This window comes from Nitrospirota bacterium (genome assembly GCA_040757595.1).
Classification (GTDB): Bacteria; Nitrospirota; Nitrospiria; order Nitrospirales; family Nitrospiraceae; genus JBFLWP01.
This window is the reverse complement of sequence record JBFLWP010000014.1, coordinates 1-57,116: the sequence shown is the minus strand read 5'-3', so window position 1 is coordinate 57,116 and position 57,116 is coordinate 1. Positions and strand designations below refer to the sequence as shown.

The 57,116-nt window shown below is 66.0% G+C and carries 52 protein-coding genes and 1 tRNA gene (1 of these 53 running past the window's edge); 42 read left to right on the top strand and 11 right to left on the bottom strand.

Annotated elements, in window-relative coordinates:
* The 4 genes from AB1411_12905 to AB1411_12890 all read left to right on the top strand — a co-directional run.
* A protein-coding gene (locus AB1411_12905) for a hypothetical protein (GenBank protein ID MEW6544493.1) crosses the window boundary here: on the top strand, positions 1-150 show its 3' end. Its footprint begins 357 nt before the window's first position; only the last 150 of its 507 coding nucleotides appear in the window; its start codon lies off the left edge, out of view; the stop codon is at positions 148-150.
* Positions 151-541: 391 nt separating this feature from the next.
* Positions 542-931, top strand: coding sequence for a hypothetical protein (locus AB1411_12900; protein MEW6544492.1), 390 nt, complete (start codon positions 542-544; stop codon positions 929-931).
* Positions 932-1,114: 183 nt separating this feature from the next.
* The gene (locus tag AB1411_12895) at positions 1,115-1,393 is read left to right on the top strand and encodes an AbrB/MazE/SpoVT family DNA-binding domain-containing protein (GenBank protein MEW6544491.1); all 279 of its coding nucleotides are present in this window, start codon (positions 1,115-1,117) and stop codon (positions 1,391-1,393) included.
* Positions 1,390-1,650 carry a hypothetical protein gene (locus AB1411_12890; GenBank protein ID MEW6544490.1) on the top strand — a complete coding sequence of 87 codons (261 nt, stop codon included), beginning with the start codon at positions 1,390-1,392 and terminating at the stop codon, positions 1,648-1,650. Before AB1411_12895 ends, AB1411_12890 begins: the two co-directional genes overlap by 4 nt.
* Before the next feature lie 118 nt (positions 1,651-1,768).
* Here the strand turns inward: AB1411_12890 and AB1411_12885 are convergent, their stop codons facing one another.
* Positions 1,769-1,951, bottom strand: a complete 183-nt coding sequence (locus AB1411_12885) for a hypothetical protein (protein MEW6544489.1) — start codon at positions 1,949-1,951, stop codon at positions 1,769-1,771.
* A gap of 45 nt (positions 1,952-1,996) precedes the next feature.
* Complete coding sequence (locus tag AB1411_12880) at positions 1,997-2,359, bottom strand: hypothetical protein (GenBank protein MEW6544488.1); 363 nt, start codon at positions 2,357-2,359, stop codon at positions 1,997-1,999.
* A gap of 115 nt (positions 2,360-2,474) precedes the next feature.
* Here AB1411_12880 and AB1411_12875 point away from each other — a divergent pair, with 115 nt between their 5' ends.
* The 11 genes from AB1411_12875 to sucD all read left to right on the top strand — a co-directional run bounded on the left by AB1411_12875 (position 2,475) and on the right by sucD (position 17,452).
* Positions 2,475-2,939, top strand: coding sequence for a dual specificity protein phosphatase (locus tag AB1411_12875; GenBank protein MEW6544487.1), 465 nt, complete (start codon positions 2,475-2,477; stop codon positions 2,937-2,939).
* A 91-nt stretch (positions 2,940-3,030) separates the two neighbouring features.
* Positions 3,031-3,594 carry a uracil-DNA glycosylase family protein gene (locus tag AB1411_12870; protein MEW6544486.1) on the top strand — a complete coding sequence of 188 codons (564 nt, stop codon included), beginning with the start codon at positions 3,031-3,033 and terminating at the stop codon, positions 3,592-3,594.
* A gap of 3 nt (positions 3,595-3,597) precedes the next feature.
* Positions 3,598-4,431 carry a bifunctional DNA-formamidopyrimidine glycosylase/DNA-(apurinic or apyrimidinic site) lyase gene (gene mutM, locus AB1411_12865; protein ID MEW6544485.1) on the top strand — a complete coding sequence of 278 codons (834 nt, stop codon included), beginning with the start codon at positions 3,598-3,600 and terminating at the stop codon, positions 4,429-4,431.
* A 273-nt stretch (positions 4,432-4,704) separates the two neighbouring features.
* The gene (locus AB1411_12860; GenBank protein ID MEW6544484.1) at positions 4,705-5,907 is read left to right on the top strand and encodes an ATP citrate lyase citrate-binding domain-containing protein; all 1,203 of its coding nucleotides are present in this window, start codon (positions 4,705-4,707) and stop codon (positions 5,905-5,907) included.
* 86 nt (positions 5,908-5,993) lie between these two features.
* A complete protein-coding gene (locus tag AB1411_12855) occupies positions 5,994-7,820 on the top strand; it encodes a citrate/2-methylcitrate synthase (GenBank protein ID MEW6544483.1) in 1,827 nt (608 codons plus the stop codon).
* Positions 7,821-7,915: 95 nt separating this feature from the next.
* Positions 7,916-10,162 (top strand): aconitate hydratase, encoded by a 2,247-nt coding sequence (locus AB1411_12850; protein ID MEW6544482.1) that lies wholly within the window; start codon positions 7,916-7,918, stop codon positions 10,160-10,162.
* Between the two features lie 24 nt (positions 10,163-10,186).
* Complete coding sequence (locus tag AB1411_12845; GenBank protein MEW6544481.1) at positions 10,187-12,421, top strand: NADP-dependent isocitrate dehydrogenase; 2,235 nt, start codon at positions 10,187-10,189, stop codon at positions 12,419-12,421.
* 80 nt (positions 12,422-12,501) lie between these two features.
* Positions 12,502-13,221 carry a 2Fe-2S iron-sulfur cluster-binding protein gene (locus AB1411_12840; GenBank protein MEW6544480.1) on the top strand — a complete coding sequence of 240 codons (720 nt, stop codon included), beginning with the start codon at positions 12,502-12,504 and terminating at the stop codon, positions 13,219-13,221.
* Between the two features lie 109 nt (positions 13,222-13,330).
* On the top strand, positions 13,331-14,911 hold the full coding sequence (locus AB1411_12835; protein ID MEW6544479.1) for an FAD-binding protein: 1,581 nt from the start codon (positions 13,331-13,333) through the stop codon (positions 14,909-14,911).
* 133 nt (positions 14,912-15,044) lie between these two features.
* Positions 15,045-16,253: an ADP-forming succinate--CoA ligase subunit beta gene (gene sucC, locus AB1411_12830; GenBank protein ID MEW6544478.1), complete on the top strand. Its 1,209-nt coding sequence runs from the start codon at positions 15,045-15,047 to the stop codon at positions 16,251-16,253.
* Between the two features lie 326 nt (positions 16,254-16,579).
* Entirely contained in the window at positions 16,580-17,452 is an 873-nt protein-coding gene (gene sucD / locus AB1411_12825) for a succinate--CoA ligase subunit alpha (protein ID MEW6544477.1), read from the top strand.
* Between the two features lie 69 nt (positions 17,453-17,521).
* Here the strand turns inward: sucD and AB1411_12820 are convergent, their stop codons facing one another.
* Complete coding sequence (locus tag AB1411_12820) at positions 17,522-18,481, bottom strand: VIT1/CCC1 transporter family protein (protein MEW6544476.1); 960 nt, start codon at positions 18,479-18,481, stop codon at positions 17,522-17,524.
* A 429-nt stretch (positions 18,482-18,910) separates the two neighbouring features.
* Here AB1411_12820 and AB1411_12815 point away from each other — a divergent pair, with 429 nt between their 5' ends.
* Genes AB1411_12815 through AB1411_12800 form a run of 4 tightly spaced genes read left to right on the top strand, consistent with a single transcriptional unit; the run spans position 18,911 to position 21,094 of the window.
* Entirely contained in the window at positions 18,911-19,345 is a 435-nt protein-coding gene (locus AB1411_12815) for a PA2779 family protein (GenBank protein ID MEW6544475.1), read from the top strand.
* Between the two features lie 23 nt (positions 19,346-19,368).
* On the top strand, positions 19,369-20,004 hold the full coding sequence (locus AB1411_12810) for a C39 family peptidase (GenBank protein ID MEW6544474.1): 636 nt from the start codon (positions 19,369-19,371) through the stop codon (positions 20,002-20,004).
* Positions 20,001-20,864, top strand: coding sequence for a tetratricopeptide repeat protein (locus AB1411_12805; protein MEW6544473.1), 864 nt, complete (start codon positions 20,001-20,003; stop codon positions 20,862-20,864). The genes AB1411_12810 and AB1411_12805 overlap by 4 nt, the downstream gene beginning before the upstream one ends.
* On the top strand, positions 20,861-21,094 hold the full coding sequence (locus tag AB1411_12800) for a hypothetical protein (protein MEW6544472.1): 234 nt from the start codon (positions 20,861-20,863) through the stop codon (positions 21,092-21,094). Before AB1411_12805 ends, AB1411_12800 begins: the two co-directional genes overlap by 4 nt.
* Positions 21,095-21,280: 186 nt before the next feature.
* On the opposite strand, the gene AB1411_12795 is transcribed toward AB1411_12800, so the two are convergent.
* Complete coding sequence (locus AB1411_12795) at positions 21,281-22,531, bottom strand: FAD-dependent oxidoreductase (protein ID MEW6544471.1); 1,251 nt, start codon at positions 22,529-22,531, stop codon at positions 21,281-21,283.
* Positions 22,532-22,739: 208 nt separating this feature from the next.
* On the opposite strand from AB1411_12795, the gene AB1411_12790 reads away from it, so the two are divergent.
* On the top strand, positions 22,740-22,943 hold the full coding sequence (locus tag AB1411_12790; protein MEW6544470.1) for a hypothetical protein: 204 nt from the start codon (positions 22,740-22,742) through the stop codon (positions 22,941-22,943).
* A 69-nt stretch (positions 22,944-23,012) separates the two neighbouring features.
* Here AB1411_12790 and AB1411_12785 read toward each other — a convergent pair whose 3' ends face one another.
* The 4 genes from AB1411_12785 to metK form a co-directional block, all read right to left on the bottom strand.
* Positions 23,013-23,435, bottom strand: a complete 423-nt coding sequence (locus tag AB1411_12785) for a VOC family protein (protein ID MEW6544469.1) — start codon at positions 23,433-23,435, stop codon at positions 23,013-23,015.
* A gap of 108 nt (positions 23,436-23,543) precedes the next feature.
* Positions 23,544-23,738 carry a type II toxin-antitoxin system HicB family antitoxin gene (locus tag AB1411_12780; GenBank protein ID MEW6544468.1) on the bottom strand — a complete coding sequence of 65 codons (195 nt, stop codon included), beginning with the start codon at positions 23,736-23,738 and terminating at the stop codon, positions 23,544-23,546.
* 621 nt (positions 23,739-24,359) lie between these two features.
* Complete coding sequence (ahcY, locus tag AB1411_12775; protein ID MEW6544467.1) at positions 24,360-25,616, bottom strand: adenosylhomocysteinase; 1,257 nt, start codon at positions 25,614-25,616, stop codon at positions 24,360-24,362.
* 207 nt (positions 25,617-25,823) lie between these two features.
* Entirely contained in the window at positions 25,824-26,975 is a 1,152-nt protein-coding gene (gene metK, locus AB1411_12770; GenBank protein ID MEW6544466.1) for a methionine adenosyltransferase, read from the bottom strand.
* Between the two features lie 433 nt (positions 26,976-27,408).
* Here metK and AB1411_12765 point away from each other — a divergent pair, with 433 nt between their 5' ends.
* The 6 genes from AB1411_12765 (at position 27,409) to AB1411_12740 (ending at position 33,296) form a co-directional block, all read left to right on the top strand.
* Positions 27,409-28,869 carry a cytochrome c biogenesis protein ResB gene (locus tag AB1411_12765; GenBank protein ID MEW6544465.1) on the top strand — a complete coding sequence of 487 codons (1,461 nt, stop codon included), beginning with the start codon at positions 27,409-27,411 and terminating at the stop codon, positions 28,867-28,869.
* A gap of 96 nt (positions 28,870-28,965) precedes the next feature.
* The gene (gene ccsB / locus AB1411_12760) at positions 28,966-29,877 is read left to right on the top strand and encodes a c-type cytochrome biogenesis protein CcsB (GenBank protein ID MEW6544464.1); all 912 of its coding nucleotides are present in this window, start codon (positions 28,966-28,968) and stop codon (positions 29,875-29,877) included.
* A gap of 147 nt (positions 29,878-30,024) precedes the next feature.
* On the top strand, positions 30,025-30,636 hold the full coding sequence (locus AB1411_12755) for a TlpA disulfide reductase family protein (protein MEW6544463.1): 612 nt from the start codon (positions 30,025-30,027) through the stop codon (positions 30,634-30,636).
* Positions 30,637-30,657: 21 nt separating this feature from the next.
* Positions 30,658-31,269, top strand: coding sequence for a TlpA disulfide reductase family protein (locus AB1411_12750; protein ID MEW6544462.1), 612 nt, complete (start codon positions 30,658-30,660; stop codon positions 31,267-31,269).
* Between the two features lie 2 nt (positions 31,270-31,271).
* Positions 31,272-32,018, top strand: a complete 747-nt coding sequence (locus tag AB1411_12745) for a cytochrome c biogenesis protein CcdA (protein ID MEW6544461.1) — start codon at positions 31,272-31,274, stop codon at positions 32,016-32,018.
* Positions 32,019-32,099: 81 nt separating this feature from the next.
* Entirely contained in the window at positions 32,100-33,296 is a 1,197-nt protein-coding gene (locus tag AB1411_12740) for a geranylgeranyl reductase family protein (GenBank protein ID MEW6544460.1), read from the top strand.
* A gap of 130 nt (positions 33,297-33,426) precedes the next feature.
* Here the strand turns inward: AB1411_12740 and bamD are convergent, their stop codons facing one another.
* A complete protein-coding gene (gene bamD / locus AB1411_12735) occupies positions 33,427-34,371 on the bottom strand; it encodes an outer membrane protein assembly factor BamD (GenBank protein MEW6544459.1) in 945 nt (314 codons plus the stop codon).
* A gap of 276 nt (positions 34,372-34,647) precedes the next feature.
* Between bamD and AB1411_12730 the strand changes: the two genes are divergently transcribed.
* From AB1411_12730 to AB1411_12720, 3 genes are all read left to right on the top strand, one after another.
* The gene (locus AB1411_12730; protein MEW6544458.1) at positions 34,648-35,667 is read left to right on the top strand and encodes a beta-ketoacyl-ACP synthase III; all 1,020 of its coding nucleotides are present in this window, start codon (positions 34,648-34,650) and stop codon (positions 35,665-35,667) included.
* 77 nt (positions 35,668-35,744) lie between these two features.
* A complete protein-coding gene (locus AB1411_12725) occupies positions 35,745-36,362 on the top strand; it encodes a DUF47 family protein (GenBank protein ID MEW6544457.1) in 618 nt (205 codons plus the stop codon).
* A 131-nt stretch (positions 36,363-36,493) separates the two neighbouring features.
* Positions 36,494-37,489, top strand: coding sequence for an inorganic phosphate transporter (locus AB1411_12720; GenBank protein MEW6544456.1), 996 nt, complete (start codon positions 36,494-36,496; stop codon positions 37,487-37,489).
* Positions 37,490-37,507: 18 nt separating this feature from the next.
* Here AB1411_12720 and pnpS read toward each other — a convergent pair whose 3' ends face one another.
* Positions 37,508-39,364: a two-component system histidine kinase PnpS gene (gene pnpS / locus AB1411_12715; protein ID MEW6544455.1), complete on the bottom strand. Its 1,857-nt coding sequence runs from the start codon at positions 39,362-39,364 to the stop codon at positions 37,508-37,510.
* Positions 39,365-39,456: 92 nt separating this feature from the next.
* The gene (locus AB1411_12710; protein ID MEW6544454.1) at positions 39,457-40,158 is read right to left on the bottom strand and encodes a response regulator transcription factor; all 702 of its coding nucleotides are present in this window, start codon (positions 40,156-40,158) and stop codon (positions 39,457-39,459) included.
* Between the two features lie 167 nt (positions 40,159-40,325).
* On the opposite strand from AB1411_12710, the gene ispH reads away from it, so the two are divergent.
* The 13 genes from ispH to AB1411_12645 form a co-directional block, all read left to right on the top strand.
* A complete protein-coding gene (gene ispH / locus AB1411_12705) occupies positions 40,326-41,279 on the top strand; it encodes a 4-hydroxy-3-methylbut-2-enyl diphosphate reductase (protein MEW6544453.1) in 954 nt (317 codons plus the stop codon).
* 256 nt (positions 41,280-41,535) lie between these two features.
* A complete protein-coding gene (smc, locus tag AB1411_12700) occupies positions 41,536-45,225 on the top strand; it encodes a chromosome segregation protein SMC (protein ID MEW6544452.1) in 3,690 nt (1,229 codons plus the stop codon).
* Between the two features lie 202 nt (positions 45,226-45,427).
* Complete coding sequence (shc, locus tag AB1411_12695; protein ID MEW6544451.1) at positions 45,428-47,617, top strand: squalene--hopene cyclase; 2,190 nt, start codon at positions 45,428-45,430, stop codon at positions 47,615-47,617.
* A gap of 58 nt (positions 47,618-47,675) precedes the next feature.
* Positions 47,676-48,419, top strand: coding sequence for a hypothetical protein (locus tag AB1411_12690; GenBank protein ID MEW6544450.1), 744 nt, complete (start codon positions 47,676-47,678; stop codon positions 48,417-48,419).
* Between the two features lie 45 nt (positions 48,420-48,464).
* Positions 48,465-49,238, top strand: coding sequence for an MlaE family lipid ABC transporter permease subunit (locus AB1411_12685; protein MEW6544449.1), 774 nt, complete (start codon positions 48,465-48,467; stop codon positions 49,236-49,238).
* A 112-nt stretch (positions 49,239-49,350) separates the two neighbouring features.
* A complete protein-coding gene (locus AB1411_12680) occupies positions 49,351-50,100 on the top strand; it encodes an ABC transporter ATP-binding protein (protein ID MEW6544448.1) in 750 nt (249 codons plus the stop codon).
* A 34-nt stretch (positions 50,101-50,134) separates the two neighbouring features.
* A complete protein-coding gene (gene mlaD / locus AB1411_12675; GenBank protein ID MEW6544447.1) occupies positions 50,135-50,578 on the top strand; it encodes an outer membrane lipid asymmetry maintenance protein MlaD in 444 nt (147 codons plus the stop codon).
* Between the two features lie 26 nt (positions 50,579-50,604).
* Positions 50,605-51,240: an ABC transporter substrate-binding protein gene (locus AB1411_12670; GenBank protein ID MEW6544446.1), complete on the top strand. Its 636-nt coding sequence runs from the start codon at positions 50,605-50,607 to the stop codon at positions 51,238-51,240.
* Positions 51,241-51,376: 136 nt separating this feature from the next.
* Entirely contained in the window at positions 51,377-52,393 is a 1,017-nt protein-coding gene (locus tag AB1411_12665; GenBank protein MEW6544445.1) for a DUF3187 family protein, read from the top strand.
* A gap of 176 nt (positions 52,394-52,569) precedes the next feature.
* A complete protein-coding gene (gene dxs, locus AB1411_12660; protein ID MEW6544444.1) occupies positions 52,570-54,525 on the top strand; it encodes a 1-deoxy-D-xylulose-5-phosphate synthase in 1,956 nt (651 codons plus the stop codon).
* Positions 54,526-54,630: 105 nt separating this feature from the next.
* Positions 54,631-55,833 (top strand): flavodoxin-dependent (E)-4-hydroxy-3-methylbut-2-enyl-diphosphate synthase, encoded by a 1,203-nt coding sequence (gene ispG, locus AB1411_12655; GenBank protein MEW6544443.1) that lies wholly within the window; start codon positions 54,631-54,633, stop codon positions 55,831-55,833.
* Between the two features lie 90 nt (positions 55,834-55,923).
* Positions 55,924-55,999, top strand: a tRNA-Cys gene (locus AB1411_12650).
* A 339-nt stretch (positions 56,000-56,338) separates the two neighbouring features.
* On the top strand, positions 56,339-57,116 hold a 778-nt coding region (locus tag AB1411_12645), incomplete at its 3' end, for a caspase family protein (protein ID MEW6544442.1).

Here is a 57,116-nt window from a genome sequence, read left to right as displayed (position 1 = left end):
GGCTATTTCTCGACGAGGCCTCGTGCCGATAACACAGTGGCGATCTGTTTGGAGTTGGCGCAGATGCCATCACGACCGATTGGCTACCAGTCGGCGGACCGCCTCACCGCTGCATTGTTTCAAAGTGGACGGTTGCAATTAGGCATGTGAGAGAAAATAGGGGCGGGAATCCTTATCATTAACTCCTGCTGAGAGAACTTGACCGTCGCTTCAGGAAGGCGACGGGTCTGCGAGCGACTCGTCGCCTTTTCACTTTTTTGAGTTGCGGCTCTGTGCGGCGGGCTGACTGGTCCTGCGTCGCAACACCTTCCCTCTTTCGCCGCGGATGGAACGGATGGGCAGTGAGGCGTCCGGCACGGCGGGAATGAGCGTGTTGGGAGGCGGAGAGGGTGCCGGGTCGCCGTTCTTCTAATCCGATGAGGCGACCGGCCAACGGTAAGACCGAGGGGAGCCGGCATGAGGTCAACGCATCGTGTCCGGCGCCGAACCTGGCCGCCGTTCGTCAGCCGCGGCTCTGTCTGTTTCGAGCCGGGATTTGATCATGCAGGTTTTGAAGGCCGGAGCGGTCTATTTTATCCTCGTGTTCGGGGCCGGCTTCGTGCTCGGGCCGATTCGCGTGCTGTGGCTGGTGCCGCGCGTGAGCGAACGGGCAGCCGAGCTGATCGAGGCCCCTGTCATGCTCGTCGTGATTATCTTCGCGGCGCGGTGGGTCTCCCGCCGGTTCGTCAAGCCGTCCACCCCACTCAGACTTCTGGCGGTCGGCGGTGTTGCGCTAATCTTCCTTCTGGCCTGCGAGCTCACGGTCGTGCTCTGGCTTCGTGGTCTCATGATCTCGGAATACCTGGCCTACCGAGACCCAGTGGCAGGAGCGGTCTACCTCCTCATGCTCGGCCTATTCGCCCTGATGCCGCTTTTGTGGCGCAAAGACTAAGACTGCCTAAATATTCCCCGGTTGGTCGTCAAGGCCGGCTGGCAAGGCCGCAGACGTACCTATCCGCCATTCATCACTCAGCACTCATCATTCAGCGTTCACGGACGGGTCGCCCTTGACGGACAAACGGCGAGGGAGTAGTATTTTTCTGTCTTTCTGAAATTCTGTTATTCGGAGGTTCCGATGGGAGCGGCGGCCAAGGTTCAGCGTAACTATCAGATTACTCTGCCGGCGGCGGTGCGGAAGCAGGCGCAGATCAAAGTCGGCGATCTGGTGGATTTTGAGGTGCGTGAGGACGGGATTCTGATCAAACCGCTGGCGACGGTGGATCGAAGTCAACTGTGGTTCTGGTCGAAGCGCTGGCAGGAAGAAGAGCGCAAGGTCGAGCAGGATTTTCGCAAAGGTCGGGTCAAGGTCTCGAAGGGCGTGAAGGAGTTTCTGGCTGAGCTGGACAAGGCATGATCATTGTCCGCTCGCCGCGCTTCGACAGAGCCTACAAGAAGCTCCCGCCGGACGTTCAACGGCAGTTTCAGCAGAAGTTGGAACTGCTTGTCTCCTCCAACCTGACGCATCCGTCGCTGCGCGTCAAACGCATCAAGGGAACCGAGGGCATTTGGGAGGCCAGCATCGACATGGCCCATCGGTTCACCTTCGAGAAAATCGAGGGCGGCCTTCGCCTCCGCGTGATCGGTCCGCACGCCATTCTCGACAATCCCTGATCCACGGTGACGACATAGCTGGGGCTTCTACAGGTTGCTCAACAAGGCTGGTCGGTGAGGCCGCAGACGCACCTCCGCCATTCATCATTCAGCACTCATCGCTCAGCATTGGTTGTGATTAATCCGCTTCGGGTTCGGAGGAGCCGTGCTCGTGGGTGACCTTGTCCTCGTCGAAGAGCTCGGCCATCTCGTCGGCGATCATGTCCCGGTCGTTGGGGACCGAGACGAGCGGAATCTCCTTGCGGGGTTTGGAGCCCTCGGGTTGAGGGGCCGGTGAGGTTGGGGGCTTCGGGGAAGTCATGGGTTCAGTATACACGAAATCCCCGGAAGGCAGTAGACAAGCCGGTTATTCGAAGACTTCGAGAGAGGATTGCTCGGGAAACTGATGCTTGCAGGCCTTGCAGGTGACGAAGTAAATCGCCTCGCGGACCGACATGACGATGCGGAAATCCAATTCTACCCCCCGGTGCTCGCAGGCCGGGCAGGTGATCTCCTTGAGCCGGTACGGCACGTCCGGCTGGGTGCGGAGGTAGAACTCCATGTCCGTGTGGACGGGGAAGGTATAGCGGCAGGAGAGGCACGCGCCCTTCCACTCGCCGTCCGGCTGCATGGTCCGGCGGTCGATCGTGAACCGGCTCTTCTTGCAGACGGCGCACCGGACCGTGCCGAGCCGGGCCTCGACCTGCTCGACGCTGAGGGTGGTGGCCATGGTCAACGGCTCCCTGACGCGATAGAATGACGGCAACGCAGTATACCGGGCCTTTCCGGCGGTCCGCAATCATGCTTTGACCCAGCCCGCCGGTTTTTGATATAAGCTCTGCCCCATGCACTTCGTGAACGAAAAGCTCCTGGTGGGCAACGTTGACGACGCCCAGAAGCCGCCGCCCTTCGTCAACAGCGTGCTGTTCCTCTCCGGAGAGCACAACATCAAGCCGCCGAGGGGCGTGGCCTATCACCATATCCCGTTCAAAGAATACAGCGAAGCGAGCCCGGCGGACGTCAAGGAAGCCGTGGACTGGCTCGAGCAGCAGCCGCCCAATGCGCGCATCATGGTCTGCTGCCGGGCCGGCATGGGCCGCTCGGTTTCGATGGCGATCGCCTACCTGGTGCTCGTCAAAGGGATGAAGTATGCCGAGGCCGAGAGTCTGCTCAGGGCGCGGCGCCCCGGCGCCACCCCCATCCCCCATCTCGAACGAACCATCGAGCGGGTGCGGCAGCTCAGGCAGGGACGCGATGGGCAGGGACAAGGCCAGCCGTCAATGCCGGGAGCGGCCCCCTCTCGGATCTAGCCGCACCCCCTACCCGGACCGACGCCCAGCCGTCCCCTCCGGTCTGCTCCTTCTGCAGAGCGACGTCGCCTGCTGCGCCCTCTGTCCCACGATGCGCCCTTGGCGCCGCTTCGGCCGCCGGGCCTACGGCACGTCGGCCACCGGTTATCTGCTGGTGGGGGAGGCGCCGGGCTACGTGAGCTGGAAGAACCGTCGCCGGTTCACCGGACCGGCCGGGTTGTTCGTTCGACGGGCGCTCCGCCTGGTCGGCCATGCCCGCTGCCGGGACCTCGAGGACCTCTTTTACATGACGGACGTGGTCAAGTGTCATCCGGCCCGGCCGGGGAATCCGCGTGCCAACCGCTCGCCGAGACAGGCCGAGGTCAGGGCCTGCGCGGGCTTTCTCCTGCGCGAGATGACGGTCCTCAACCCCTCGGTGGTCGTGACCTTCGGCAAGCTCGCGGCCGAGGGGGTGGCCGGTGCGATCGGGCGGATGGCGCCGGGGTCGGCCCCCAAGGTCCTTTCGTTTCCCCACCCGTCCCCTCGGAACCGTCGGACGATCCTGAGGCACTATCCTTCCCTGAGCGCGTTTGAAGAGAGCCTCACGCAGACGTTTTGCCGCTTGATCATGCAACTCGATCGCCGATCACCCGTCATGCGTCGCCCGTCACGGTGAAAGATGCCGGAGTTGCCTGAAGCGGAAGTGGTGGCGAACCAGCTCGGGGAACGTCTGCTGGGAACGACGATCAGGGGCTGCTGGGTCGGACGGTCGGACATCGTACGGCAGGGGCTGGCGACATTGGACTGGTATCGGGGGGCGGTCCTCTCCGCGGTGGAGCGGCGCGGGAAGAGCGTGGTGCTGGCCGCTTCACGGGGAGCCGAAACCCGCTACCTGGTGGCGGAGTTGGGGATGACCGGGCTCCTGCTGTTCAAGCCGCCGGACCCCCGCTACCGCAAGCACACGCACCTGATCCTGTCGCTGGACGGGGGCAAGGAGCCGGAGTTGCACTACTGGAACCCCCGGCGCTTCGGCCGGGTGTACCTGCTTGACCGGGCCGGTCTCGAGCGGTTCACGGCCAGGCGGTTCGGCTGCGACCCCCTGTCCGTCACCTGGGAGGATTTCCGGGATCTGGTGAGGGCCCGCCGGGGGAGGCTGAAGGCGCTGCTCATGCACCAGCAGGCCATCGCCGGCATCGGCAACATCTATGCGAGCGAGATCCTCCACCGGGCCGGGCTGCACCCCCATCGTCTCGCGTCGCGTCTGCGCGAGCCGACGATCAAACGGCTCTACGAGGCCATGCGGGAGGTGCTGACCGAGGCCGTCGGCCGCGGGGGCTCCAGCGTGCGGGATTTTCTCGCCCCTGACGGAGCGAGAGGCCGGTTCCAGGACCGGCACCGGGTCTACGACAAGGCCGGCCTCCCCTGTCCCTCCGGCTGCGGGGCGGTCATCCGCCGGCTGGCGGATGCCAGCAAACGCAGCTCCTTCTACTGCCCGACCTGCCAACGGAAATAAGGTGGCTTCACCGGCTCGTGAAGAAGCTCTCTTCACGGTTTCCTGCCCCTCTGTCACCTTGACACCCCGCCTTGATTTTCCCTATAGTTAGCGCTTACCTTTACGGCTCCGCGTACCAGGCTACCGCCTTCGCGACCCGCAGGGGATAGGGCCATTGTCCTGGAAAAATAGGCCCTTTGGGTGATTGTCAGCAGCCCAGAATCTCTCTAGAATCCAGCGCTTCCATGCGATAGCCCGTTCGGACCGGTTTGGTCTGTCAAGAGAGGAAACCCCATGGCCAAGGTGCTTGAAGGGCCCGGGATGGGCCTGATGAAGAAGTGGGGCATCTCGGTGCCCAACTACGTGGTCGTCACGTCGGTCGAGCAGTTCGACCAACTGGCCAAAGCCAACGACTGGATGCAGAAGAGCAAGCTCGTCGCCAAGGCGCACGAGGCGCTCGGCTCCCGCTTCAAGCTCGGCCTCGTGAAGGTCGGGTTGGACGTCAAGGGAGCCCAGGCGGCGGTCAAGGAGATGCTCGGCCGGCAGGTCGGGAGCATCACGGTCTCCCAGGTGATCGTCTCCGAGATGATCCCTCACAAGGAGGAGTATTACGCGGCGGTGAAGTCCACGCGCGAGGGCGCCGACATCCTCGTGGCCAACTGCGGCGGCATCGAGGTGGAGGCCAACTGGGACAGGGTCAAGCGCCTGTCCCTGGAGGTGGGGGCCAAGCCCTCCGACGAGGCCCTGGAGAAGCTGGCCAAGGAAGCCGGATTTTCCGGGCCGCTGGCCAAGAAGATGGCCGAGTTTGCTGGCAAGCTTTTCGCCTGCTTCGACAGCGAGGACGCCCAGTACCTCGAAGTGAACCCGGTCGTGGCGCGCGAGGACGACGGCCAGTTGGTCGCGCTCGACGCGGTCACGCTGCTGGACGCCGACGCCAAGTTCCGCCACCCGGATTGGGACTTCCCGTTCGCCGCGGAGTTCGGCCGGGCCTACACGAAGCACGAGCTCGAGGTCATGGCCGTGGATTCCAAGATCAAGGGCTCGGTCAAGTTCATCGAGATTCCGGGCGGCGACACGGCCATGCTGCCGGCCGGCGGAGGGGCCAGCGTCTACTATTCCGACGCGGTGGTGGCCCGGGGCGGCAAGCTGGCCAACTACGCCGAATATTCCGGAGACCCGCCCGATTGGGCCGTCGAGGTGCTGACCGAGAAGGTCTGCTCCCTGCCCGGCATCAAGAACATCGTGGTCGGCGGCGCGATCGCCAACTTCACCGACGTGAAGAAGACCTTCGGCGGCATCATCGCCGGGTTCCGCAAGGCCAAGGCGGAAGGGAAGCTGAACGGCGTCAAGATCTGGGTGCGACGCGGCGGCCCGCGCGAGAAGGAGGGGCTGGACGCGATGCGCGCGCTCCGCGAGGAGGGCTTCGACATCCACGTCTTCGACCGGCACACCCCGCTCACCGACATCGTGGACATGGCGCTGCAAAACAAACGCTGAACGGTGAACGCTGAATGATGGGCGTGGGAAACCATCTTCCAACCGCTCATCATTCATCGTTCAGCCTTCATCATTGAGGTAGGGAGATGAGCATTCTGGCGAACAAGGACACGCGGGTCGTGATCCAGGGCGGCGCGGCCGGCCTGAACGCCGCGCGGCGGATGGCGGAGTTCTGCTACATGATCAAGCGGCCGCTCAACGTGGACGCTTTCGTCTATCCCCCCGACGCCGGCAAGACGAACGAGGTGCCCTACGGGAGCGGCCTGCTGACCATCCCAATCTACAGGGGCGTGGCCGAGGCCACGGCCGCCCATCCCCAGATCAACACGAGCCTCGTCTACATCGGCGCGGACCGGGCCTGCGCGGCCGGCATGGAGGCGCTCAACGATCCCCGGGTCCAGCTCGTCTCGATGATCACCGAGGGCGTGCCGGAGAAGGACGCGAAGCTCCTGGCCCGCCACGCGATCAAGCTCGGCAAGACCTTCAACGGTCCCTCCTCGATCGGGATCGTCTCGGCCGGCCAGTGCCGGCTGGGCGTGATCGGCGGCGCCTTCGACAACCTCGTGGCCTGCAAGCTCTACCGCGAGGGCTCGTTCGGCGTCATCACCAAGTCGGGCGGCCTCTCCAACGAGATCATCTGGATCTGCTCCCAGTTCGCGGACGGGATCACGACCGCGATCGGGATCGGCGGGGACGCCTATCCCGGCACCGATTACGTGTCCTATCTGGAGAAGTTCGAGCAGGATCCCCAGACCAAGGCGGTGGTCATCGTCGGCGAGATGGGCGGCGACCTGGAGGAGCGGGCGGCCGAATGGTACGGGGCCAAGAAGCGCCGGATCAAGCTGCTCGCCGTCGTCTCCGGCTTCTGCCAGGAGAGCCTGCCCAAGGGCATGAAGTTCGGCCACGCCGGGGCCAAGGAGGGCATGAAGGGCGAGGGCTCGGCCCGCGCCAAGTCCGACGCGCTCCGGAAGGCCGGCGCGCTCGTGCCGGAGACCTTCGGCGCGCTGGGCCCGGCGATCAAGGCGACGTACGAGGAGCTGGTCAAGACCGGCCAGGTCGTGCCGGTGCCGGACCTCAGCCCCGCCGACCTGCCCAAGCTGCCCAAGACCGTCGAGGAGGGCATGAAGACCGGCGAGGTCATGGTCGCTCCGTTGATCAAGACCACGATCAGCGACGACCGCGGCGAGGAGCCCTGCTACGACGGCTACGCCGCCTCCGACCTCATCAACAAGGGCTACGACATTCCCCACGTCATCGGGCTCCTTTGGGACAAGCGGCTCGTCTCGAAACAGGAAGCCGAGATCATCAAGCGGATCCTCATCCTGTCGGCCGACCACGGGCCCTGCGTGAGCGGCGCGCTGACCACGATCATCGCCGCCTGCGCCGGCATCGGCATGTCCCAGGCGGTGGCCGCGGGCCTCATCATGATCGGCCCGCGTTTCGGCGGGGCGGTGACCGACGCGGGCCGCTGGTTCAAGTACGCGGTCGAGAACCGGATGACCGTGGACGAGTTCCTGGCCTACATGAAGAAGAACGTCGGTCCGGTGCCTGGCATCGGCCACCGGGTCAAGAGCGTCCGCAATCCGGACAAGCGCGTGAAGGAGCTGGTCGGCTACGTCAAGAGCCTGAGCATGAAGACCCCGCACCTGGACTTCGCGCTGGAGGTCGAGAAGGTCACCTCGGCCAAGAAGGAGAACCTGATCCTGAACGTGGACGGGACCATGGCCGCGGTGCTCGTGGACATCGGGTTCCCGGTGGAGAGCCTCAACGGGTTCTTCATCCTAGCCCGCACGATCGGCCTGATCGGCCATTGGACGGACCAGAAGCGGCAAGACAGCCGCCTGATCCGCCTGTTCGACTATTTGGTGAACTACGCGGCCCCGAAGCGCAGGGAAGCGCCGCCGCTAAAATAGGAGCCTATGGCTCATGGCCTATGGCGGGAGCGTCCAAGACCCTTCTTGCCATAAGCTATACACTATAAGCGATCGGCTCTGCTAAGGGAGAGGATATGTCGCTCGATATCGCGAAAAAACTCTATGCCTCGATGCCGGAGAAGCTGGCCAAGACGCGCAAGCAGTTCGGCCGCGGGCTCACGCTGGCCGAGAAGATCCTCGTGGCCCACGCGGACAACCTCGACACCCAGGTCTGGGAGCGGGGCAAGGCGATGCTGGCCCTGCGGCCCGATCGGGTCGCCATGCAGGACGCCACGGCTCAGATGGCCATGCTGCAGTTCATGCAGGCGGGCAAGAAGCAGGTGGCCGTGCCGAGCACGATCCACTGCGACCATCTGATCCGCGCGCAGGTCGGGGCGGAGAAGGACCTGCTGCGCGCGATCGACGAGAACCGCGAGGTCTACAACTTCCTAGCCTCTTCGGCCAAGAAATACGGGATCGGCTTCTGGAAGCCGGGCGCCGGCATCATCCACCAGGTGGTGCTCGAGAACTACGCGTTCCCCGGCGGGCTCATCATCGGGACCGATTCCCACACCCCCAACGGGGGCGGGCTCGGCATGCTGGCGATCGGCGTCGGCGGAGCGGACGCGGGCGAGGTGATGGCGGGGCTGCCCTGGGAGGTGCTGCACCCGAAGCTGATCGGCGTGAAGCTGACCGGCAAGCTGAGCGGCTGGGCCTCGCCCAAGGATGTGATCCTCTACCTGTGCGGGCTCCTGACCGTCAAGGGCGGGACGAACAAGATCGTGGAGTACTTCGGCCCCGGCGCCGGGACGATCAGCGCCACGGGCAAGGGCACGATCACGAACATGGGGGCCGAGCTGGGCGCCACCACCTCGGTCTTCCCCTTCGATCAGAAGATGGTGGACTATCTGAACCTGACCGACCGGGCGGACATCGCGAACCTGGCCCTCGCCAACAGGGAGTTGCTCGTGGCCGATCCGGAGGTGTACCAGTCGCCGGAGAAGCATTTCGACCAAGTCGTCGAGATCGACCTCTCCCGGCTGGAGCCCCACGTGGTCGGGCCCCACACGCCGGACCTGGCCCGTCCCGTCTCCAAGATGGCGGCCGAGGCGAAGGAGAAGGGCTATCCGGTGGAGCTCAAGGCGGCCCTGATCGGGAGCTGCACCAACTCGTCCTACGAGGACATCAGCCGCGCGGCCCACGTGGCGCAGCAGGGCTTGAAGGCCGGGCTCAAGGCCAAGACAGCCTTCCTCGTCTCGCCCGGCTCCGAACGGATCTACCACACGATGAAGCGGGACGGGTTCCTGCAGACCTTCGAGCAGCTCGGCGCGACCGTGCTCGCCAACGCCTGCGGGCCCTGCATCGGCCAGTGGAAGCGGGCGGACGCGGTGAAGGGCCGGGCCGACTCGATCGTGAGCTCCTTCAACCGGAACTTCCCCGGCCGCAACGACGGGGTCAGCGAGACCCTCTCGTTCCTGGCCAGCCCGGAGATCGTCACCGCCTACGCGCTCGCCGGCGACCTGGGCTTCGACCCGGTCCACGGCACGTTGAAGGGGGCGGACGGCAAGCCCCTGAAGCTGGAGCCGCCCAAGGGCGAGGAGCTGCCGGCCAAGGGGTTCGCCAAAGGCGAGGAGGGCTTCGTGCCCCCGGCGGAAAACGGCGAGAACCTGACGGTGGACATCCCTCCCGCCAGCGAGCGGCTGCAACTTCTCCAGCCGTTCCCGCGCTGGGACGGGCAGGACTTCGTCAAGCTCCCGCTCCTGATCAAGACCAAGGGCAAGACGACGACGGACCACATCTCGCCGGCGGGGCCCTGGCTCAAGTACCGGGGCCACCTGGACAAGATCAGCGACAACATGTTCCTGGGCGCCACCAACGCCTTCTTTCCGGAGACCGGCAAGGGGACCGACGTGCTCAGCGGCGAGTCGGGCCTCACGATCGCCCAGATCGCCCGCCGCTACAAGGAGAAGGGCATCGGCTCGGCGGTCGTCGGGGACGAGAACTACGGCGAAGGGAGCAGCCGCGAGCACGCGGCCATGTCGCCCCGCTTCCTGAACGTGAAGGTGGTGCTGGTCAAGAGCTTCGCCCGCATCCACGAAACCAACCTCAAGAAACAGGGGATCTTGGCGTTGACCTTCTCTGACCCGAAGGACTACGAGAAGATCGAGCAGCAAGACCGCATCAGCGTGACGGGGCTCAGCGCGTTGGCTCCGGGCAAGCCGGTGCAGGTGACGATCCACAAGGCGGATGGTCACGCGCTCACCATCCAGGCGAACCACAGCATGACCGCACAGCAGATTGCGTGGTTCAAGGCTGGCTCGGCGCTGAATGCGCTGAGCTGACACGATGGTGAAAGAGGACAAACCATGACGGCAAACGCATCCAAGATCATCTATACCAAAACCGACGAAGCGCCGATGCTGGCGACCTATTCGTTCCTCCCGATCGTGAAGGCCTTCACGAAGGCCGCCGGCGTGTCCGTCGAACTGCGGGATATCTCTCTGGCGGGTCGAATCCTCGCCGTGTTTCCCGAGTATCTGGCGGCGCAACAAAAACAATCGGACGATCTGGCGGAATTGGGGGAGCTCGCCAAGACCCCGGAAGCCAACATCATCAAGCTGCCCAACATCAGCGCCTCGATCCCCCAGCTCAAGGCGGCCATCAAGGAATTGCAGGGGCAGGGCTACAAGCTCCCCGATTATCCCGAAGACCCCAAGACCGGCGCCGAGAGGGAGATCAAGGCGCGCTACGACAAGGTCAAAGGGAGCGCCGTCAACCCGGTGCTGCGCGAGGGCAACTCCGACCGCCGGGCGCCGCTCTCGGTCAAGCAGTACGCCAAGAAACACCCGCACAAGATGGGGCCGTGGACGCCGGACTCCAAGACGCACGTCGCCCACATGAACGGCGGGGATTTCTATTCCAACGAGAAGTCGGCCACGCTCGCCGAGGCGACCGACGCCCGGATCGAGTTCGTCGGCCAGGACGGGAAGGTCACCGTTCTGAAGCCCAAGCTCCCCCTTCAGGCCGGCGAAGTCATTGATGCCACGTTCATGAGCGCGCGCGCGTTGCGCCAGTTCATCGAAGAGCAGATCGAGGACGCCAAGAGGCAGGGGGTGCTGTTCTCGGTGCACCTGAAGGCGACCATGATGAAGGTCTCCGACCCGAAGATCTTCGGTCATGTCGTCTCGGTCTACTACAAGGACGTGTTCGAGAAATACAAGGACGTCTTCCAGAAGCTGGGCGTCGATCCTGACAACGGCCTCGGCGACCTCTACGCCAAGATCAAGAGCCTGCCGGAGGATCAACGCAAGGCCATCGAAGCGGACATTCAGGCCGTGTATCAGAAACGGCCCCCGCTGGCGATGGTGAACTCCGACAAAGGGATCACCAACCTGCACGTCCCCAGCGACGTGATCATCGACGCCTCCATGCCGCCGGTCATCCGCGACTCAGGGAAAATGTGGGGTCCCGACGGCAAGCTGCACGACACCAAGGCGGTCATCCCCGACGCCAGCTACGCCGGGGTCTATCAGGAGGTCATCGACTTCTGCAAGAAGCACGGCGCCTTCGATCCGAGGACCATGGGGAGCGTCCCCAACGTCGGGCTGATGGCGCAGGCGGCGGAGGAGTACGGATCGCACGACAAGACCTTCAAGGCCCCGGGCAACGGCGCGATCCGCGTGGTGGATGCGTCGGGGAAGACGTTGCTCGAACACAAGGTGGAAGACGGGGACATCTGGCGCATGTGCCAGGTGAAGGACGCGGCGATCCAGGATTGGGTCAAGCTGGCCGTGAATCGGGCGAAGGCCACGGGGGCGCCCGCGGTCTTCTGGCTGGACAAAAACCGGGCGCACGACGCGGAGCTGATCAAGAAAGTCAATCGCTATCTGCCGAGTCACGACACGCAGGGCCTCGACATCCGGATCATGTCTCCGGCGGAGGCGGCGCGGTTCTCGCTGGAGCGGATGAAAGAGGGGAAAGACACGATTTCCGTCACGGGCAACGTGCTGCGGGACTATCTCACCGACCTGTTCCCGATTCTCGAGATCGGGACCAGCGCGAAAATGCTCTCGATCGTTCCCCTGCTGAACGGCGGCGGCCTGTTCGAGACCGGAGCCGGCGGCTCGGCGCCCAAGCACGTGCAGCAGTTCCAGGAGGAGGGGTATTTGCGCTGGGATTCGCTGGGGGAATTCCTGGCGCTGGCCGCCTCCTTGGAGCACCTGAGCAGAGCGTCCAACAATCCCTCCGCAAAGATCCTGGCGGACGCGCTCGATCGAGCCAACGCCAAGTTCCTGGAGAGCAACAAGTCGCCGGCCCGGAAGGTGGGCGAGATCGACAACCGCGGGAGCCATTTTTATCTCACGCTGTACTGGGCGCAGGCGTTGGCCGAGCAGACACAGGACAAGAACCTGCAGGCGCGGTTTGCCAAAGTCGCAAAAGAGCTTGAACAGAACGAGGCCAAGATCGCGGCCGAGTTGATCGGCGCCCAGGGGAAGCCGGTTGACATGGGCGGGTATTATCATCCCGACCAGGAGAAGACGACGAAAGCCATGCGTCCGAGCCAGACCTTCAACGCGATCGTGGACGCGATCGCACGATAGAGCGGCGAGGGGCACGGGGCGAGAGGCGAGGGGAAGCTCGGCCCTTGCCGCTAGCCTCGCGCCTCTAGCCTAGGTTTTTTATGGCGAACGAATCAATCGACACACAGAACGTCATTGACCAGGAGGAAGTCCTCCGGCCCAAGATGGTCACGGTAGAGATCGCCGGCAAGACCTACCGGGTGCCGGAGGGGATCACCGTGATCAAGGCCCTCTGGTACACGGGCCAGGAGGTCGTGCGCGGGGTGGGCTGCCTGGGCGGCTTCTGCGGGGCCTGCGCGACCTACTATCGGACGAAGGACGATCCGAAGGTCAAGACCTGCCTCGCCTGCCAGACCGCCGTGGAGGACGGGATGTCCTTCTCCATGGTTCCGCCGTTTCCGGCCAGGAAGGCGGTCTACGACATCACGAAACTGCAGGATCCCAAGCAGGACCTCTTCACCCTCTATCCGGAGGCGCCCCTCTGCCGGAACTGCAACGCCTGCACGGAGGCCTGCCCCCAGCAGATCGACGTCCGGGAGGGGGTCTGGCGCGCGGTGTTCGGGGACTTCAAGGCCGTCTCCGAGATGTTCATGGACTGCGTCATGTGCGGGCTCTGCGCGCCGGTCTGCATCGCGGACATCGCGCCGAGCCTCGTCGCGCTCTACGCCAGCCGCGCCCAGGGCGCCCATTTCACGGAAAAGCCGGAGCGGCTCGAGCACCGGATCAGGGAGATCGAGTCCGGGCGGTACAAGGCCGAGTGGGACCGTATCCTGAAGATGAACGAAGAGCAGCTCAAGGAGGCCTGCGCAGCGCTGAAATAGCCTAGGCACGAGGCTCGGGGCGAGAGGCGCGAGAAAGGAACGATCATGGGGCAGAGAGACCCGTGTCCTTCCTCTAGCCTAGCGCCACGCGCCTCGCACCTGTAGATTTATGGAAATCCATCAGCTCCAACAGATCGTGCACAAGACCCGGGATGCCCGGCGCACCCAGACCCTGCCCAAGTACTCCCCCGCAGATCGGGACCAGCTCATCAAGAAGTTTCACCCGGACTTCCGCGAAAGCGCCTACCGGCCCATCAAGTTCGGGCCCAATGCCGACGAATTGACCGTCCGCGAGCTGGCCGCGCTCCTGGAGGGCGACAGCCCGGTGCCGGCAGACCTGGACCTGACGCCGGCCTGCACGACGGACGTGCTGGTGGTGGGCGGCGGCGGAGCCGGCTGCGCCGCCGCGCTGCACGCGCACGCCCACGGGGCCAAGGTCGTCCTGGCGACCAAGCTGCGGCTGGGCGACTCCAACACCGTGATGGCCCAGGGCGGGATGCAGATCGCGGTGACGAACGAGGATTCCCCCATCCAGCACTTCCTCGACACGCTCAAGGGCGGGCACATGAAGAACGATCATCAGCTCCTGAAGGTGATGGTCGAGGAGGGGCCCTCCGTCGCCAAGTGGCTGTTGGAATTGGGCGTGCTGTTCGACCGGGACGCGGACGGGAACCTGCACGTGAAAAAGGGCGGCGGCAGCTCCAAGCCCCGGCTCGTGACCTGCTCCGACTACACGGGGCTGGAGATCATGCGCGTGCTCAAGGACGAGGTGCTGAACCAGAAGATCCAGCTCCTGGAGTTCAGCGCGGCGGTGGAGCTGCTGAGCGACGGGGCGGGCTCCTGCACCGGCGCGGTCCTGCGCGACCTGGACAACAAGCGGTTCATCGTGGTGGCGGCCAAGACCGTGATCCTGGCCACGGGCGGGATCGGCCGGCTCCACATCCAGGGCTTCCCGACGAGCAACCACTATGGGGCGACCGGCGACGGGCTGGCGATGGCCTACCGGATGGGCGCCAAGCTCCTCCAGATCGACACGTTCCAGTACCACCCGACCGGGGCGGTCTATCCGGAGCAGTTGGTCGGAGCGCTGGTGACGGAGGGGATCCGCTCCGAGGGCGGGCACCTGGTCAACGCGAAGGGCGAGCGGTTCGTGAACGAGCTGGACACCCGCGACGTGGTCTCCTCCTCCATCATCCGGGAGTGCGAGGAGGGCCGGGGCATCCGGACCATGACGGGACGGGTCGGAGTCTGGCTGGACACGCCGTTGCTGGAGGCCGAACAGGGCCCGGGCACGCTCGAGAAGCACTTCCCCGCCATGGTGCGCCAGTACAAACGCTACGGGATCGACATCGCCAAGGATCCGGTGCTCGTCTACCCCACGCTCCATTACCAGAACGGCGGCGTGCAGATCGACGTGAACGGGGAGACGGGCATCAAGAACCTGTTCGTGGCCGGCGAGGCCTCGGGCGGCCTGCACGGGCGCAACCGGCTCATGGGCAACTCGCTCCTCGACCTGATGGTGTACGGCAAGCGGTCCGGCGCCACGGCGGCCGAGCATGCCAAGGCCGCGAAGCAGGGGAAATTGACGCTGGAGCACCTGGCCAAGTTTCGGGCCGAGGCGCGCAAGCACGGGGTCTCGCACGAGGTCTCCTCGCCCATGCTCTTCCCGGCCTACGCCAAAAAAGAATAGGAGCGTATGGCCTATAGCCCATGGCATATGGCAAGAGCCGGAGCCTCACCAATCCATCTGCCACAAGCTATATGCTCCTCCTCTTGAGCCGGCCATAAGCCATACGCCATATGCTCAGAATCTTGAGGGAACGATGAACATCCACGAATTCCAGGCGAAGCAGTTGTTCGCCCAGTTCGGCGTGCCCGTGCCGAGGGGCAAGGAGATCAAGACGCGGCGGGCGGCGGAGAAGTGGGCGGCGGCGCTCGACACGCCGGTCTACGTCGTCAAGGCCCAGATCCACGCGGGCGGGCGCGGCAAGGCGGGCGGGGTCAAGCTCACCAGGGACCGGGCCCAGGTGCCTGCGCTGGCCGGGGAGCTGCTCGGCAAGAAGCTGGTGACGCACCAGACCGGGCCCAAGGGCCGCAAGGTGCGCCGGCTTCTGATCGAGGAGGGGGCGGGCATCGCCAAGGAGCTGTACCTGAGCCTGCTGGTGGACCGCGATTCCGGCTGGCCGGTCTTCATCGCCAGCACCGAGGGCGGCATGGAGATCGAAGAGGTGGCGGCCCACACGCCCGAGAAAGTCCTCAAGGAGCCGATCGATCCGGCCGTCGGCTTCCAGGGCTACAACGGCCGCAAGCTGGCCTTCGGGCTCGGCCTCCCGGCGCTCGAACCCACGCTGCTGAACCCATTCGTCGCGATGCTCGGCAATCTCTACCGGTTGTTCATGGAGAAGAACGCCTCGCTCGTGGAGATCAACCCGCTCGTCATCACGACGGACAAGAAGCTCGTCGCGCTGGACGGGAAAGTCTCCTTCGACGACAACGGGCTCTTCAAGCATCCGGACGTGCAGGCCCTGCGCGACCTGAACGAGGAGGAGCCGCTGGAGATCGAGGCGAGCGCCAACAACCTGAACTACGTGAAGCTGGACGGGAACATCGGCTGCATGGTGAACGGGGCGGGCCTCGCCATGGCCACGATGGACGTGATCAAGCTGGCCGGGAGCTGGCCGGCCAACTTCCTCGACGTGGGGGGAGGGGCGACCAAGGAGACGGTCGCGGCCGGCTTCCGCATCCTGCTCAAGGACAAGAACGTCAAGGGCATCTTCATCAACATCTTCGGCGGCATCGTCCGCTGCGAGCGGATCGCCCACGGGGTGATTGACGCGGCCAGGGAGGTGCAGTTGAACGTGCCCCTGGTCGTGCGGCTGCAGGGCACGAACGCGGAGGAGGGGCGGAAGCTGCTCCTGGAGTCGGGCCTCAAGGTGGACGTGGCGGACGATTTGTGGGAGGCGGCGCAAAAGATCGTGGCGATGACGGGGCGGAAGCGGAAGAAGGCAGAGGCGACGACGCAGGAGGGCTGACGAGGGGCGGCCCTTTCGGGTGCCGGGACGATGCGTTGTCCCGGCTATTGCTACAGGCCGTCCTACCGTTGGCCGTTCGCCTCACCGGATTAAAAGACCGGCGAGCGGCACCCTCATTGGCTGGCAGACACCGCGCGCCCGCCACCCCGGTCACCCTCAAGGCCCATCCCCATCCAGCCCGTCTGAGGGGAGAAGGGGGTGGGGAAAAGAATCGAAGCGATTCGCGACGGCAGGCCAGGCCAGCCCGCTTGCCAAACTGGAGTAAGACCCTCGCCCCGTTGGGAGAGGGGAGGGTGAGAGAGAGTTGAAAGAAGAAGAGGGACGTCGTGAGCATTCTGGTCAATAAGAGCACGAGGGTGGTGGTGCAGGGGATCACGGGGAAGGAGGGCTCCTTCCACGCGACTCAGTGCAAGGCCTACGGGACGCAGGTGGTCGCGGGCGTCACGCCGGGGAAGGCGGGGCAGGAGGTCGAGGGCATCCCGGTCTTCAACACGGTGAAGGACGCGGTGGCCAAGACCGGCTGCGACACGTCGCTGATCTTCGTTCCGCCGCCGTTCGCCGCCGACGCGATCCTGGAGGCCGCGGACGCTGGCATCCGGCTGATCGTCTGCATCACCGAGGGCATCCCGGTCAACGACATGGTCAAGGTGAAGCGGGCGCTGCGCGGGCGGGACACCAGGCTGATCGGCCCCAACTGCCCCGGCATCATCACGGCGGAGGAGTGCAAGATCGGCATCATGCCCGGCTTCATCCACAAAAAGGGCTGCGTGGGCGTCATCTCCCGCAGCGGGACGCTCACCTACGAGGCGGTGAACCAGCTCACGAACCTGGGCCTGGGCGAGACGACCTGCGTGGGGATCGGGGGCGACCCGGTGAACGGCACGAGCTTCCTGGACCTGCTGCCCCTGTTCGAGAAGGACCCGGACACGGAGGCGATCGTGATGATCGGGGAGATCGGCGGGGACGCGGAGGAGCGGGCCGCGGCCTACATCAAGGAGCACATCAAAAAGCCGGTCATCGGCTTCATCGCCGGCATCACGGCCCCGCCCGGCCGCCGCATGGGCCACGCGGGCGCGATCATCACGGGCGGGAAGGGCACGGCGACAGAGAAGATGGCGGCGCTCGAGGCGGCCGGCGTCCGGGTCGTGAAGAATCCGGCGGAGATCGGCTCCGTGGCCAAGCTGGCGCTCGGCCGGTAGCCCGTCGCTCGTTGTTCGTCTCTCGTCGCTCGTCGTTCGTCTGACGAGAGATGCTTCACGCACGAGGCTTCACACTGAGATGCCCCAGAGCTGCTTCGCGGCCAGCCCGATCAGGTAGGTGATCCCCACCGCCGCGGCGATGATCACCAGGTTCGTGACGATCCGCCGTTTCACGTCCATCCCCGACAAGAACGCCAGGATCAGCGAGACGAAGATGATCATGCTGCCGGCCGTGAGCAGCGAGAAGAACGCGTCCGTCGCGCCGAAGAGGACCGGCAGCACGGGCACCATCGCGCCGGCGAAGTAGCTGCCTCCCACGACCAGGGCCGAGCCGAAGGGCCGGTCCTGCCGCTCCTCGGCTGCCTCCCGTCCCTCCAGAAATTCCTTCTTCGCCTGATCCGCCTTGCCCACCTCCCGTTCCGAGCCCAGGGCCACGTAGGCCCCGGCCGCCATCGAGAGGGAGCCGGCCACGGCGGTCGTGGTCGCGGCCATCAGGACCATGACCGGGTTCCCGAAGGCGCCGAAGAAGCCGCTCACCGCTCCCAGGATCTCCACGAGCCCGTCGTTCAGTCCCAGGAAGATGTTCCGGATGCGCTCCGGGTTGATCTGCCGCTCGGTGAGCTGCGTGACCATTGCGTCCTCGTGCTTGAACTCGTCCATCAGGATGCCGGTGACCGCTTGGCCCAGCGGCCCGTCCTTGTACTGTTTCCAGAGGGCCAGGTACTTCCGCACCCCGTGGACTTCGATGGCCTCCAACACCAAATGGACGGCCGGGTCGCCGAAGAGGCGGCAGGCGAGCATGACGAGGCGGAGCTTCAGGCGGCGGGGCCAGTCGAGCGCGTCGAGCCGGCTGTCGAAGAACTGTTGCCAGAAGGCCAGGTGCTCGGTTTCGACGACGATCAGCTCGTCGAGCACCTTCTGCGAAGCCGGGCCGGTGATCCCCCGGAGGGTCTTGTAGAGCGACAGGTCGAACAACTCGTCCAGGATGAGCATCCTGGCAAGCCGGGGATCATGGTGGGATGTCGCCACCAGCGGGCCTCAAGGAGGGGAAATGCAAGGGGCTGAACGAGGAGGGATTATAGCGCAGATGAGGATTAAAGGAAGAGGCTATGGTCCAAACAGACGCTTTAATCACTCCAGTTGTGTAGGGCTCATCCTACAGAGAGCCCATTGTTTGAATTCAATGGGATAGACTGTAGGGAATGCCAACCATGTAGGCGCTTTCCTGCAGCTTCCGGTATTTACCCCTCTCCCCTTCTTCACGAGAAAACCCTTTAATACATCATCAGATAGGCCAGTTCTCCCATCATGGAAGTCGGTCGGTACTCTCCTTGCCTAATGAGAAAGCGGGGACCAAGGACGTAATCGGCAAGGAGTACGGACCATCCATCCCCCAGGCCCATCCGGACGGTCGGGCGGATGAGGGGATAGAGACGACCTCCGGACAAGGAGAACCCCATGAGAACGATGCTGCGGATCCCCATCTTGACCCAGACGCTGGTCTGGACGTTGGTGGTCATCACCCTTGCGCTGGCCTGTCCGCCGGAAGCCAGGGCCATGCTGGCCCCCGCCCTGTCGGGGGGAGCCGATCCGGTCGCTGAATCGAGCCGGGCGGCCGACCTCCAGACGGTCCAGCGGGTGCTGGAGTCCAAGGTCATCCAGCAGCGGCTGGAGGACTTCGGGCTGACCCGGGAGGAGATCAACGTCCGGCTGAACAGCCTGTCGGACGATCAGTTGCACCAGATGGCCACGCAGATTGACGCGCTGATCCCAGGCGGCGACGCCGGCCTGGGCATCGTGATCGCGCTGCTGGTCATCCTGATCCTGGCGGTGCTCCTGATCTACCTGCTGGGACACAAGATCGTGATCACCAAGCAGGAGAACAGCAAGTAGAGACCCACTGGAGGGGGAGAGCCATGAACATGCTGAGCATGACGACGGGGAGCAGGCCGGTGCGCCTGGCGCTGGTGCTCTGCGCGGGACTGTTGGCAGCCTGTGCCGGCCCGCCAGACAGGATCCCGGTCGAATCCCGATCGGAAGCCCAGGAGTTGGCGCAGGGGTCCGCGGGGCCGAGCCTCGGGCCGCACCACCTCTCGGTCCCGTTTTTCCCGGACGACAAGGATCAGTGCGGGCCGGCGGCCCTCGCGAGCATCCTGACCTTTTGGGGGATCCCGACCGCTCCGCAGGACCTCAAGAAGGAGATCTACATGCCCCGCCTCGGGGGCACCCTTCCCATGGACCTCCTGTTCGCCGCCAAGGCGCGGGGCCTGAAGGCCGAGATGTACACCGGCAGCCTGGACGATCTGAAGGCCGAGCTGGAGGCCGGGCGTCCGCTGGTGGCGTTCCTGAACCTCGGCAACAAGCTCTTCCCGCAGGGCCATTACGTCGTCGTCACCGGATACGACGAGGAGCGGCAGGGGGTGTACATCCACTCGGGCCAGACCCGCGACGAGTTCGTCCCCTACAACCGGTTCATCCGGAGTTGGGGGAAAACCGGCCTGTGGACGCTGCTCGTCCAGCCGCACTGGGACCGCGAGAAGGCCTCCGCATGAACGGCAAGGGACGATTGTTCATAGGGGCCGTCGCGCTGGCCCTCCTGTTGGTCTGGCTGCCGGCCTGCTCGAGCCTGCCCCGGATCGTGGTGCTTCGCGATCCCTTGAGTCCCGAAGAGCATGCCACGCTGGGGGCGACGTACGAGCAGCAGGGCTTGCAGGAGGAGGCGGCGCGGGAATATCGGGTGGCCCTGGAGAAAAAGGGCGACTCGGTGCCGGCTCTCGTCGGCCTGGGCAACCTCTCGTTCCAGCGCGGGGATCTCGAGGAGGCGGAGGACTACTATCGCCGGGCGCTGGCCGCAGCCCCCGATCATCCGGGAGCCGGCAACAACCTCGCAATGGTCTACCTGGTGCGGGGCGAGCGGTTGGACGAAGCCGAGCGGCTGGCCACGAACGTCCTGCCCCGGGCCGGGCCCCTGCGCCCCTACGTCCTGGACACCCTGGCCAAGGTCTACGCGAAGACGGGCCGGTGGCCTGAGGCCCGGGCGGCCCTAGCCGAGGCGGAGGCTGCGGCACCGTCGGGCAACAAGGCCTTGCAGGAGCGGCTGGCGCAGTCGAAACGGGAGTTGGCGGACGGAGTGCGCAGCGGTCCAGCCGGGAACTCGCCGAAAGGGGTAGGCGCTTCGACTAGCCGCGATCGGCCTCGGTCAACCTTTCGGTGTAGAGCGGGATGCACGGGGAAATGGAGCGTGAGGCAGGCGGCGCCGGTCGTTGCCTGTGCCGGATTTCCCCCATTGCCCCTTCAGGGATTCTTTCCCTTCCGGATTCCGGTATTCCCGCTTCGACATTCCCTGGTTCTCCGGCTGCCACCGAATCGGGGGTCGAGGTATGAAAAAGGAGCGCAAGGAGGTGTCCCATGAATTGTCCCAGATGTAGCGGCCTGATGGTGGTGGATCACTTCATTGACATGCAGGATGACGCCGGGCGCCTCTGGCTGCGTGGCTGGCGGTGCATGACCTGCGGGGAGATCGTGGACCCGGTGATCTACCGGCACCGCCTGATCCAGAACTCGCTGCGCGTCCGGAGGGCCGAAGCGGCCGCCGAAAAGCGGGCCAGAGAGGCGCAGGAAGAGATGCGCCTGAGCGCCTGATCCTCTGCGCTCGGAAGTCCCGGAGTCCCCGCCGCCGATTCAAGGGCCGGTCTCGACGACGACAACCAGTCGGGCACCTCCCGCGAGACCGGTCCCGCCGATCCCCACGAGGCCTCGTCCCTCGAGGGGTGGAACGCTTCTCCCGAACAGGCTTCGTCTCTGGCTTCCCTCCCGCCGCAGCCGCGGTCAGGTGCGGGCGCCGAAGGGAGCGGCTTGCGTCCGCACGTGCTCGGGGCGGACCCCGACGCCGATCAATCGGGCTGGCAGGCGGCGCAGGATGGGGAAGCGGGCGAACAGGCGGAGCAGCAGCGGGGGCTCCACCGGGCCGGACCCGCTCAGGACCTGCGCCACGACCCGTTGCTGGACCAGCACCTGCATGCCCTGCACGATTCGCGTCGGCAGCAGCCGGCGCTGTTGCACCCGGCGCAGGTGCTCGGTCGTGACCCGCCCCTCGCGCAGCGGGTCGGCGAGCCGGTTGGCGGCGGCGACCCCGTCCTGGATCGCCAGGTTGACCCCGACGCCGCCGATCGGGGACATGGCGTGCGCCGCGTCGCCGATGCAGAGCAGGCCGGGCCGGTACCAATGGAGCAGCCGGTCCACGCGGACGGTGAGCAGCTTCACGTCGTCCCAACCCTTGATCTCGCCCTTGCGGTCGGCGGCGAAGGGCGCGAGCTGCGCTACGGCCTCGCGGAAAGCCTCGATCCCCTGCTTGCGGTTCTCCTCCGCCGAGCCCTTCATGATGATGTACCCGAACTGCCAGTGCGTGCCCCGGTTGATCATGATCAGGATCCGCCCGGCGTCGAAGCGCCCCATGGTCTCTTCCGGATCGCCCGGCTGCCGGGAGATACGGAACCAGAGAACGTCCATGGGCGCGCCGAGCTCCTGGACGTGAAAGCCGGCCTTCTCCCGGACCAGCGAATGCCGCCCATCGGCGCCGACCACGAGGTCGGCCCGGATCTGCAACTCGCCCTCCGGCCCCGTCGCGCGGACGCCGACCACCCGTTGCTGGCCGCCGGCCCGGTCCGCCTCCTCGATCAACCCGGTCGCTTCGGTCCTCTGCCGGAGGTGGAAGGTGGGATAGCGGGCCCCCTGCGTCGCGAGGAAGTTCAGAAAGTCCCATTGAGGCATGAGAGCGATGAATTTGCACCGGGTCGGCAAGTGGCTGAAGTCCGCAATCGGGAGCGACACGTCCCCGACCTGGGCCTTGAGCAGGCGCGCCTTTTCGTGCGGCAGCTTCAGGAACTCCTCCAGCAGGCCCAGCTCGTGCATCAGCTCGAGCGTGGAGGGATGGATCGTGTCGCCCCGGAAGTCCCGGAGAAAGTCCGCGTGCTTCTCCAAGACGACGACGTCCACGCCGGCGCGGGCCAGGAGCAGGCCCAACATCATCCCGGCCGGTCCCCCGCCGACCACACAGCAGCGCGTCGTGATCGTTTCCATGGCAACCTCCCTTCGCGTGGCGGGAGTATGCCGCTGCCGTGGGGCCTGGTGTCAAGCGGGAGGTGGCTCGGGGGAGAGCGGGGGCCGCTTCAGGCGGGCATGCCGGCACGGGCGGCCGGCTCACCGCCGGAAAAGAGGCTCCCCTTCGCGGTATAATTCATCGAAGGGCATCGCCTCGGAAAAGGGAATCGAGCAGGGAGGTGCAGCCATGTTCTCTGCGTGGAATTTCGGGGAATGGCTCGCCAGCGTGGGGGTGATCCTGGTGATGTTCGGCCTGGTGGCGGTGCTCAGCCTGCTGATCAGCGCCGTCGCCGCGGCGGTCTGGGGAGAAGAAAGGGGTGAGGCCTCGAAGCCAGCCGGCCTGAGCCAGCCCCAGACGGAAGTGCAGACGAGAACCAGGCGCGCCGCCTGAGCCGAAAGACGAGCCTCGGTCGTTCCCCCGCCACCCGCGTCGCGGCGACGGGCGGCTCCGGCCCTGCAACTAGTCGGGGATCTGCATGCGGGGATTCCACGCGATCTCCCACAGGTGATCGTCCGGGTCCTGGAAGTAGCCGGCGTAGCCGCCCCAGAATGTCTCTCCGGCCGGCTTGAGGATATTGGCGCCGGCCTTCCCCGCCTGCTCCATCACCGCATCCACCTCGGCCTTGCTGTTGACGTTGTGGCCGATGGCGAATTCGGTTGGGCTGTGCGCGCTCTGCGGAATACGTGCGTCGTGCGCGATGTCGCGCCTGGGCCAGAGGGCGAGCATCAGTCCCGGCTGCAACTCGAAAAAGGCGACGGCGCCATGCTCGAACTCCGTGCCGACGATGCCTTCCGTCGGCAGCCCAAGCCCGTCACGATAGAACTTGAGCGCCCTCTCCAAGTCGTCCACGCCCAGCGTGAGCACCGTGATTCGCGGTTTCATAGGCTCCTCCTCACCGTGACCTCTCGCGCAGATCCCTGCCAGAAAAGCAGCCGGACTCCAGCATTTAACCTTTCTCCGCCGTCCGGCACGGCCTGATTCTGAGGCCTATCAGGCGGGGCAGGGCACAGTTTCGCCGTGTTCCAGGCGGTCCGACAGGACGCGGAGGGCCAGGGCCTGGACTGCCGCCAAAGCTTCTGCCCGGTTCTTCCCGTAAGCCAGGACTCCGTGCCGGTCGGGAACTTCGGCGATCCACCGCCCGTCTTCTTCCTGTTCCAGCTCGATCCACAAGCGCGTCTGACTCATCAGTGTTTACTCTTCTGCTCCTGGATGTACAGCAAACCCCAACCAATCACCAATGCAATCCCGATCAACACAAATGTGAATGTCAAACTATCCATTGGATAGCATGATGGGACGCTCCCCTCGCTCTGTCAAACCACCAGAGTCAAGCCTAGAGCGAAGCGGCAAGGGCGTTCCGTTCGGGCGGTGCACCGGAGGGAACGCCCGTCTTCCTCTCTATTTTCTGGAGTTGTTCCCCCTCACCCTGACCCTCTCCCACAAAGGGAGAGGGTAGAGAAAAGGGCGGCCCTTTCCCACGGAGGGGCGAGGGAGTGAAAGGGATTGCTGAAGCTGGGGCTAACGGCGGGTGGCGCCGACCAGGGACCCCGGCCGCCCGGAGCGGAAGGGGAGAGCAGCCGCGGGGGCACGCTTCTGTCGTCTCGCAGGATCTAGCCGCTAGGGTGTTGCAGGGCAAATGACTCCCACGGGGGGATGGGTGGCGCGGAGGCCGGCCGGGGTGGTCGGCGACAGGACCCGCCGATTCTCTCCTCAGCCGTTCGTCACCCGAGGCCGCTCTTGCTCCGAAACAAAAAGGCCCGCTGAGCTTGGAACTCAGCGGGCCTTCTCTTTACATCCGCTTCTTTCTTACGTCCCCATCTCCCAGGAGGCCAGGTACTTCTCCTGTTCCTTCGTCAACCTGTCAATCCGTATCCCCATCCCCACCAGCTTCAATCTCGCGATTTCCTTGTCAATCGCCGCCGGCACCGGATACACCTTCTTCTCGAGCTGCTTGTGGTGCTTCACGATGTACTCGGCCCCCAAGGCCTGGTTCGCGAAGCTCATGTCCATCACCGAGGACGGATGCCCTTCCGCCAGCGCCAGGTTCACCAGCCGCCCTTCGCCGAGCAGCGACACCCGCTTGCCGCTCTTCAGCGTGAACTCCTCCACCCCCGGCCGCACCATCCGCCGCTTCCGGGAGAGCTTCTCCAGGGCCGGGATGTCCAGCTCCACGTTGAAGTGGCCCGAGTTGGCCACGATCGCCCCGTCCTTCATCGAGGCGAAATGCTCCCCGCGGATGACCTTCAGGTTCCCGGTCACGGTCACGAAGAAGTCGCCGATCTGGGCCGCCTCCTCCATCGGCAGGACCCGGAACCCGTCCATGACCGCCTCCAGCGCCTTCACCGAGTCCACCTCGGTCACGATCACGTCCGCCCCCAGCCCCTTGGCCCGCATCGCCACGCCCTTCCCACACCAGCCGTAGCCGGCCACGACGAACTTGGAGCCGCAGACCAGGCGGTTCGTGCCCCGGACGATCCCGTCCACCGTGGACTGGCCCGTGCCGTACCGGTTGTCGAAGAGGTGCTTGGTCTCCGCGTCGTTCACCGAGATAACCGGGAACTTGAGCACCTTCCGCTCGGCCATGCTGCGCAGCCGGATCACGCCGGTGGTCGTCTCCTCCGTCCCGCCGAGCACGTGCCTCAAGAGGTCCTTGCGCTTGCTGTGGAGGGTGGAGACCACGTCGGCCCCGTCGTCCATCGTGACCTGCGGCTTGTGGCCGATCGCCGACTCGATGTGCCGGTAGTAGGTCTTGTTGTCCTCGCCCTTGATCGCGAAGACCGCGATCCCGTCGTGCTGGACGAGCGAGGCGGCCACGTCGTCTTGGGTGCTGAGCGGGTTGGAGGCGCAGAGCCGGACCTCGGCCCCGCCGGCCTTCAGCGTCTTGGCCAGGTTGGCCGTCTCGGTCGTCACGTGCAGGCAGGCGGCGATCCGGACGCCGCGGAGCGGCTGCTCCTTCTGGAACCGCTTCTTGATGAGCCGGAGCACCGGCATGGTGGCCTCCGCCCACTCGATCTTCAACCGTCCCTGGTCCGCCAGCCGGATGTCTTTCACGTCGTAATCCACTCTTTCCTCCTTCAGAAGAGCTGATGGCGTATGGTTGATAGCTTATGGCACGAACAAGAGTTTATCGCTGATAGCCTATGGCAGGAGTGATTCTTGACCGACTGTTCCGACTATAAGCCATACGCTATCGGCCATACGCTCTTGAGGGCTGAATGCCAGAAAAAAGGGGGCGGTAACTACCGCCCCCTTTTTACATTCAGCCGGATTTTACAGGCCGGCTTCCCGGCGCAGCACCTTGGCCTTGTCGGTCTTCTCCCAGGTGAACCCCGGCTCGTTCCGGCCGAAGTGCCCGTAGGCGGCCGTCTGCTTGTAGATCGGGCGCCGGAGCTTCAGGTGCTCGATGATCCCGCGCGGGGTCATCGGGAAGTGCCTGCGCACGAGCTTGTCGATCAGCTCGATGGGCACCTTCTCCGTGTCCTTCGCGTGGATCAGGATGGACACGGGATCGGGCACGCCGATCGCGTAGGCGAGCTGGATCTCGCACTTGTCCGCCAGGCCCGCGGCCACGATGTTCTTGGCGATGTACCGGGCCATGTAGGAGGCCGACCGGTCCACCTTGCTCGGGTCCTTCCCCGAGAAGGCCCCGCCGCCGTGGCTGCCCACGCCGCCGTAGGTGTCCACGATGATCTTGCGGCCGGTGAGGCCCGTGTCGCCCATCGGGCCGCCGGTCACGAACCGGCCGGTCGGGTTGATGTAGTGCTTGACGCTCGTCGGGTCGTAGAGGGCCTTGGGCATGACCGGCTTGATCACGTATTCCAGGACGTCCCGCTCGATCTTCTTGTTGGGCACGTCCGGGCTGTGCTGGGTGGAGACCACGATCGTGTCGATGCGGACGGGCTTCCCGTCCCGGTACTCGACCGTCACCTGCGACTTGCCGTCCGGGCGCACCCAGGGGAGGATGTTCTTCTTCCGGACCTCGGCCAGCCGCCTGGTGAGCCGGTGGGCCAGGACGATCGGCATCGGCATGAGCTCCGCCGTCTCGTTCGAGGCGTAGCCGAACATGAGGCCCTGGTCGCCCGCGCCGCCCGTGTCCACGCCCATCGCGATGTCGGAGGACTGCTGGTGGATCGAGGTGAGGACCGAGCAGGTGTGGTAGTCGAAGCCCCAGGAGGCGTCCGTGTAGCCCACGCCCTTGATCACGTCGCGGATGATGTCGGGAATCTCCACGTAGGCCTTGGTGGAGATCTCGCCGGCGACGAAGGCGATGCCGGTGGTCAGGATGGTCTCGCAGGCCACCCGGCAGTGTTTGTCCTTGGCGATGATGGCGTCCAGAATGCCGTCGGAGATCTGGTCCGCGATCTTGTCCGGGTGCCCTTCCGTGACGGATTCGGACGTAAAGAGATAGTTGTTCCGGCTCATAGTCTCCTCACAACTGGATGGGATCGTGATCCACGCCGTGGCGGGAATTGCCGCGCGTCCATCACCCCTCCGGTCACGCACCCGGTCGCGGACGGCGGCGCGGCGCCTGATCGGCCACTCGTTCGGTGCATGGTTGTAACCCAGAACCCCTGATTTGTCAACGAGGAAAGTCCCCGCTGCGGGCCCGCCTTTCGGCCTCGTCCGTTGCTTGACACTGTTCGGACGCGGCCTGTAAGATAGCTTGCTTTCCGCGGGCTTGGTCGGATTTTTCCCCAAGTCCTTGGGGAAGGAACAGCCGACCGGCACAGCGCAAACCACTCGGCCAATCAGACTTGGATTCTCGCCAACTTGTAACGGATTTTCCGGGCCCCGTGTTTCCACTCCCGCCCGCCGGCGGCCGGGGGGAACACGGAGGGAAGAGGCGTCCATCTCGATGAACGGGGAACGTCCGGTGGCGGTCGAGCCGGAGGCGGCGCGCAAGTCCTCGCCGAGCTTGGGGTGGGAGGAGATCTCCGCCGAGCTGGCCGAGCTGTTCGCCTCCATCAAGCTCGCCATGTTCCTCTTCATCGTCCTGGCCATCACGGCGACCATCGGGACCGTGATCCAACAGAATGAGCGCCCCGACGTCTATATCAAGGAGTACGGGGAGGAGGCCTACCGCTGGTTCCTCCGCCTGGGCTTCACCGACGTCTACCACACCTGGTGGTTCACGAGCCTCCTCGCGCTGCTCTGCATCAACTCCCTGACCTGCTTCTACAAACGCTTCCCCGCGATCTGGCGCTCGATGCGGCAGGACAAGGTCAACGTGTCCCTGCCCTTCATCAAGGGGATGAAGCAGACGGTCGAGGTTCCGGTGGCCGGCAGCAAGGAGCGGGTGGCCGAGGGCCTCGTCGAGCTGCTGGCCGAGAAGGGCTACCGGGTGCTGGCCAAGAACGAGGCGGACGGGGCGACCCTCTACGCGACGAAGGGCATCATGGGCCGCGTGGGGGCCCACATGGCCCACCTGAGCGCGACCGTGATCGTGCTGGGCGGGCTGATCGGCAGCTACTGGGGCTTCCAGGAATTCGGCGTCTGCCTGGAGGGCCAGACTTACCACATCCCGAAGGGCAACTTCGACCTGCGCATCGACAAGTTCTGGATCGACTACCACGAGAACGGCTCGGTCAAGTCCTACAACAGCACGCTGACCGTGATCGAGAACGACAAGCCGGTCACGACCAAGACGATCACGGTGAACGACCCGCTCGTGCATAAGGGGATCTGGTTCTACCAGTCCAGCTACGGGGACGCGTGGGACCGGGTCGAGGTGGCCCGCCTGAACATCAAGGAGAAGGACACGGACAAGATCGTCGGGACGGTGGATCTGGAATGGCAGAAGGAAGCCCGGCTCGACAACCTCGGGCTGAAGCTGGCCGTCACCGACTTCGTCGCCGACTTCGGGTTCAATTCCGCGGAGAAGAAGGTCTACTCCAAGACCGTCGAGCACGCCAACCCGGCGATCCGCCTGGCGATCACGGAGCAGGCGGCGCCCAAGGGCCGGTCCGCGGCGGCGACGATGCAGGCGAGCCCCTGGATCTTCTACCACTATCCGGACCTCTTCGAGATCCAGGGCTCCAAGTACCGGTTCGAGCTGGTCGGCTACCAGCCGAAGAAGTTCACGGGGCTGCAGATCACCAAGGACCCGGGCGTGAACGTCGTGTGGATCGGCTCGACGATGATCGTCGTCGGGATCACCCTCTCCTCGTTCATCTACCACCGGCGGCTCTGGGCCAAGGTGGTGCCGACGGACGCGGGCGTGACGGTCCACCTCGGGGGCAACACCCACAAGAGCCAGATCGATTTCCAGAAGGAGTTCCGCAAGCTGACGGAAAAAATCAGGACGATAAACGCGTGATGGCTAGGAGCTAGAGGCAAGGGGCCAGAGGCCAGAGGTATCGGACGGACCTCCTCTCGCCCCCACCCCCGTGCCCCTCGCCAGATCGGAGGCATTATGTTGCGTTCCCTCTTTTTGTTCGACATGACCTTCTGGCTGTACCTGGCGGCCCTGGTCCTCTACGTGAGCTACCTGGTGGCCCGGCGGCCGGCGATGCAACTGGCGCCGGCCGGCCATCCGAGCGGGATGGCGGAGGGGGACAGCGGCTGGGCTGCGCAGATCGGGCAGGTGGCGACGATCGTGACCGTCTTCGGCTGGGTGGTCAACACGCTGGCGCTGTTCACGCGCGCCTGGGAGCGCATGGAGCACTCGGGCACGTTCGCCCCCTGGTCCAACCAGTTCGAAGCCATGGCCTACGTCGCCTGGGCCATCATCCTGGGCTACGTGCTGCTGGAGCTCCGCTACCGCATCAAGGCCATCGGGGCCTTCGTCGTCGGGATCGGGTTCATCGCGATGGGGGCCGCCTCGCTGCTCCCGTACCGGTACCAGACGGCGGAGCCGCTGGTGCCGGCCTTGAACAGCTACTGGATCTACATCCACGTGTCGGTGACGCTCACGAGCTACGCGGCCTTCGCGATGGCCGGCGGGCTGGGGCTCATGTACCTCCTCAAGGAGCGGGCCGAGCGCCGGGGCAAGCGGACCGGCATCGTCGCGTCCTTCCCGGACCTGGAGACGATTGACGAGCTGGGCTACAAGGCGATCATGGTGGGCTTCCCGCTGCTGGCTTTCGGCATCATCCTGGGCGCGATGTGGGCCAACTACGCCTGGGGCGGCTACTGGAGCTGGGACCCGAAGGAGACCTGGTCCCTGATCGTCTGGCTGATCTACGGGGCCTACATCCACGCGCGGATGACCCACGGCTGGGAGGGCCGGCGCGCGGCCATCTACGCCGTGTTCGGCTTCCTGATGGTCGTCTTCTGCTTCTGGGGCGTGAATTTCCTCTTGTCCGGCTTGCACGCCTACGCGTAGCAGGATGCTGACAATGGCCCCCAACTTTGTTCTCGGTCGCTCGAACCCCTCAACGTACTTTCTCCCAGTACGCCTCGGGGTCCTCGCATTCCTGCGGCCTCGTTGGATGGCCATTTTGAGCATCCTGTAGTGCGATGGATTTTTGCGATGGCTGAAGAGTCACTCACAAACCAAGCCGCGCAGGCGCCGCCGGGAGCCGCCTCCCGGCTGAAAATCACGGTCGTCTCCGTGGCCATCCTGGCGTTGGCGTTCGGGGTCGTGTGGCTGCAGAGCAGCAAGTACGAGCCGCTCACGGTCGGGAAGGAGGCACCGGACTTCGAGCTGCCCAATCTGGACGAGAAGCCGGTGCGCCTCTCGGACTTCCGGGGCAAGGTGGTGTTCCTCAACTTCTGGGCGACCTGGTGCAAGCCCTGCCGGGAAGAGATGCCGTCCATGGAGGTGCTCCACAAGAACTTCGAGCGGGACGGGCTGGTCGTCCTGGCGGTCAGCATCGACCGGGTGACGACCAAGAAAGACATCCCGCCGTTCGTGAAGAGCCTGAACCTGACCTTTCCGATCCTGGTGGACTCCTGGGGGCAGACGGACAAACGGTACAAGCTCATGGGTGTCCCGGAGACCTACATCATCGACGGGCAGGGCGTGCTCCGGGAAAAGGTGATCGGCCCGCGCGACTGGACCCTGCTCGACAACCTGCAGGTCATCACGTCGCTGCTCAAGGGCGAGGCCAAGTCCGCGCAGGCCGCTCCTCCGGCCACGTAACGGACGGGAAGGATCGGACGCATGGGCTGTGATTGGGGACGCATGGGGCTCCTGCTGCCGGGGCTGCTTCTGCCGGCCTGGCTCGCCTGCGATCCCGCGTCCGGCCACCTGGACGCGGCGGCCGCGCCTATTTCACCCGCCCGCCCCGAGCCCGCCGAGACGGGCTCTTTTCCCGTGCCGGTGCAGGAGCGGGGCGGCGTCCGGGTGGGGGCGGAAGCCCCGAACTTTCAGCTCCGCGATCTGGAGGGCCGTTCCGTGACCCTCGCGAGCTACCGCGGCAGGGTGGTGCTGGTGAACTTCTGGGCGACCTGGTGCGGGCCGTGCCGGGTGGAGATGCCGGGCATGGAAGCGCTCTATCGGGAGTTCAGCCGCAAGGACTTCGAGATCCTGGCCGTCTCCACCGATCAGCAGGGGGCGGCCGTGACCCGGCCCTTCCGGGACGAGCTGGGCCTGACCTTCCCGATCCTGCACGACTCGGAGTTCCGCGTCGGGGTGGCGTACGGGGCGAGGACGCTGCCGATGACGTTCCTCGTGGACCGGCGCGGCATCATCACCCACCGCATCTTCGGGGCGCGGAACTGGCAGACCCCCGAAGGCCGGCAGCTCATCAAGACGTTGGTGAAGGCGCGGTAGCCGTGGGCGACTCGATCCAGCAGATTTCCCTGGTGGCGGCCTTCTCCGCGGGGCTCCTGTCCTTCGTGTCCCCCTGCGTGCTGCCGCTGGTGCCGTCCTACGTCTCCTACATCACGGGGCTGTCGCTCGATCAACTGGCCGACGCGGCCGCCCGGCAGCGGTTCCGGACCGCGATCCTCTTCAACTCGCTGCTCTTCATCGCCGGCTTCTCCGCCGTCTTCATCGGGTTCGGCGCCTCGGCGACGCTCATCGGGCAGCTCCTGATCAGCTACCAGGACTATCTCCGGAAGTTCGGAGGCGTCCTGATCATCGTGTTCGGGCTCTACCTCCTGGGCGTGCTGAAGCTGAACTTCCTGGCCACCGAGAGGCGGATGCATTTCCAGAGCCGTCCCGCCGGCTACCTCGGCTCGTTTCTGATCGGCGTCGCCTTCGCGGCCGGCTGGACCCCCTGCGTGGGCCCCGTGCTGGGGACGATCCTCCTGTACGCGAGCACGAAGGACTCCCTGCTGGACGGGGTCGCCCTCCTGACGGCCTATTCGCTCGGGTTGGGACTCCCCCTGTTCGCCACCGCCCTGGGCGTGGACCGCTTTCTGGGCTACTTCAAGCAGGTGCGCGCCTACCTGTGGGGCGTCTCGGCCGTGAGCGGGGCCTTCCTGGTGATGGTCGGCGTGATGATCTACGCGAACTCGCTCACGCTGATCACGAGTTTTCTGGAACGGTACGGGATCGGCTGGTATGTTGGCCAGTAGTAAGTGGTCAGTTGTCAGCGCTCAGTCATCAGTTTCTGAGAGCCGATCACTGAGAACTGATCACCGAGAACTCTTCGTCATATGCAGACCCTGCCCGACACGAAATCCTACGACGTGCTGATCGTCGGCATGGGCCCGGCCGGCGCTACCGCCGCCTACGAGCTGAGCCGCGCCGGCATGGCGGTGCTCGGCATCGAGAAGCAGGCCCATCCCCGGTACAAGGTCTGCGGGGGCGGTCTCTCGGTGCGGATCGACAACATCCTGGACGCCGACTTCAAGTCGGTGGTCGAGCACACGGTCTACGGCGTGCAGTTCACCTACGGGGGGCAGGACTCCTTTTTGATCGAATCCGCGACGCCGATCGCCTACATGGTGATGCGCGACCGGTTCGACTACCATCTGGTCGAGAAGGCCCGAGGGGCGGGGACCGAGGTGCACGAGGACGAGCAGGCGCTCGGCTTCGTCCAGCTCGAGGACGGGATCGAGGTCATCACCGACCGGGGGCGCTATCGCACGAAGGTCCTGATCGGCGCGGACGGCGCCAACAGCATCGTGGCCCAGCGGCTCTTTCCGAACCGGCGCCTGCACCGGATGCCGACCCTCGAGAGCGAGCTCGGGATCGGCAAGGCCGCTCCCTATCCCGGCGAAGGCAAGGTGCTCATCGACCTGGGCGCGACGGCCCGCGGCTACGCCTGGATTTTTCCGAAACAGGAGCGCCTCTCGATCGGCGTGGCGGAGTTCCGCGGGAAGCCCGCCAGCCCCAAGGACGTCTTCGACCGGTTCGTGCGGGACGAAAAGAAGCTGGGCTCCATGACGGTGCCCAGGCCCTGCGGGCACCCGCTGCCGCTGTTCAGCGCCAGCTCGGCCGGGACCGCCTGCGGCCTCGTCCGCCACCGCGCGCTGCTGGTGGGGGACGCGGGGCATCTGGTGGATCCGCTGTTCGGCGAAGGGATCTACTACGCCGTGCGGTCGGGGCAGATCGCGGCGGCCAGCGTCCTGGGGACGTTCCACGATCGCCGCCGAAGCCTGCTGGATTACGAGCTGGCCGTGCAGCGCGAGATCTACGCCGAGTTCCGGGTGGCTTCGCGGGTCGCCCGGATCGTCTACACCTTTCCCCGTCTCTGCCACCGGCTGATGAACCGGTACCAGGAGGTGATCAACCTCTATTACGAAGTGCTCCGGGGACGGGAAACCTACCAGTCCTTCTTCCGCAAGGCGCGGGGGGTCGTGAAGGCCTCCTTCCGCGAGCTGCTCAAAGAGACGCTTTCCTTTCGATAAGCAGCAATCGGTCGTCAGTTTTCAGTTGTCAGTTTTCGGTGAAGAAACGGAAACGTGAGGGAGCGACGCGCTTCCGTTGTTCGACGTTGTCTGGGCCGGGAGTGCTGAGAACGGAGAACGTCTTCCCCCTTCAGCACCACGACCCGAGGCGGCAGAGCGTGGCCTGCGGACCCAGCGAGGCCGCGGCCTGGCCGGTGACCGGCGTGAGGGAGGGGAGGGAAGGGAAGGAGGGCTGGCCGGCGAGGCCGACCGTTTGCGGTTCGAGAGGGGCCGGGCCCGGCGCGGAGGCCGGAGCGTCCCCGTTCTGTCCTCCGTTGGCGAGTGCGACCATCGTCTCCGGGTGCTTGGCCCTCAATGCGGCCAGGATCCTATGGCCGCTGGTGTTGAACGGGCTGCTGGGATAGCGTTCCGCGAGCAGCGTCAGTTTTTCCTGCACCCAGTCGTCCGCGCCCATCTCCTTGTACGCCATGGCCAGGTAGTACAGGGCTTCCGGCGCCACTTGCGGCATGTCCGGGTAGTTCTCGTACACGGACTCGAACCGGTAGGCCGCGGCCAGGTACGACGCTCTGCGGAAGTAGAAGTGCCCCACGAACATGGACGCCTGGGCCAGGAGCTCTTGGCAGGCGTGGATCTTCTCGATCGCGTCGCTCTGGTAGCGGCTGCCCGGCCATTCCTTGAGCAGCTTCTCGAACGCCGCCTTCGCCTTGTGGATCGGCTCCGGATCGCGATCGATGGATTTGGCCATCCTGAAGTGGCTGTCCCCGAGCCTGAACTGGGCGTAGGGGGCCAGGACGTGGATGTGGTGGAGGTCCAGGAAGTGCTGGTATTCGATGACGGCCTCGGCGTAGTCTTCCTTTTCGAAGAAGGCCTCGGCCCGCTTCATGATCACGTTCGGATCGTAGTTCTTCTCGATCGTGTCGCCGATGAAGATCTGCTCGTCCGTCCCGCTCAAGGATTTTGATTTGTCGGCGGCCGCCTGCTTCTTGCCGGTCGAGCAGCCGCCGACGGTGATGAGCAGCGCCACGGCCAGCAGCATGAGCCGCGCCGTCAGACGCCGGCTGGTGAAATCCTGCATAGAAACCCTTCCATGGCGAAGAAGCCCGGCCCGTCCGTGATGAGAAGCCCGGCCCACGGTAACAAATCACGTGTAGAAATGCAATGTTACTTTGGGGTTAGAAGCAGCCGCTGTTCCTTCATTGACGCGTTTCGGAGGGCACCCTATAATCTCGCCGACGCGTTTGTCCTGTGGCGCCCGAAATTTGCACGGATGTGATGCCCCGGACATCCCGGCGTAACGGCGCCGCCTAATACGAAAGTCCCAAGGGCTCGTTCGGAGGAAGTAAAAGAGACTGTGTTGCGCAGCCGCATTGCCGGAACCGGCTCGTATCTTCCCGCTCGCCGCGTGACCAACGAGGAGGTCAGCCCGCATCTCAGGCTCGGCCCAGAGGCGGTCTGCCGGCGGACCGGCATCAGGGCTCGCCACTGGGCTGAGGAAGGGCAGGCGACCTCCGGTCTGGCCGAGGAGGCGGCCCGGCGCGCGTGCGAGGCCGCCGGCCTGAGCCCTTCTTCGATCGAAGCCGTCATCGTGTCCACGACCTCGCCGGACCTCGGGCTTCCCTCGACGGCCTGCCTCCTCCAGCGGAATCTGAAGGCCGCGAAAGCCGCGGCGTTCGATCTGTCTGCGTCCTGCTCCGGCTTCCTCTACGGGCTGTCGGCGGCGGACCGGCTGATCCGGAGCGGCCGGTTTCGCCAGTGCCTGGTCGTGGCGGCGGAGATCAAGTCCCGGTTCTTGAACCTGCAGGATGACGCGACCGCGATTCTCTTCGGGGACGGGGCCGGGGCGGCGGTGGTGGTTGGAGAGCAGGTCGAGGGAGACCATGCGGCGGGGATCATGGGGATTCACCTCTCTGCGGAGGGGGCGCGCCACGACTTGATCGCGGTGCCGGCCGGCGGCTCTCGCCGACCGGCCACGGCGCAGACCGTCCGGGCCCGGCTCCACACGATTCACATGCGGGGGGGGCCGCTCTTCCGGCTGGCGGTCCACCGGCTGGCCGCCGCGGTCACGGACCTCTTGAAGGAGCACGGACTCCGTCTGGAGGACGTGAGCCAGGCCGTGTTCCACCAGGCCAACGGCCGGCTGCTGGCCTCGCTCGGCCGGCGGCTGGGCCTTCCCCGCGAGAAGCTGTACTCGACGATTGAGACCACCGGCAACACGTCGTCGGCCTCGCTGCCCATCGCGCTGGATCGGGCCGTCCGGGAGGGGCGGCTGCACGACGGAGACCTCGTGCTCCTCGGCACGTTCGGCGGCGGGCTGACCTGGGCGGCGGCGCTGATCCGGTGGCGGAATGGCGCTGCGGGGCCTGCGGCGTGATCGCTGGGGACCGGTGCGTTCGGAGGGTCGTGTGACGGCCTGGGTGGGTTGAGGGGAGGCGAGGGAGTATGGCTGCGATGTTCGGTCTGATTCCGAGAGAGCCGGCGTTTTTCGAGCTGTTTACCAAGGCCGCCCACAACATGATCGAGGGATGCCGCCTGCTCAAGGACATGATGGAAAATTTCCAGAACCCGGCGGAGCAAGCCCGCAAGATCAAGCAGGTCGAGCACGTCGGTGACGACCTCACTCACGACATCGTGCGGCGCCTCAACCAGACTTTCATCACGCCGATCGACCGGGAGGACATCCACGACCTAGCCAGCGCGATCGACGACATTCTGGATCTGGCCGAAGCGGTGGCCGACCGGTTCGTCGTGTTCAAGGTGACGAGGCCGACCGAGACGGCGGTCAAGCTGGCGAACATCCTGTACCAGGCGACGGTCGCCGTCGGGGCCGGCGTAGACCGGCTCGGCCAGCCCCACGCCGATCTCAGCCAGTACTGCGTGCAGGTGAACAGCCTGGAAAACGAGGCGGACCGGGTCACGCGGGACGCGATCTCGACCCTCTTCGAGCGGGAGAAGGATCCCATCGAAGTCATCAAGTGGAAGGAAATCTACGAGAACTTCGAGGACGGGACCGACCGGTGCGAGGACGTCGCCAACATCCTGGAGCGCATCGCGCTCAAGCACGTCTAGCCGAAACGCGACGGGTGATGGGTGACAAGTGATGAGTGATCGGTGTAAGAAGCCCGCCTCTCATAACTCGTTACGCATGACTCATCGTCCATTCTCTAGCACTCATCACCGATCACCCATCACGGGACCGCATGTTTGATCTGAGCGGTATGCTCATCGTGGTCGTCGCGCTGGCCCTCCTGTTCGACTTCACGAACGGCTGGCACGACAGCGCGAACGCGATCGCGACCGTGGTCTCCACCCGGGTCCTGAGTCCCCTGGGTGCGGTGGCGCTGGCCGGACTGCTGAACGTGGCCGGGGCGTTCCTGTCCACCGCGGTCGCCAAGACGATCGGAGCCGGGATCGTCGAGCCGGCGGCGATCACGCAGGCGACGGTGGCCTCCGCCTTGGGCGGAGCGATCGTCTGGAACCTGTTCACGCTGATGCTCGGGCTCCCCACCAGCTCGTCGCACGCCCTGATCGGGGGACTGGTCGGCGCCGCCCTGACCCACGGCGGCTGGGCGGTCGTCAAGCTGAGCGGGTTGCGGTCCGTGCTCGAGGCCTTGGTGATCTCGCCGCTGTTCGGGCTCCTGATCGGCCTGGTCATCATGGTGCTGATCACCCGGCTGTTCTTCCGGGCCACGCGGCATTTCGCCACGAAACTGTTCGGCCGGCTGCAGCTCCTGTCGGCCAGCTTCATGGCCTTCAGCCACGGGGCCAACGACGCCCAGAAGGCCATGGGGATCATCACGCTGGCGCTGCTCTCCGCCGGGCTGATTCCGAGCGCCGAGGTGCCGACCTGGGTGATCGTCGCCTGCGCCGTGGCCATGGGGCTCGGGACCGGCATCGGAGGGTGGCGGATCGTCCGCACGCTCGGCATGCGCATCCTGAAAATCGAGCCGGTCCACGGCTTTGCGGCCGAGACCGGGGCCGCGACGGTGCTCCTGGCGACGGCGTCCCTGGGCCTGCCGGTCAGCACCACCCACACGATCACCTCTTCGGTCATGGGGGTGGGGATCGTCAAGCGGTTGTCCGCGGTCCGGTGGGGGGTGACGGCCCGCATCCTCTACGCCTGGATCTTCACGCTGCCGGGAGCGGGCCTGTTGGCGGCGCTGATCTATGCGGGGCTTTCTCGGCTCGGAAGCTGAACGGGGCCTCGGACGCGGTCACGCCGACGCAGGATGGCCGGTCGGCTCCTTGGCGGCCGGAAGCCGCACGACGAACCGGCTGCCGATCGGACTGTTGCCTTCGACCCAGACCCGCCCTCCGTGTCCTTCCACGATGTGCTTGACGATGGCCAAGCCCAGGCCCGTGCCTCCCAGCTCGCGCGACCGCGCCTTGTCCACCCGGTAGAAACGCTCGAACACGCGGGGCCGGTCCGGCTCGGGAATGCCGATGCCGGTATCGGTGACGCTACATTCGATCAGGTCGGCGCCGTTCCCCGATCGATCGGGCAGGAAACGGGCTCCGATCTCGATGGATCCGTTCGGCGGCGTGTACTTGACCGCGTTGTCGAGCAGGTTGGTCATGACCTGCGCGAGCCGGTCCTCGTCGCCGAGGACCGGCGGAAGGTCGGCGGGGATCTCCACGTTCAACGCGTGCCCCTTCTTGTCCGCCAGCGGCTTGATCAGGGCCAAGGTGCGGTCCACGACCGTCCTGAGGCGGACCGGATCACGCTTGAACGAGACCTCGCCGGACTCGATCTGCGACAATTGGAGCAGGTCCTCCAGGATGAGGTTGAGCCGGTCGCTTTGCTTGAGGATGATGTCCAGAAAGCGCGCCGCCACTTCGGGATCGTCCTTGCCCCCGTCCAGCAGCGCCTCGACGTAGCCCTTGATCGAAGTCAGCGGGGTGCGCAGCTCGTGCGAGACGTTCGCGACGAAATCCTTCCGCACCTGCTCCAGCCGCCGCAGAGCGGTGATGTCGTGGAACACGAGCACGGCGCAAGCCTCCGATTCACGCTGGCCGTCCGCGACCGACGCCTCGACCTTCAACGTCCGCCCGCTGGGCGCGATCGTGATCTCCCCGCTGCGGTTTCGCCTCGTCTCCAGGACCATCTGGGTGAACTCGTTCAGCTCGTGGTGCCGGATGACCTCCCGGTGCGTCCGGCCCTGCGCCTTGATCCCCTGCACCCCGAACATCCGCTCGAGCGTCGGATTCATCTGCAGGACGATGCCGCGGCAGTCCAGGACCATGACCCCCTCCACCATCGAGGTGAGCATGGCGCGGAGCTGCGCCCGGTCTTCCGAGATTTCCCGAATCTTGGCTTCGAGCTGGTCCGCCATCTGGTTGAGGGCAGTGGCCAGCTCGCCCGCCTCGTCGTGCGAGGTGAACCGGATGCGCCGGCTGAGCGAGCCGCCGGCCAGTTGCCTGGCGACGGCCACCATGTCGGACAGCGGGCGGGTCAGGCTCCGGGCGAGCAGGATGCTGACGGCGACCGACACGGCGAAGGCCAAGCCGAGGGCCAGCCCCAGGGTCCGCTGAAGCTCGCGGATCTCGGCGTCGATCAGCGTCAGCGGCAGGGCGAGCCGGACGACCGTGGTCGCCCGGACGTCCGGCGGGGCGAGCCGACGGGCGAGATAAAGCATCCGCTGGCCGGTCGTCTCGCTCAGCCGGATGGCGGTGCTGCGCCCCGTGGTCAGGGCCTGCGCGACCTCCGGGCGGGTCGCGTGGTTCTCGAGCCGCGGGAGCCCGGCGAGCGGGGTCGCGCTGTCGGCCAGCACCGTGCCGTCGGAGCCGATGACCGTGACTCGCGCGACCGCGCGCCGGCCGATGTCCTCGACCGCGCTCTGGAGGGTTGCACGGGCTGCCTGCGCTTGGACGGGAGCCGAAGGGGGCGGTTGGCGGAGCAGGGGCTGGAGGGCGAAGGAGGCCAGGCCGGTCCGGGTCTCCAGGGTCTCGGTGAGACGGTCCACCTCGATCCGCTCGATCGAACGGAGGGTCAGCCACCCGGCCGCGGCCAGCCCCAGCGTGACGGCGAGCAGGGCCCCGAGGGTGACTTTCCACCGGATCGAGACGTTCATGGAAATGGTGACACGTGACAGGCGACGGGTGGCAGGTACGATGAAAAGAGACGGGGCAACCGCCGAGTTTTTTCCCTGTCACGCATCACGCGTCACCCGTCACGCTCTTTCAGTTTGTATCCGAGGGACTTGACCGAGACGATCGCGTCGTCGAGCATCGGGATCTTCTGCTTCAGGCGCCGGATGTGCACGTCCACCGTGCGCGTCGTGCCGTAGTAGTCGTACCCCCAGACGGAGTTCAGGAGCACGTCCCGGGTCATCACGCGGCCGGGATTGCGCAGCAGGTGTTCGAGCAGCCCGAACTCCTTGGCCGTCAGCGGCACGTCCTGTCCGTCCACGCGCACCTCGTGGCGCGCGAGATCCATGACGAGCGGGCCGTAGGCGTAGCGCGAGACCTCGTCGGATTTGCGCTCGAGCCGGCGGAACAGGGCTTTCACGCGGGCCGCGAGCTCCTTCGGGCTGAAGGGCTTGGTGACGTAGTCGTCGGCACCGAGCTCCAACCCGATGACGCGATCCGACTCCTCGGCCTTGGCGGTCAGCATGATGATCGGGATCATGGCGGTCTGCGGGTCGGCCCGGATCCTCTTGCAGACCTCCAGGCCGTCCATCTCGGCCAGCATCAGGTCCAGGACGACCAGGTCGGGGCGCTCGGATCGGACCAGCTTGAGGCCGTCCAAGCCGGTGACGGCGGTGCAGGTGCGGTACCCTTCCTTTTCCAGGTACAGCTTGACCAGCTCGAGGATGTCCTTTTCGTCTTCGACGATCAGGATTTTCTTGCCGGCGGCCCCGCCCATCTTGGGAGAACAGCCTATAGGGGCGGTGAGGGGCTGTCAAGTGTGGGCCGGCTGCGGTTTATCAGTTGACGCCGAGGGCCGTTCTGCCGTAAGGTGTCATCGGCTTTTCGGACCGGGCCGATCGCTGAAAGCTGACTGCCGAGAGCTTCTTACTCACGGGCGAAACCATGAAAATCTACCTCGCGAGCCCCCGCGGATTTTGTGCCGGCGTGGACCGGGCGATCGAGATCGTCGAGCTCTCGCTGACGCTCTACGGCGCCCCGATCTACGTGCGGCACGAGATCGTGCACAGCCGGCACGTCGTGAACTCGCTGCGCCAGAAGGGCGCGGTATTCGTGGAGGAGCTCAACGAGGTGCCGGACGGGGCCATCGTCATCTTCAGCGCGCACGGCGTGGCGAAGGAAGTCTGGGCGGAGGCCAATCGGCGGAAGCTGAAGGTGATCGACGCCACCTGTCCTCTCGTGATCAAGGTCCACAACGAGGTCAACCGCGATCACACCCAGGGGTACGAGCTTATCCTGATCGGGCACGCCGGCCATCCCGAGGTGATCGGGACCCTGGGGCAGGTGCCGGACAAGTTCCATCTGGTGTCCTCGGTCAAGGACGTGGAGACGCTGGTGGTCGAGAGCACCCGCCACCTCTCGTACGTCACCCAGACGACGCTCAGCGTGGACGAGTGCCGCGACATCGTGGAGGCCCTGCACCGCCGCTTTCCCGGCATCAAGGGACCCCACCAGGAAGACATCTGCTACGCGACGCAGAACCGTCAGAATGCGGTGAAGGAGCTGGCCAAGCTGGTGGACGTCATCCTCGTGATCGGCTCGCCCAACAGCTCCAACTCGAACCGGTTGCGCGAGCTGGCCGAGCGCTGCGGGATTCCCTCGTACCTCATCGATTCCTCGGCGGACATCAACCCCGATTGGGTGAAGCACGCCAGGGGCGTCGGGATCTCGGCCGGCGCATCGGCTCCGGAGGTCCTGGTCACGGAGGTCGTCGAGTACCTCCAGAAGCATTACGGCGCGGAGCAAGTCGAAGAGGTGACCGTGATCGAGGAGGACGTGGAGTTCCTCCTGCCGAAGGAGCTGGTGGCCATCAAATCCGCTTCCAAGACCCCCGCCTGATCGCCGCTCCGAGCCGGACCGGCCAAGCCGGTCTGTTCCAGGTCCCCCCAGATGTTGTGGATATCCTTTCCGGGCCCCCCCTCATCCTGTGTTTTTCTTTGATTTTTCAAAGTCACTGTGTTAGAAGGGCCGCCAGCACCCCCGAGGAGTGGCGAGTTTTCGGTTTTGAGTTGCGCCTCGAAACTCAATTCATGACTCAACGCTTCCGCTTTCCTCGTTCGGCGTTGATCGTTCAGCCTTGACAAGAGGGAGGAGCATGTACCTCAAATCCTTGGAGCTGACGGGGTTCAAATCGTTCGCCGAGGCCAAGATCGAGTTCCCGCAGGGCGTGACGGCGATCGTGGGGCCGAACGGCTCGGGCAAGAGCAACGTCGTGGACGCCATCCTCTGGGTGCTCGGCGAGCAGAGCACCAAGACGCTCCGGAGCGAGCGGATGGAGGACGTCATCTTCAACGGGACCGAGGCCCGCAAACCGCTCGGCATGGCCGAGGTCTCGCTGGTCATGAGCGGGCTCGATCAGCAGAGGCTGGCGGGCCTGCCTCCCCTGCCGGTCCCGCTGGAGGATTACCACGAAGTCATGATCACCCGCCGGCTGTACCGCAACGGGGACAGCGAATACCTGATCAACAAGACCCCCTGCCGCCTCAAGGACGTCCGCAGCCTGTTCCTCGACACGAGAGCCGGCAGCAAAGGGCACACGATCATCGAGCAGAACCGCATCGAGCAGATTCTGAATGCGTCCCCCCAGGAGCGGCGGGAGCTGATCGAGGAGACCGCCGGGATCGTCCGCTACAAGAAGCAGAAGGCCGAAGCCCTCCGGAAGCTGGACGCCACCCACCAGAACCTCCTGCGGGTGCGCGACATCATCGCCGAGGTCCAGCGGCAGTTGGGCTCGCTGGAACGGCAGGCCCGCCAGGCCCGGGCCTACCAGAACCTCCAGCAGGAGGCCAAGGCCCTGGAGGTCCGGTTGCTGGCGCGCGAGGGACGCGCGCTCAGACAGAGCCAGGCGGAAATCGAGGGCCAGTTGGACGAGCTGGACGTCAGGGAGTCCGGGCAGATGGCCGAGCAGGCGCGGCTGACCGGGCAGCTTGAAGAACTGAAGCTGGGCATGGCCGAGGCGGAGCAGTCCCTCGGCGGCGTCCGGGACGAGCTGGCCCGCGTGGAGCGCGAGCGGGCGCAGGCGCTCACCGCCGCCGAAGTGGAGCGGGGCAGGCTGGACCTCTACGGGCGGCAGCGGGCCCAGGCGGGAGAAGAGCTCGCGCGGCTGCAGGCGGAGGGGGAGCAGGTGACCGCGGCCATGGCCGAACTGCGCCAGCGCCTGGCCCAGGCCGAGACCGATCTCCAAGAGCGGGCCCGGATCTTGTCGGACCTGGAAGCGGGGGTGGCCGCGTTGACCGCGCGCCGCACCTCGACGGCGGAGGCGGCGGAGCAGGCCAGGCGGGAGAGTCTGGACCTCACCGTCCGGGCCACCAGGGAGGAGAACGCGATCGCAGGCTTGGAGCACCGCCGGCAGGAGGCCCTCCGCCGCGCGGAGCGGCTGGCGCTGGAGCAGGCCGAGATCGAATCGCAGCACCGGACCCTGTCGCAAGCATGGAACGAAACGGTGCGCCGGCGCGAGGAGGGGGAGGGTCGGCTCCAGGAAAAAAGGCGTGAGCAGGCCGCGTGCGAGCAGGAGGCGCTGCGGCTGGAGGACCAGCTCCGCGACCTGGATCACCGGATCGGCCGGAAGCAGGAGGAGCTGGCCGCGCTGGAATCGCGCCTGCAGGCGTTGCAGGGCGTCGCCCGGGAAGAGATGGGCTACGGCCGGACGGGCGAGGAGCCGGCCACGTCGCTGCGGGGGGCCTGCGTCGGCGTGCGGGACGCCGTCGCCGAATGGCTGGCCGTGCCGGCCGGCTACGAGCGGGCGATCGAGGCGGCGCTGGGAGAGAAGGTCCGGGCCTGGCTGGTGGACGGGGCCGCGCCGGCCCGCGAGGCCATCGCGTTTCTCAAGCAGAAGGACCTGGGACGGGGCACGTTCGTTCCCCTCCGCCCCCGCTGGACCGGAGACGCGCAGGCCGAAACGGAGCCGAGCTGGTGGCCGGGCATCAAGGGCGAGCGGGGAGTGAAGGGCCGGGCCCTGGATCTCGTTCAGGCGAACGGCGTCTCTCGGGAGGTCCTGGCCTGCCTGTTCGAGCAGGTGATCGTCGTGGAGTCCCTCGATGTCGCGCTCGGACTGTGGGAGCGGGGTCTCTGGTCGGCTCCGCACGGCCCCCTGCTGGTGACGATGGACGGGGATCTGCTCGACGCGGCGGGCGTGATCACGGGCGGATCGAGCGGAGCCACGGCCGGCTTGCTCCAACGCCGGCGCGAGATCCGGACGTTGGAGGCCCAGCTCGAGGAGTTTCGTCTGGCCCTCGACGCCGGTCGCAAGGAGCGTGAGCTGGCGGCGGCCTCCGCGGCGGCCTGCAAGACCACCCTGCAGGGATTGGACGAGGCCATCCGCGAGGCGGAAGGGCTGGTTCTGGCCGTCTCGAAGGAGGAGGCGAGGCTGGGTCTCAACGTGTCCGAACTGGGCCGGCGGGTCGAGACGGTTCAAACTGAGCGGCGGATGACCGAGGAGGAACGGGAAGCGGTCGAGACGGAGAGCCGGGAGGGGGCGGCTCGGTTGGCCCGCCTGACGGCGGAAAGGACCGAACGGGAAGGGACCCTCGCCGAGCTCGGCCGGGCGCTGGCGGCGATGGAAGAAGAGAGCCGGGCCCGGCAGCAGCAGGTCATGGAGGCGCGCCTGGCGATCGCCGAATGCCGCTCCCGCAAAGAGCACGGCGAAACGGACCTGGTCCGGCTGGCCAGGGAGCAGGAGGAGCGCAAGGCCCGGGCGGAGGGGCTCGAGCGCCAGATCGGCGAGTTGGGCGAAGCCGAACGGCGGAGCGAGGCCGAACGGGTCCGCAACGAAGCCAAGGTCCGCGAGCTGGAGAGCCACGTGGATCTGGTCCGGGCCCGGATGATCGCGGCGCAGGAGGCGCTCGCGCAGGATGCCGAGCGGGCCGGCGCCCTCGATCGGCAGTTGGCCGCCGCGCGCGAGGCCTTGTCTGCGAGCCGGGACGCGCGCACGGCGGTGGAGGTCCGCCGCGCCGAGGTCAAGACGCAGTTGGCGACCGTCGAGAGCACCCTGACGGGCACCTATCAGCTCAGCCTGGACCGGGCGCTGGAGCAGGAGGCGGGGGAGCAGGTCGAGCTCGCGGAGGCCGCGGACTCCGGCGAAGGAACGGCCCCGGTCCAGGTCGAGGAGGCGCTGCGTGAACGGCTGAAGAAGGTCCGCGAGCGGCTGGAGCGAATGGGGCCGATCAACCTGGCCGCGATCGAGGAGCACCGCGAGCTGGAGGAGCGGCACCGGTTCCTGACCGCGCAGGAGCAGGACCTGACCCTCTCGGTCAGCTCGCTCAAGGAGATCATCGCGAAGATCAACCGCACGACCAAGCAGATGTTCGTGGAGACCTTCAACGAGCTGCAGGAAAAATTCGGCGAGGTCTTCGCCCGGTTCTTCCCCGGCGGACGGGCCGAGCTGGTGCTCACGGAGCCGGAGGCGAATCCGGAATCGGATCAGAAGGGGAGCGAGGAGCCGGGCGTGGACATCGTGGCCCAGCCGCCCGGCAAGCGGCTCAAGAGCATCACGATGCTGTCCGGAGGCGAGAAAACGCTGACGGCCATGGCGCTCATCTTCGCGAGCTTCCTCATCCGGCCGACGCCGTTCTGCGTGCTCGACGAGATCGACGCGCCCCTGGACGAGGAGAACATCGGCCGGTTCACGGGCGTGCTCAAGGAGCTGGCCGAAGACGCCCAGTTCATGGTCATCACCCACAACAAGCGCACGATGACCATCGCCGACTCGCTCTTCGGCGTCACGATGGAGGAGCCGGGCATCTCCAAGCTGGTCTCGGTCCGGCTGGCCGATCTTCAGCCGGCCTAGCGGCTCCCGTCGTCCATGCGTCGAAAAACGGCAATTGTTCAATGGGTTGCGGCGACGCTCGCTTGACAGGGGGGGCGGGGCTTTGTTATAACGCCCCTCCATGGACTGGTTCAGTCCCAGCCAGATGATCCCCGCCCGTGAGCGACCGGGTGGGCTCCCCTCGGTTCCCTCGCTCGTTCCCAGGTGAGACAAGCAGGCGGTTATGAAGCTTCTCAAGAGCCTGATTACCCGTCTGTCCGATAGCCTGTTCGCCGCCGCTCCGAAAGAGCGGAGCCGGACGGTCCAGGCGCCCCCCCTGCGTTTGGTCGCGCACAATCCCCAGCCGGAGGCGCCGCCGCGGCGTTCGGCCGGCTCCGCGCTCGGCCAGCCGGAGTCGGTGGACGAGGCGATCCGGCGGAGCCAGGCCTGGTTCTTGGCCCGCCAGGACCGGCAGGAAGGATTTTGGGTTGCCGAGCTCGAAGCGGATACGACCCTGACCTCCGAATACCTGATGCTCCGCCGGTTCCTGGGGCTGGTGGATCCGGAACGGGAGCGCAAGGCGGTCCGCTACCTGCGCGACGTACAGTTGCCCGAGGGCGGCTGGCCGATCTACTACGGCGGACCGGCGGAGATCAGCGCCTCCGTCAAAGCCTATTTCGCGCTCAAACTGGCCGGCGTGTCGGCGGACGAGCCGGACATGGCCAGGGCCCGGGCGGCCATCCACGCGAAGGGCGGCGTCGTCAACGCCAACGTCTTCACGAAGATCACGCTGGCCCTCTTCGACCAGTACGACTGGCGCGGCATTCCCAGCATGCCGCCCGAGATCATCCTGCTGCCGAAGCGGTTCTACTTCAGCCTCTACGCCCTGTCCTACTGGTCGCGGGCCGTGCTCATCCCGCTGCTGATCGTCTTCACGCATCGGCCGGTGTGCCGCATTCCCGAAGAACAGGGGATTGCCGAGCTGTACGTCACGCCCCGCGAGTCGGTGCAGTTCCGGCGGGAGCTGCCGTTCAAGAAGGACCGGGTGCCCGCCTGGCGGATGGGGTTCACCTGGAAGAACTTCTTCATCAATCTGGACCGGGTGCTCAAGCTCTACGACCGCGTGCCCGTTCGGACCCTGCGCGCGATAGCGATCAGGAAGGCGGCCGACTGGCTGCTGGAGCACATGAAGGGGACCGGCGGGCTGGGCGCCATCTATCCGGCGATGGCCAACTCGATCGTGGCCCTGAAGTGTCTGGGCCACGCCGCCGACCATCCCCTGGTCGTCAAGGCGCTCAAGGAGATCGAGGAGCTGGAGGTGTACGACACCGTCCAGGACGGGCAGGGGCGGACCGAGCGGCTGCATCTGCAGCCCTGCTTCTCGCCGGTCTGGGACACGTCGTTGCTGGTGAACGCGCTGGTGGAAGCCGGGCTGTCCCAGGAGCATCCGGCCCTCCTGCGGGCCGCGGACTGGCTGCTGTCGAAGCAGACGACGCGCGTGGGCGACTGGGTCGTGTCCGCGCCGCAGGCCGAGCCGGGAGGCTGGTATTTTCAGTTCGAGAACGAGTTCTATCCGGACGTGGACGACTCGGCGGTGGTGCTGATGGCCCTGGCCAAGCTGCGGCTGCCGGATCAAGCCCGCCAGCGGCGCGCGGTCGAGCGCGGCTACCGTTGGGTGATGGCCATGCAGGGCTCGGACGGAGGCTGGGGCGCTTACGACAAGGACAACAACCGCATGGTCTTCAACCTGATCCCGTTCGCCGACCACCGGGCCCTCCTGGATCCGAGCACGGCGGACCTCGCCGGTCGGTGCCTGGAGCTCCTCGGCACGCTCGGCTACGACCGGGCGCACCCGGCGGCCGTGAAGGCGCTGGAGTTCCTCAGGCGGGAGCAGGAAGCCGACGGCAGTTGGTACGGACGGTGGGGCGTCAACTACATCTACGGAACCTGGTCGGTGCTGGCGGGCTTGCGCGCCATCGGCGAGGACATGTCCGCGCCGTTCGTGCGGCGGGCCGTGGCCTGGCTGGAGGCCAAGCAGAACCCGGACGGAGGGTGGGGGGAGTCCTGCCTCTCCTACGCGGACCAGGCCATGGCGGGCGAGGGCGAGAGCACCCCGTCCCAGACCGCCTGGGCGCTGCTGGCCCTGCTCTCGGCGGGCGGGGTGGACTCCATCAGCGTCGTGCGGGGCGTCAATTATCTCCTGCGCCACCAGAAGGCCGACGGCTCCTGGGAGGAGGTCAAGCATACGGGAACGGGGTTTCCGCGCGTGTTTTACCTGCGGTACCACTGGTACTGCCAGTATTTCCCGCTCTGGGCGCTGGCCATGTATCGCAACATGCGGACCCATGGTCAAACGAAGGCCGACGAGCTGCGTCGGCTCGCGTGCGAGTCCGGAGCCCTCCGATTCGAGGCCGGCCGGGCCCCCGGGGCCTGACGTCGGGCCGCGCCGGTGAGCGTGGTTTCTGCTCCCAGTCGGTGAGACGCGGGGGATCGTGAAGCTGGTTGGGGTCTTTGCGGCGACCAGGTGGGAGTGCGATGCGGTTCGCCGGGCCGTGGTGGTTGAGCGGCGCATGCACGTCGGCGGGACCCGCTGTCTGGTCGGCCGACGGGGAAACTCCCGGCTGTTCCTCTGGCGGACGGGCGTGGGACCCGTGAGGTCCGGGACGGTCTCCCGCGAGGCGCTCGCCGGCCAGCCGCTGGATCTCGCCGTCTCCGCCGGCTTCGCCTGTGCCCTTGCCCCTTCCCAGGTCGGCGAGCTGCTGATCGGCTCCGAGGTTGTTTCGCTCGGGGCGGCGGGCGCGTCCTCCGATCAGGCGGTGCCCTGCGCCGCTCCCTATCGCGCGGCTGCGGTTGACGCCGCGCGGGCCGCCGGCGTGGCGGCCCGCGCCGGCCGCTTCGTGACGACGCCCCGCGTGGTCTGGCGGGCGGAAGAGAAGCGCCGGGTGGCGGCGGAAACCGGCGCGGTCGGGCTGGACATGGAGAGCGCGGCGATCGGCGCGGTGGCGGCGGCCCGCGGGGTGCCGTTCCTCGTCGTGCGCGCCGCGTCGGACCTTGTGGATGAGGACCTCCCGCTGGACTTCAATCTCTTCCTGAGTCCGGCGGGATGGACCTCGGGGATCGTGCAGTGCCTGCTGCAGCCGTCCAGCCTGGGGGGCCTCGCCCGGCTTCGCCGGCAGACGGAACTGGCCGCCGAGCGGACGGTCCGCTTTTGGGGAGCGTTTCTGGATGCGCAGTAAAGGCCGGAGTGTCGGCGTGCGAGCCCGCCGCGCGAGAGGGAACCGATGATGGCCCGCACCTTGACCCGCGTCGGTCGCACGGCCCTCTTTCTCATCGAGGAAATGGGGCGGATGCTGCTCTTCCTGCTGGCGACGTTCGCCTGGCTCGCCCGGCCGCCCTTCCGGCCCTTTCAGATCCTCAAGCAGCTCCACTTCATCGGGTTCAAGTCGTCGTTCGTGGTGATCCTGACCGCGGCCTTCACCGGCATGGTGCTGGGCCTGCAGGGGTACTACTCGCTCCGGAAATTCGGGGCCGAAGCGGCGCTGGGATCGGCCGTCGCGTTGAGCATGATTCGGGAGTTGGGGCCCGTGCTGGCCTCCCTCATGGTCACCGCCCGGGCCGGCTCCGCCATGACCGCCGAAATCGGGATCATGCGGATCACGGAGCAAATCGACGCGCTGGACACGATGGCGATCAGCCCGCTTCAGTACCTCATCTCGCCGAAGGTGGTGGCGTCGCTGATCGGGGTGCCGCTGCTGGTCGCGATCTTCGACGTCGTGGGGATCTACGGCGGCTATCTCGTCGGCGTGGAGCTGCTGGGCGTGAACCCCGGATCCTATTGGAGCTCGATGGAATCCTCGGTGGAGTGGAAGGACGTCTACGGGGGGATCCTGAAGTCGGTCTGCTTCGGGCTGATCGTCAGTTGGGTCTGCTGCTACAAGGGCTACTACACCAGGATGAGCGCGGAGGGGTTGGGCACCGCCACGACCGAAGCGGTGGTGCTGACCTCGGTGTTGATCCTGGTGTGGGACTATTTCCTGACGTCGGTGCTCTTGTAGGGATAGTGACGGGTGCAGGGTGATGAGTGATGGGTTGTGCGCCTGAGGGAATTGAGTCTGGGAGTTTCTGGCCGATCACCCGTCACCGATCGCTCATCACGGGTGGGTTGCAGTGATTAAACTCGTCGGAGTCGAAAAGACCTTGGGGGGCCAGCCGGTGCTGCGCGGGGTGGACCTCGCCATCCCGGCCGGCAAGCTCACGACCATCATCGGCCGCAGCGGCGAGGGCAAGAGCGTCCTGCTCAAGCACATGATCGGGCTGCTGCAGCCGGACCGCGGCGAGGTGTGGGTGGACAGCGTGGAGATCTCGCGGCTGCGGGGCCGGGCGCTCAACGAGGTCCGCAAGCGGTTCGCGATGCTGTTCCAGGGCGCCGCCCTGTTCGACTCCCTGACGGTCTACGAAAACGTGGCCTTCCCGCTGCGCGAGAAGCTCCGGCTTCCGGACGGGGAGGTCCGGCGCCGGGTGGAGGAAAAGCTGGAGCAGGTGGGGCTGGCCGGGATGGGGCACAAGTTCCCGGCCGAATTGAGCGGCGGGATGAAAAAGCGGGCCGGTCTCGCCCGGGCCCTGGTGATGGAGCCGGAGATCATCCTGTTCGACGAGCCGACGACCGGCCTGGATCCGCTCATGGCCAAGACCATCCACGACCTGATCCTGGAGACGCACAGGCGGTTCGGCTTCACGGCGGTCATGGTCAGTCACGAGATTCCGGAGATCTTCGGGATTTCGGATTGGGTGGCGATGCTCAAGGACGGCCGGATCGCGGCCATGGCTCCGTCGGCCGAATTCCAGCGCACCACCGATCCGGAGGTCCTGGAATTCATCACGGTCGGGGCGGAGGCGAGGGAGAGCGTTCCTCGCTGAACGTGAAGCGATTGACGGCTGACGGAGGACGGACATGGAACGGGCCAAACTGGAGCTGATCGTCGGCGTCTTCGTGCTGGTGGGCATCGTCTGCCTGGGGTACCTCTCGATCAAGCTGGGCCGGCTGGAGATCATCGGCGGGGGCCTGTACGAGGTGGATGCGGTGTTCACCTCGGTGACCGGCTTGAAACCCGGGGCGACGACGGAGATCGCCGGCGTGGAGGTCGGGCGGGTCAAGGCGATCAAGCTGAAGGATGACCAGGCGTTGGTCACGCTGGCGATCCACGACGGGGTCACGTTGTATACGGACACGTTTGCGTCGGTCAAGACGCGCGGCATCATCGGCGAGAAGTTCATCTCGCTCTCGCCCGGCGGCGGCGGCGACGTGCTCAAGCCGGGCGACAGGATCAGGGACACGGAATCGGGCCTCGACCTCGAGGAGTTGGTCAGCCAGTACATCCACGGCAAGGTGAAGTGACACGCTAGAAAGGGTGGCCAAGCATGATGGAACGGAGCCGAAATAGAGCGGTGCGGGGGCTGGGGGGGCTGGTCGCCGTGACGGCGGTCTTGACCGCGTCGTTGGCCGGGGCGGGAGGGGCCGCCACGGAGGCGATGAAGGGCACGATCGACCAGGTGATCCGGATTCTGCAGGACAAGGAGCTCAAGAAGCCCGAGCGCCGCGAGGAGCGCCGCCAGACGCTGGAAAAGATCGTAGCGGAACGATTCAGCTACGAGGAGATGGCCAAGCGGGCGCTGGCCGCTCAGTGGAAGGCGTTGAAGGACGAGGAGCGCAAGGAATTCGTCGAGCTCTTCAAAGCCCTGCTCACCCGCACCTATGCGGACAAGATCGAGAGCTATTCGGGCGAGCCCGTCCACTACGTCAACGAGCGGCTCCAGGAAGGCTATGCGGAGGTCCGCACGAAGGTCGTGTCGGGCAAGGCGGAGATTCCGCTGGATTACCGGATGATGACGATAGGCGGGGACTGGCGCGTCTACGACGTCGTGATCGACGGCGTGAGCCTCGTCAACAATTACCGCGGTCAGTTCAACAAGATCATCAAGGCGGAAGGCTACCAGGGTTTGGTGGAGAAGCTGCGCAAGAAGTCCGATGCCATCGAGGCGCCCAAGACGGGCTCGTGAGCCGATGTGGCCCGATGTCCGGCGCTTCGTCCTCCCCCCGGCGTCATGGGTGACCGGCCGCCGACGCTGAACGACGGCGTCTCCGGGACCCACTCCAGCCCCATTCTGCGGGTTCGTAAAGGGCCGAGGCTGATCGGTGCGAGTTTCGGCGTGCGCGAGAGGTATCCTGGCGGGCATCGTCGTGGGCCTCCTGTTCGTCTGGGCGGGGGATGCCGCGGCTGAGGGATACGGTCCGTTTCCGGTCCGGAACTTCCAACCCCTGCAGATGCTCTTCCTGGGCATGCCGGGCGACCGGGCCGCGGTGCTCAAGAAGGGTGCATTGGACGTCCGGGTCGAGTTGGCGGACACGGCGACGGTTTTCGACGATCGCATCCTGCCGACCACCGCGACGATGAAGTTCGAGCAGCTCCGGTCCGGGCTGTTCCTCCGCTACGGCCTCACGGAGAAACTCGAGGTCGCGGTCGAGGTGCCCGCCGTCTACCGCTATCGCGGTATCCTGGAGGGAGCGATCACGGGGGTCGAGCGGGCGACGACCGGCCTGGCGCCGGCGCGCAAGTCGCTCGAGAACAGGGGATACGTGTACAACGTGAGCCGCAACGGCAATGTGATGTTCTCCGGCAGCAACAACACCCTCGGACTGGGGGACACCACCTTCATCGGCAAGTATCAGCTCCTCACCGAAGACCATGGGTGGACGCCAACCCTGTCTCTCCGCGTCGCGGCCAAGGCGCCGACCGGAGACAGCGCGCAGTTCTTCGGCAGCGGCCATCCGGACTTCGGGGTCGGGGTCGCAGTCGAGAAAGCGGTGGCGACCAATTGGCTCCTGTACGGGAACTTCAACGTCGTCCAGCCGACGGGCACGGTCTCCAACCTGTCGCTCCAAACCGTGCTGACCGGGATCGGCGCGGTGGAATACCTCTGGTCCCCGGCGCTCTCGTTCGTCGCCCAGTTCGATTATTATTCCAGCGCCTACCACGGAACGGGCAGCCCGGTCCTCGACCGGGGCGTCACCGAAGCGGCCTTCGGATTCAACTACGAGCTGCGGCGCAATCTGCTCTGGCAGGTCTATGGGATCGAGAACCTGGATATCCTCCGTGGCAGCGCCGCCGACTTTACCCTGTCCACCGTGGTCACCTACCGGTTTGGGAACTGAGCGTAAGTCGAGACCGCACCGACGGATTCGATGTAACTGCTTGACAATCCTGGGAATGGTGTGGGAGACTGACGCCCGATTGTCGAGATGCCCGGGCACCAGCCATACAGGTCCAGCCGCCGGGCAACCGCTCCCCCTTACAATGGTTGAACCTCGGTTCTAAGGAGAGAGACCCTATGTCTTTCCTGAAAACGATTCACAATCCGGCCGATCTGAAGCGGGTGCCGCCGGAACAGCTTCCGGCTCTCTGTCAGGAGATCCGGGAGCAGATCATCTCGGTCGTGTCGAGCGTCGGGGGGCACCTGGCCTCCAACCTGGGCGTCGTCGAGCTGACCGTGGCGCTGCACTATCTGCTCGACACCCCGACCGACAAGATCGTGTGGGATACGAGCAACCAGGCCTATGCCCACAAGCTGCTGACGGGACGGCGCGAGCGGTTCCACACGCTCCGCCAGTACGGCGGCCTCAGCGGCTTCTGTAAGCGCGAGGAGAGCGTGTACGACACGTTCAACGCGGGCCACGCGGGCACCGGCGTCTCGGCGGCGTTGGGCATGGTGGAGGCCCGCGACCAGCTCGATCAGACGCACAAGGTGGTCTGCGTCGTAGGGGACGGCGCGATGACGGCCGGGATGACGCTGGAAGGGCTGCACCATGCGGGCGGTCTCAAGAAGGACTTCGTCGTCATCCTGAACGACAACCAGATGTCGATCTCCAAGAACGTCGGCGCGATCTCCGCCTACCTGAATCGCACCTTCACGGGCGAGTTCTATACGAGGATCAAGGAGGAGGCCGGGCATTTCCTCCGCGCGATCCCCCAGATCGGCCAGCCCATGCAGAAGCTGGCCCGTCGGGCGGAGGAGCTGGCCAAGGGCATCATCCTGCCCGGGATCCTGTTCGAGGAGCTGGGCTTCCGGTACGTGGGGCCGATCGACGGGCACAACTTCGAGCACCTGCTCCCCACGCTGGAGAACGTCTTCAAGCTGAAGGGGCCGACGCTCGTGCACGTGATCACGAAGAAGGGGCTGGGCTACGAGCCGGCGATGAAGAACCCGGTCTGGTTCCACGCCTGCCCGGCCTTCGTGCACGAGACCGGCGAGCCGGCCAAGAAGTCGCCCCGCCCGAGCTACACGGCCCACGCGGTCAAGGCGCTGGTGGCGCTGGCGCGAAAGGATCCGCGGATCGTGGCGATCACGGCGGCCATGTGCGAAGGGACCGGCCTGACCGCCTTCGAAAAGGAGTTCCCGGACCGGCTGTACGACGTGGGCATCGCGGAGCAACACGCGGTCACGTTCGCGGCCGGCCTGGCGGCCCAGGGGATGAAGCCGGTCGTGGCCATGTACTCGACGTTCCTGCAGCGGGCCTACGACCAGGTCGTCCACGACGTCGCGACGCAGAACCTGCCGGTGACGTTCTGCATCGATCGGGGCGGCCTGGTAGCCGAGGACGGGACCACGCATCACGGGGCGTTCGACTACGCGTACCTCCGTCACGTGCCCAACATGGTCGTGATGGCGCCCAAGGACGAGAACGAGCTCCAGCACATGGTCAAGACCTGCCTCAGCCACGAAGGCCCGGCCGCGGTGCGGTATCCGCGGGGCACCTGCCTGGGCGTGCGGATGGATGCGGAGCCGCAGGCGCTGCCCGTCGGCAAGGGCGAGGTGCTGCGCGAGGGCACCGACGTGGCGATCGTGGCCGTCGGGGTCGCGGTCTGGCCGGCCGTGGAAGCGGCCCGGCGCCTGGCGCAGGAAGGCGTCTCCGCGGCGGTCGTGAACGCGCGCTTCGTCAAGCCGCTGGACGCCGAGTTGATCGGCTCGGTGGCCAAGCGGGTGCGCTGCCTCGTGACGGTGGAAGAGGGGGCCAAGATGGGCGGCTTCGGGTCGGCGGTGCTGGAATCCCTGTCCGAGCAGGGCATCCTGCTGCCGACGGTGCTCATGGGGCTGCCGGACTGGTACATCGAGCAGGGGCCGCAGGACCTCCTGCGGGAGAGGTACGGGTTGACCGCGGAGGGCATCTACGGCCGGGTCCGGGATCTCCTCGCGCGGGTGGCGCCGGCCCTCGCGGCCGGCCGGAAGGCGGAGACCGCGTTTGCCCGGACCGGCCGTGAGGCGCTGGGGGACGAGCAGGGAAGCTAGCGAAGAAGACGTATCTCGTGAAGCGTCGTTCGCATCTCGTCGTGCGCGTCACGCTTCACCGGCGACGAGATCGCTCGATGCTGTGAACGCAGAACGCTGAACGGAATGTACATCACGCGGCGCAAGACCAGGCAGATCAAGGTCGGCAAGGTCAAGATCGGCGGAGACGCGCCGGTCTCGGTCCAGTCCATGACCTCGACCGACACGCGCGATGTCCAGGCGACGGTCGAGCAGATCCGCCGGCTGGAAGAGGTCGGCTGCGAGATCGTCCGCGTGGCCGTGCCGGACATGGACGCGGCCGCGGCGCTCAAGAAGATCAAGGCGCAGATGACCGTCCCGCTCATCGCCGACATCCATTTCGACCACCGGCTGGCGCTGAAGGCCGCGGAGGTCGTGGATTGCGTGCGGATCAACCCGGGCAACATCGGGGCCTGGTGGAAGGTCGCCGAGGTGATCAAGGCGGTCACCGACCACGGGATCCCGCTCCGCGTCGGGGTCAACGGGGGATCGCTGGAGCGCCCCCTGCTGGAGAAGTACGGCTATCCGACCGCGGAGGCCCTGGCCGAGTCGGCCTTGAACGCGGTGCACGCGCTGGAGGACGTGGGTTTCACGAACATGAAGGTCTCGCTCAAGGCCTCCGACGTGCACATGGCGGCGGACGCCTACTGGCTGTTCGCCCAACAGTCGAACTATCCCCTGCACATCGGGATCACCGAGGCCGGCACCGCCATGACCGGCGCCGTCAAGTCCGCGATCGGGCTGGGCTGGCTCCTGTCGAACGGCATCGGCGACACCCTGCGGGTGTCCCTGGCCGCCGATCCGGTCGAGGAGGTGAAGGTCGGCTTCGAGATCCTCAAGGCGCTGGAGCTGCGGCATCGCGGGATCAACGTCATCGCCTGTCCGACCTGCGGGCGGGTGGAGATTGACGTGGTCCGGATGGCCAACGAGCTGGAGCAGCGGCTCGGACACATCAAGGCCCCGCTGAACGTCTCCGTCCTGGGCTGCGTCGTGAACGGAATCGGCGAAGGCAAGGAAGCGGACATCGGCATTGCGGGCGGCGAGGGGGTCGGCATCCTGTTCAAAAAAGGCAAGCTGGTGCGCAAAGTGCCGATGCCCGAGCTCCTGGACACCCTGATCCAGGAAGTCGAGGTCCTGGCCAAGGAAAAGGAGACCGAAGAGGCCAGCGAGCCGTCCGGATCGGCCGAGCCCGACGGTCGTCGGTCCTGGCCGCCCCGGTCGTCCGAGCCCGTTCCGGACAGTCCAGCGGGAAAGGGCCGCGAGATCCCTGTCCTTCCAAACCGTCGCTGAGAGTTCCGTATCTCCTGACCAACCCGTCTCGTCTATGCGGCAAATCTCGCGTTGAGTTGAGGGCGCGAGGCCTTATATAATCCCCGGCGTGGCGCCGTACCCAAGTGGCTAAGGGAGCAGTCTGCAAAACTGCGATGCGGCGGTTCGAACCCGCCCGGCGCCTCCACTACTTCCGATTGAGTTATCAAGGGGTTCTGTGGTTTTGCCAGTCTCGGTGTTGACCGCCTGATTCTCGTTACTCCCGGTTTTACTCCCGGTTCCAACCTCAATTTTTGCCGCAATTGCCCCCAAGCTGGCCTTGTTCACGGCGACCAGCTCAACGCCTTGGTTCGGTAGGTTTATCGTGCTCCCGCCGGCGGACACGCGGGCGCATCCTGGGGGGAGCCGGGGGGGGCGAAGACTCCCCCCCTCGCGAGTTTCGTCCAGGGAGACGCATTGCTTTTGGGGAAAAACGGAGCTAGCCTAAGATATTCCTATAGCACGTGTTTCACAAGGGAGGCGTGCCATGTGTCTTCCGCGCACGTGGGTCTTGGTCAGCTTGCTCCTTCTGGCTGGTCTGAGTCCGATGGCGAGCCAGGCCGGAGTGCCATCACTCCAGCAGCCCGACGCCTACGCGGTGGTCATCGGGATCAGTCAGTATCGCGAGGAGGTCATCCCGAAAGTGGCCTATGGCGTCAAGGATGCCGAAGCGGTGGCGAAGCTCCTGGAGACCCAAGCCGGGATCCCGAAATCCCATATCCGGGTCATGACCGAGGCCAAGGCGACAGGCAACGATCTCCGGACCGTGGGGGAGTGGCTGCGGATGCGGGTCAAGCCGGAGTCCACAGTCTATGTGTACTATGCCGGGCACGGGACGCCCGATCCGAAGACTGGGGACGCCTACCTCGTCCCCTGGGACGGACACCCGGACTACCCCGACGGCTTGTATCCGCTCAAGGCCCTGTATGAGTCCCTGAACAAGCTGCCGGCCAAGCACGTGATCGTCCTGCTGGATTCCTGCTTCTCCGGCGCCGTCGGCCGCTCGGTGCTGGCCAATGGCGCCCGGCCCATGGTGCTCTCCCTGGAGAACCCTCTCCTGGCGGCGGGCAAGGTGGTGGTGCTCGCGGCATCCACCGGCACCCAGATCAGTTCGGACTATGACAAGGCCGGGCATGGCCTCTTCACCTATGCGTTGCTCACGGGGCTGCACGGGGAGGCCGACCAGGACAAGGACGGACTCGTCACGCTGAAGGAGCTCTACCCCTATGTCCGGAAGCAGGTGGCGGAGACCGCCGTGGAAGAGT

Bases quoted from the DNA above. Each gene is read 5' to 3' on its own strand.
- AB1411_12900 (MEW6544492.1), top strand. From the start codon at position 542: ATGCAGGTTTTGAAGGCCGGAGCGGTCTATTTTATCCTCGTGTTCGGG.
- AB1411_12895 (MEW6544491.1), top strand. From the start codon at position 1,115: ATGGGAGCGGCGGCCAAGGTTCAGCGTAACTATCAGATTACTCTGCCG.
- AB1411_12890 (MEW6544490.1), top strand. From the start codon at position 1,390: ATGATCATTGTCCGCTCGCCGCGCTTCGACAGAGCCTACAAGAAGCTC.
- AB1411_12885 (MEW6544489.1), bottom strand. From the start codon at position 1,951: ATGACTTCCCCGAAGCCCCCAACCTCACCGGCCCCTCAACCCGAGGGC.
- AB1411_12880 (MEW6544488.1), bottom strand. From the start codon at position 2,359: ATGGCCACCACCCTCAGCGTCGAGCAGGTCGAGGCCCGGCTCGGCACG.
- AB1411_12875 (MEW6544487.1), top strand. From the start codon at position 2,475: ATGCACTTCGTGAACGAAAAGCTCCTGGTGGGCAACGTTGACGACGCC.
- AB1411_12870 (MEW6544486.1), top strand. From the start codon at position 3,031: ATGCGCCCTTGGCGCCGCTTCGGCCGCCGGGCCTACGGCACGTCGGCC.
- mutM (MEW6544485.1), top strand. From the start codon at position 3,598: ATGCCGGAGTTGCCTGAAGCGGAAGTGGTGGCGAACCAGCTCGGGGAA.
- AB1411_12860 (MEW6544484.1), top strand. From the start codon at position 4,705: ATGGCCAAGGTGCTTGAAGGGCCCGGGATGGGCCTGATGAAGAAGTGG.
- AB1411_12855 (MEW6544483.1), top strand. From the start codon at position 5,994: ATGAGCATTCTGGCGAACAAGGACACGCGGGTCGTGATCCAGGGCGGC.
- AB1411_12850 (MEW6544482.1), top strand. From the start codon at position 7,916: ATGTCGCTCGATATCGCGAAAAAACTCTATGCCTCGATGCCGGAGAAG.
- AB1411_12845 (MEW6544481.1), top strand. From the start codon at position 10,187: ATGACGGCAAACGCATCCAAGATCATCTATACCAAAACCGACGAAGCG.
- AB1411_12840 (MEW6544480.1), top strand. From the start codon at position 12,502: ATGGCGAACGAATCAATCGACACACAGAACGTCATTGACCAGGAGGAA.
- AB1411_12835 (MEW6544479.1), top strand. From the start codon at position 13,331: ATGGAAATCCATCAGCTCCAACAGATCGTGCACAAGACCCGGGATGCC.
- sucC (MEW6544478.1), top strand. From the start codon at position 15,045: ATGAACATCCACGAATTCCAGGCGAAGCAGTTGTTCGCCCAGTTCGGC.
- AB1411_12815 (MEW6544475.1), top strand. From the start codon at position 18,911: ATGAGAACGATGCTGCGGATCCCCATCTTGACCCAGACGCTGGTCTGG.
- AB1411_12810 (MEW6544474.1), top strand. From the start codon at position 19,369: ATGAACATGCTGAGCATGACGACGGGGAGCAGGCCGGTGCGCCTGGCG.
- AB1411_12805 (MEW6544473.1), top strand. From the start codon at position 20,001: ATGAACGGCAAGGGACGATTGTTCATAGGGGCCGTCGCGCTGGCCCTC.
- AB1411_12800 (MEW6544472.1), top strand. From the start codon at position 20,861: ATGAATTGTCCCAGATGTAGCGGCCTGATGGTGGTGGATCACTTCATT.
- AB1411_12795 (MEW6544471.1), bottom strand. From the start codon at position 22,531: ATGGAAACGATCACGACGCGCTGCTGTGTGGTCGGCGGGGGACCGGCC.
- AB1411_12790 (MEW6544470.1), top strand. From the start codon at position 22,740: ATGTTCTCTGCGTGGAATTTCGGGGAATGGCTCGCCAGCGTGGGGGTG.
- AB1411_12785 (MEW6544469.1), bottom strand. From the start codon at position 23,435: ATGAAACCGCGAATCACGGTGCTCACGCTGGGCGTGGACGACTTGGAG.
- AB1411_12780 (MEW6544468.1), bottom strand. From the start codon at position 23,738: ATGAGTCAGACGCGCTTGTGGATCGAGCTGGAACAGGAAGAAGACGGG.
- metK (MEW6544466.1), bottom strand. From the start codon at position 26,975: ATGAGCCGGAACAACTATCTCTTTACGTCCGAATCCGTCACGGAAGGG.
- AB1411_12765 (MEW6544465.1), top strand. From the start codon at position 27,409: ATGAACGGGGAACGTCCGGTGGCGGTCGAGCCGGAGGCGGCGCGCAAG.
- ccsB (MEW6544464.1), top strand. From the start codon at position 28,966: ATGTTGCGTTCCCTCTTTTTGTTCGACATGACCTTCTGGCTGTACCTG.
- AB1411_12755 (MEW6544463.1), top strand. From the start codon at position 30,025: ATGGCTGAAGAGTCACTCACAAACCAAGCCGCGCAGGCGCCGCCGGGA.
- AB1411_12750 (MEW6544462.1), top strand. From the start codon at position 30,658: ATGGGCTGTGATTGGGGACGCATGGGGCTCCTGCTGCCGGGGCTGCTT.
- AB1411_12740 (MEW6544460.1), top strand. From the start codon at position 32,100: ATGCAGACCCTGCCCGACACGAAATCCTACGACGTGCTGATCGTCGGC.
- bamD (MEW6544459.1), bottom strand. From the start codon at position 34,371: ATGCAGGATTTCACCAGCCGGCGTCTGACGGCGCGGCTCATGCTGCTG.
- AB1411_12725 (MEW6544457.1), top strand. From the start codon at position 35,745: ATGTTCGGTCTGATTCCGAGAGAGCCGGCGTTTTTCGAGCTGTTTACC.
- AB1411_12720 (MEW6544456.1), top strand. From the start codon at position 36,494: ATGTTTGATCTGAGCGGTATGCTCATCGTGGTCGTCGCGCTGGCCCTC.
- pnpS (MEW6544455.1), bottom strand. From the start codon at position 39,364: ATGAACGTCTCGATCCGGTGGAAAGTCACCCTCGGGGCCCTGCTCGCC.
- AB1411_12710 (MEW6544454.1), bottom strand. From the start codon at position 40,158: ATGGGCGGGGCCGCCGGCAAGAAAATCCTGATCGTCGAAGACGAAAAG.
- ispH (MEW6544453.1), top strand. From the start codon at position 40,326: ATGAAAATCTACCTCGCGAGCCCCCGCGGATTTTGTGCCGGCGTGGAC.
- smc (MEW6544452.1), top strand. From the start codon at position 41,536: ATGTACCTCAAATCCTTGGAGCTGACGGGGTTCAAATCGTTCGCCGAG.
- shc (MEW6544451.1), top strand. From the start codon at position 45,428: ATGAAGCTTCTCAAGAGCCTGATTACCCGTCTGTCCGATAGCCTGTTC.
- AB1411_12685 (MEW6544449.1), top strand. From the start codon at position 48,465: ATGATGGCCCGCACCTTGACCCGCGTCGGTCGCACGGCCCTCTTTCTC.
- mlaD (MEW6544447.1), top strand. From the start codon at position 50,135: ATGGAACGGGCCAAACTGGAGCTGATCGTCGGCGTCTTCGTGCTGGTG.
- AB1411_12670 (MEW6544446.1), top strand. From the start codon at position 50,605: ATGGAACGGAGCCGAAATAGAGCGGTGCGGGGGCTGGGGGGGCTGGTC.
- dxs (MEW6544444.1), top strand. From the start codon at position 52,570: ATGTCTTTCCTGAAAACGATTCACAATCCGGCCGATCTGAAGCGGGTG.
- ispG (MEW6544443.1), top strand. From the start codon at position 54,631: ATGTACATCACGCGGCGCAAGACCAGGCAGATCAAGGTCGGCAAGGTC.